At 49.0% G+C, this 43611-nt stretch carries 39 protein-coding genes (1 of these 39 only partly in view); 32 read left to right on the forward strand and 7 right to left on the reverse strand.

Features of this window, described 5'->3' with window-relative positions:
* The 5 genes from DESLBE_RS17700 to DESLBE_RS17720 all read left to right on the forward strand — a co-directional run.
* On the forward strand, positions 1-151 hold the final stretch of the coding sequence (locus DESLBE_RS17700; protein ID WP_005815503.1) for an energy-coupling factor transporter transmembrane component T. Its footprint begins 569 nt before the window's first position; 151 of the gene's 720 nt are visible here — the last part of the coding sequence; its start codon lies off the left edge, out of view; it ends in the stop codon at positions 149-151.
* Positions 152-164: 13 nt separating this feature from the next.
* Positions 165-1667 (forward strand): energy-coupling factor ABC transporter ATP-binding protein, encoded by a 1503-nt coding sequence (locus tag DESLBE_RS17705; RefSeq protein WP_144677737.1) that lies wholly within the window; start codon positions 165-167, stop codon positions 1665-1667.
* A 5-nt stretch (positions 1668-1672) separates the two neighbouring features.
* On the forward strand, positions 1673-2626 hold the full coding sequence (locus DESLBE_RS17710) for an AraC family transcriptional regulator (protein WP_015945452.1): 954 nt from the start codon (positions 1673-1675) through the stop codon (positions 2624-2626).
* Positions 2627-2728: 102 nt separating this feature from the next.
* Positions 2729-4510 (forward strand): ABC transporter ATP-binding protein, encoded by a 1782-nt coding sequence (locus DESLBE_RS17715; RefSeq protein ID WP_144677738.1) that lies wholly within the window; start codon positions 2729-2731, stop codon positions 4508-4510.
* The gene (locus DESLBE_RS17720) at positions 4503-6248 is read left to right on the forward strand and encodes an ABC transporter ATP-binding protein (RefSeq protein WP_144677739.1); all 1746 of its coding nucleotides are present in this window, start codon (positions 4503-4505) and stop codon (positions 6246-6248) included. Before DESLBE_RS17715 ends, DESLBE_RS17720 begins: the two co-directional genes overlap by 8 nt.
* Here DESLBE_RS17720 and DESLBE_RS17725 read toward each other — a convergent pair.
* The 4 genes from DESLBE_RS17725 to DESLBE_RS17740 form a co-directional block, all read right to left on the reverse strand.
* A complete protein-coding gene (locus DESLBE_RS17725; protein WP_144677740.1) occupies positions 6211-7467 on the reverse strand; it encodes an ATP-binding protein in 1257 nt (418 codons plus the stop codon). The two genes, DESLBE_RS17720 and DESLBE_RS17725, sit on opposite strands and share 38 nt — an antisense overlap.
* Before the next feature lie 174 nt (positions 7468-7641).
* A complete protein-coding gene (locus tag DESLBE_RS17730; RefSeq protein WP_018212086.1) occupies positions 7642-7815 on the reverse strand; it encodes a DUF3787 domain-containing protein in 174 nt (57 codons plus the stop codon).
* A gap of 44 nt (positions 7816-7859) precedes the next feature.
* Positions 7860-11384 carry a pyruvate:ferredoxin (flavodoxin) oxidoreductase gene (gene nifJ / locus DESLBE_RS17735; RefSeq protein ID WP_144677741.1) on the reverse strand — a complete coding sequence of 1175 codons (3525 nt, stop codon included), beginning with the start codon at positions 11382-11384 and terminating at the stop codon, positions 7860-7862.
* 273 nt (positions 11385-11657) lie between these two features.
* Positions 11658-11951, reverse strand: coding sequence for a hypothetical protein (locus DESLBE_RS17740; protein WP_144677742.1), 294 nt, complete (start codon positions 11949-11951; stop codon positions 11658-11660).
* A 199-nt stretch (positions 11952-12150) separates the two neighbouring features.
* Here DESLBE_RS17740 and spoIIID point away from each other — a divergent pair, with 199 nt between their 5' ends.
* The 5 genes from spoIIID (at position 12151) to DESLBE_RS17765 (ending at position 16718) form a co-directional block, all read left to right on the forward strand.
* Positions 12151-12399 (forward strand): sporulation transcriptional regulator SpoIIID, encoded by a 249-nt coding sequence (spoIIID, locus tag DESLBE_RS17745; protein ID WP_014795808.1) that lies wholly within the window; start codon positions 12151-12153, stop codon positions 12397-12399.
* A 270-nt stretch (positions 12400-12669) separates the two neighbouring features.
* Positions 12670-13656: a rod shape-determining protein gene (locus tag DESLBE_RS17750; RefSeq protein ID WP_005815540.1), complete on the forward strand. Its 987-nt coding sequence runs from the start codon at positions 12670-12672 to the stop codon at positions 13654-13656.
* 158 nt (positions 13657-13814) lie between these two features.
* Positions 13815-14552: a WecB/TagA/CpsF family glycosyltransferase gene (locus DESLBE_RS17755; protein WP_144677743.1), complete on the forward strand. Its 738-nt coding sequence runs from the start codon at positions 13815-13817 to the stop codon at positions 14550-14552.
* Positions 14553-14643: 91 nt separating this feature from the next.
* A complete protein-coding gene (sigI, locus tag DESLBE_RS17760) occupies positions 14644-15357 on the forward strand; it encodes an RNA polymerase sigma factor SigI (RefSeq protein WP_144677744.1) in 714 nt (237 codons plus the stop codon).
* Positions 15354-16718: an anti-sigma factor domain-containing protein gene (locus tag DESLBE_RS17765; RefSeq protein ID WP_144677745.1), complete on the forward strand. Its 1365-nt coding sequence runs from the start codon at positions 15354-15356 to the stop codon at positions 16716-16718. Before sigI ends, DESLBE_RS17765 begins: the two co-directional genes overlap by 4 nt.
* Before the next feature lie 63 nt (positions 16719-16781).
* Here the strand turns inward: DESLBE_RS17765 and DESLBE_RS17770 are convergent, their stop codons facing one another.
* Positions 16782-17906 (reverse strand): glycosyltransferase, encoded by a 1125-nt coding sequence (locus tag DESLBE_RS17770; protein ID WP_144677746.1) that lies wholly within the window; start codon positions 17904-17906, stop codon positions 16782-16784.
* Positions 17907-18046: 140 nt separating this feature from the next.
* Here DESLBE_RS17770 and fabZ point away from each other — a divergent pair, with 140 nt between their 5' ends.
* Together fabZ and DESLBE_RS17780 are read left to right on the forward strand one after the other, a co-directional pair.
* Positions 18047-18484, forward strand: coding sequence for a 3-hydroxyacyl-ACP dehydratase FabZ (fabZ, locus tag DESLBE_RS17775; protein ID WP_005815550.1), 438 nt, complete (start codon positions 18047-18049; stop codon positions 18482-18484).
* A gap of 125 nt (positions 18485-18609) precedes the next feature.
* Positions 18610-19008, forward strand: a complete 399-nt coding sequence (locus tag DESLBE_RS17780; protein ID WP_144677747.1) for a hypothetical protein — start codon at positions 18610-18612, stop codon at positions 19006-19008.
* Between the two features lie 6 nt (positions 19009-19014).
* On the opposite strand, the gene DESLBE_RS17785 is transcribed toward DESLBE_RS17780, so the two are convergent.
* Positions 19015-19389 (reverse strand): DUF2680 domain-containing protein, encoded by a 375-nt coding sequence (locus DESLBE_RS17785; protein WP_005815554.1) that lies wholly within the window; start codon positions 19387-19389, stop codon positions 19015-19017.
* A 191-nt stretch (positions 19390-19580) separates the two neighbouring features.
* Between DESLBE_RS17785 and DESLBE_RS17790 the strand changes: the two genes are divergently transcribed.
* From DESLBE_RS17790 to DESLBE_RS17870, 17 genes are all read left to right on the forward strand, one after another.
* On the forward strand, positions 19581-21452 hold the full coding sequence (locus DESLBE_RS17790; protein ID WP_144677748.1) for a helicase-related protein: 1872 nt from the start codon (positions 19581-19583) through the stop codon (positions 21450-21452).
* Positions 21453-21463: 11 nt separating this feature from the next.
* Positions 21464-22294, forward strand: coding sequence for a ComF family protein (locus DESLBE_RS17795; protein WP_144677749.1), 831 nt, complete (start codon positions 21464-21466; stop codon positions 22292-22294).
* 18 nt (positions 22295-22312) lie between these two features.
* Complete coding sequence (locus DESLBE_RS17800; RefSeq protein WP_005815560.1) at positions 22313-22606, forward strand: zinc-ribbon domain containing protein; 294 nt, start codon at positions 22313-22315, stop codon at positions 22604-22606.
* A gap of 232 nt (positions 22607-22838) precedes the next feature.
* Positions 22839-23648, forward strand: coding sequence for a basic amino acid ABC transporter substrate-binding protein (locus tag DESLBE_RS17805; RefSeq protein ID WP_144677750.1), 810 nt, complete (start codon positions 22839-22841; stop codon positions 23646-23648).
* A gap of 205 nt (positions 23649-23853) precedes the next feature.
* Entirely contained in the window at positions 23854-24528 is a 675-nt protein-coding gene (locus DESLBE_RS17810) for an amino acid ABC transporter permease (RefSeq protein ID WP_015945440.1), read from the forward strand.
* A complete protein-coding gene (locus tag DESLBE_RS17815) occupies positions 24515-25234 on the forward strand; it encodes an amino acid ABC transporter ATP-binding protein (RefSeq protein WP_005815569.1) in 720 nt (239 codons plus the stop codon). The genes DESLBE_RS17810 and DESLBE_RS17815 overlap by 14 nt, the downstream gene beginning before the upstream one ends.
* Positions 25235-25336: 102 nt before the next feature.
* Complete coding sequence (locus tag DESLBE_RS17820; protein ID WP_011462200.1) at positions 25337-25534, forward strand: cold shock domain-containing protein; 198 nt, start codon at positions 25337-25339, stop codon at positions 25532-25534.
* 201 nt (positions 25535-25735) lie between these two features.
* Entirely contained in the window at positions 25736-26263 is a 528-nt protein-coding gene (gene raiA, locus DESLBE_RS17825) for a ribosome-associated translation inhibitor RaiA (RefSeq protein ID WP_005815573.1), read from the forward strand.
* Between the two features lie 197 nt (positions 26264-26460).
* On the forward strand, positions 26461-28965 hold the full coding sequence (gene secA / locus DESLBE_RS17830; protein ID WP_144677751.1) for a preprotein translocase subunit SecA: 2505 nt from the start codon (positions 26461-26463) through the stop codon (positions 28963-28965).
* 119 nt (positions 28966-29084) lie between these two features.
* A protein-coding gene (gene prfB, locus DESLBE_RS17835) for a peptide chain release factor 2 (protein WP_144677752.1) occupies positions 29085-30192 on the forward strand; the annotation gives its coding sequence in 2 pieces (ribosomal slippage) (positions 29085-29153 and positions 29155-30192; 1107 coding nt in all).
* Positions 30193-30352: 160 nt separating this feature from the next.
* Positions 30353-31186: a transketolase gene (locus DESLBE_RS17840; RefSeq protein ID WP_173361740.1), complete on the forward strand. Its 834-nt coding sequence runs from the start codon at positions 30353-30355 to the stop codon at positions 31184-31186.
* A complete protein-coding gene (locus DESLBE_RS17845) occupies positions 31179-32114 on the forward strand; it encodes a transketolase family protein (protein WP_144677753.1) in 936 nt (311 codons plus the stop codon). The genes DESLBE_RS17840 and DESLBE_RS17845 overlap by 8 nt, the downstream gene beginning before the upstream one ends.
* A 121-nt stretch (positions 32115-32235) precedes the next feature.
* A complete protein-coding gene (locus tag DESLBE_RS17850) occupies positions 32236-32499 on the forward strand; it encodes a hypothetical protein (protein ID WP_144677754.1) in 264 nt (87 codons plus the stop codon).
* Between the two features lie 186 nt (positions 32500-32685).
* Entirely contained in the window at positions 32686-33372 is a 687-nt protein-coding gene (gene ftsE, locus DESLBE_RS17855; protein ID WP_005815584.1) for a cell division ATP-binding protein FtsE, read from the forward strand.
* A complete protein-coding gene (gene ftsX, locus DESLBE_RS17860; protein ID WP_026198720.1) occupies positions 33362-34246 on the forward strand; it encodes a permease-like cell division protein FtsX in 885 nt (294 codons plus the stop codon). Before ftsE ends, ftsX begins: the two co-directional genes overlap by 11 nt.
* A gap of 20 nt (positions 34247-34266) precedes the next feature.
* Positions 34267-35400, forward strand: a complete 1134-nt coding sequence (locus DESLBE_RS17865) for a peptidoglycan DD-metalloendopeptidase family protein (RefSeq protein WP_144677755.1) — start codon at positions 34267-34269, stop codon at positions 35398-35400.
* Between the two features lie 219 nt (positions 35401-35619).
* A complete protein-coding gene (locus DESLBE_RS17870; protein WP_005815587.1) occupies positions 35620-36807 on the forward strand; it encodes a S41 family peptidase in 1188 nt (395 codons plus the stop codon).
* Positions 36808-36875: 68 nt separating this feature from the next.
* Here DESLBE_RS17870 and DESLBE_RS17875 read toward each other — a convergent pair whose 3' ends face one another.
* A complete protein-coding gene (locus DESLBE_RS17875; protein ID WP_144677756.1) occupies positions 36876-38105 on the reverse strand; it encodes an ATP-binding protein in 1230 nt (409 codons plus the stop codon).
* Between the two features lie 291 nt (positions 38106-38396).
* Here DESLBE_RS17875 and DESLBE_RS17880 point away from each other — a divergent pair, with 291 nt between their 5' ends.
* From DESLBE_RS17880 to uvrB, 3 genes are all read left to right on the forward strand, one after another.
* Positions 38397-39479 (forward strand): hypothetical protein, encoded by a 1083-nt coding sequence (locus tag DESLBE_RS17880; protein WP_144677757.1) that lies wholly within the window; start codon positions 38397-38399, stop codon positions 39477-39479.
* A 254-nt stretch (positions 39480-39733) separates the two neighbouring features.
* Positions 39734-41188, forward strand: a complete 1455-nt coding sequence (locus tag DESLBE_RS17885; RefSeq protein ID WP_144677758.1) for a substrate-binding domain-containing protein — start codon at positions 39734-39736, stop codon at positions 41186-41188.
* 176 nt (positions 41189-41364) lie between these two features.
* Complete coding sequence (uvrB, locus tag DESLBE_RS17890; protein WP_144677759.1) at positions 41365-43413, forward strand: excinuclease ABC subunit UvrB; 2049 nt, start codon at positions 41365-41367, stop codon at positions 43411-43413.
* Positions 43414-43611: the final 198 nt, after the last annotated feature.

Here is a 43611-nt window from a genome sequence, read left to right on the forward strand (position 1 = left end):
GATCGGGGAAGAGCTTTCCGCGGCGGCTTTGACCAGAGGCTTGGGCAGACCTGTTAAGCGAACCAATATCTGCTCCATTGGCTTTGGCCTTATGGACTGGCTTATCATGGTGATTACTTGGGGAGCCCTGGCAATTTGGCTGGTAATGTAGAGGTGAGGAAGAAATGATTGAGCTTAAACAAGTATCTTTTGCTTATGGAAACGGTGAGAGAGACAGCGGGCTTGAGGATATTGAGCTGAAAGTTGAAGAGGGCGAATTTCTCCTGCTGTGCGGCGGCTCCGGCTGCGGGAAAACCACTTTAACACGTCTGCTCAACGGTTTAATTCCCAACTTTTATGGAGGGGTCCTTAAGGGACAGGTATGGGTCGGGGGCCTGGATGTTGCTAAGGCCCCTCTCTATGAGACGGCGGGGAAAGTAGGTTCGGTGTTTCAGAATCCCCGCAGCCAGTTTTTTAATATGGACACCACCGGTGAATTGGCCTTTGGTTGTGAAAATATGGGTCTGCCCCTAAAGGAGATTTGCGCCCGGGTGGAGAGGATTGCCCTTGAATTAGGATTAGAGCCTTTGCTGGATCGCAATATCTTTGCCTTATCAGGAGGAGAAAAGCAGAAAATTGCCTGTGGCGCTGTGGCGGCGCTGGGGCCTCAGGTTTATGTCTTAGATGAGCCCTCTTCCAATCTGGATGCTTTGGCTATCGAAGAATTACGAGCTCTTTTGACCAAGCTGAAGGCTCAGGGCAAAACCGTGATCATTGCTGAACATCGGTTGTACTATCTCCGTGAATTGGTGGATCGGGTAATCTATATGAAGAAAGGACGCATTCAGCAGGAATATTCAGGTCAGGAATTCCGCGCTTTGCCAAGGGGGGAACTGGATGCCATGGGGCTGCGTTCTTTATCCTTGGAGGGTTTACTGGAGGACGCCCCGCTACATTTACCAAGGACTGAGGGGGCCATTGCCTTGTCCGGCTTTTCCTTCGCCTATCCCCGGGGAGGCCGGAGCCTGGACATTAGGGAAACATTGTTCCCCCAAGGGGCGGTGGTTGCAGTTACCGGCCACAACGGAGCGGGAAAATCCACTTTGGCACGGTGTCTATGCGGTCTGGAAAAGAGGTGCCGCGGCAGGGTGGGGATGCAGGGGGAGAGTCTGGGAAGGAAGGAACGATTAAAGCGTTCTTATATGGTCATGCAGGATGTAAACCATCAATTATTTACAGAGAGCGTGCTGGATGAGGTGCTGATTTCCATGGGGCATCCGGATGTGAAGCAGGGGGAGGAAATCCTTAAAGGCCTCGATCTGTTGCAGTTCAAAGAGCGCCATCCCATGTCCCTATCCGGAGGCCAAAAACAGAGAGTTGCCATTGCTTCGGCGATAGCCTCCCGGCGGGAATTGATACTTTTTGATGAACCCACCAGTGGACTGGATCTGCTGCATATGCAGGGAGTAGCCCGGAGTCTGTCTCAATTAGCCGGGATAGGGAAAAGCGTCTTGGTTGTTACTCATGATCCGGAATTTATCCTGTCCTGCTGCACCCATATCCTGCATATGCAAGAAGGGAAAATCATTGATAACAGACCTTTGGATGCTTGTGGCAGGGGAAGGATGCTCTCCTATTTTCTTGAGGCGGTAAAGGAGCCTGGAGAAAGAAGGGAAAGGGTGGTGTGAACAGGATGACTTTAGAAGAAGCCGCTGATCTGGGGAAAAATGTGTCACCCATAGACAAGAGTGAAAGCTGTACCGTCTTCAGGCTTCAGGACAGCACCGGAGACGGTTTAATGAGGGTCTATCCGGTTTTTCCGGGAGTGAGCCTCCTCTATAATGATTTCCATCTGGAATCTTGTACGTCCTATTTTCGTCCCGGAACGGACATGTTTTGCATTGATCATTGTCGGGAAGGGCGGTTGGAGTGGGAGATGGAGGATGGCAGGTGTCAGTATATGGAGGCCGGCGATCTGCAGATGAGCACCCGTGTGGATCATGCCGGAATGTTCCGTTTTCCGCTGCGTCATTATCACGGCATCACGGTTGCCCTATGTCTTGAAGAGGCCGGGGCAGTGCTGCCGGGAATATTGGCAGGTTTTTCAGTGGATGTGAACGCCCTTCGGGACAAATTCTGCAGCAAGGGCCAGCTCTTTATTATGCGGGCAGGGGCAAGCATTGAGCATATTTTTTCCGAGCTTTATTCCGTACCGGAAACGATTCGGGACACCTTTTTTAAAATTAAGGTTCTGGAGATGCTGCTTTTCCTGAGTACCCTGGAGATTCCTGAAGGAAGCAGGGAAAGACCTTATTTTTATAAAACTCAGGTCGAAAAAGTTAAGAGTGTTATGGCCTTGATTACGGAAAACCCCCAGCACCATTACACTCTGGAGCAATTGTCCGTTGAGTTTGATTTTCCCATTACCGCTATGAAAAACTGCTTTAAAGGAGTGTATGGAACCTCGATCTATGCTTATAGCAAGTCCTACCGCATGAATGCCGCGGCTATCAAACTCCGTCAGACCAAAGAAAGCATCACAACGATTGCTCAGCAGATGGGCTATGACAATGCCAGCAAGTTCGCCGCCGCTTTTAAATCGGTCATGGGCATGACTCCGGCGGAATACCGAAAATCCATTGTCTGAATGGAGTGCCGATATCTGGAACGGAGTGGTAAGGAAGTAAAAATAAAGGTATTTTAAAGATGGTTAGCAGATGCTAATCATTTTTCTTTAGGAGGGGAGAACATGAAAAGCAAACAAAGAGGAACCCTTGCCACTATTTTTTATTTTGCCCAGGAGTGCAGGAGCAGAATGGTCCTTTCTGTTTTATGCGCCCTAATCAGTGTGGCAGCCGGTTTGGTTCCCTTTTGGGGTGTATACCAAATCATGATGCTCTTTTTTGGCGGGTCACCGGGAGCAGGGGATATTTTGTTTTGGTCTGGGATAAGTGTGGGGGGTTATGTGCTCAAGATCCTTTTTTATGGGATTTCCACCACCTTATCACACCGATCAGCCTATCAGATCTTAGAAAATATCCGTCTGGGAGCGACAGAAAGACTGATGTCCGCTCCTTTAGGGGAGGTCCTATCCCAACGGGCAGGAAAAATGAAGAACATCGTTGTGGACCGGGTAGAAACCATTGAACTGCCGCTGGCCCATATGATTCCTGAGGGCATTTCCAATTTTCTCTTTCCCTTAGCTATTTTTATTTATCTTGTTTTTATCGATTGGCGAATGGCCTTGGCTTCCCTGATCTGTGTACCTTTGGGAGCCATCGTCTACGGGATAATGATGAGAAACTTCAACAGTCAATATGCCGCCTATATGGAGGCCAGCAATCATGTCAACAGCATCATTGTGGAATACGTGGAGGGGATTCAGGTGATCAAGGCTTTTAATCAATCCACGGAATCCTATGAGAAGTTTGCCGGAGCAGTCTCCTCCTTCCGGGAATTCACCTTAGCCTGGTTTCAGAGCACCTGGAAGCTGATGAATCTGGGCAATGCGATTCTTCCTTCCACTTTGCTGGGAGTTCTGCCCGTGGGAGTGCTCCTTTATATCGAGGGGAGCCTGACTCCTGCTGAACTGACTCTCTCCATGATCCTGTCCTTAAGTATGGTGGCTCCCGTGACCTGGTTTACCGTTGCCGTCAATGAATGGAAGGCTGTTCAGTATGCCGTTAAGGATGTCAATGAGCTCCTGGAGCTCCCCAGTCTTCCGGATACAGCTTGCCCGGTCCAGCTGGCCTCTTTTGATGTAGAGCTTAAAGACGTTTCTTTTGCCTATAAAGAGAGCAAAGGGGATGTGCTCCGGGGCATCAATCTCCAAATTCCTGAGGGCAGCTATACGGCCTTGGTCGGTCCCTCCGGCGGGGGGAAATCAACCATTGCCCGGCTGATTGCCCGGTTCTGGGATGTGGGTAAGGGCTCTATCACCATCGGCGGCACGGACATCCGGAAAATTCCCCTTGCCCAGCTTTCCCAGCTGGTCAGTTTCGTCACTCAGGATAACTTTCTCTTCAATTGCTCTTTGCTGGAGAATATCCGCCTTGGCCAACCTACGGCCAGGGACGAGGAAGTCTATGCAGCCGCCCGAGCTGCCCAGTGTGAAGAGTTCATCTCCCGCCTGGAAAAAGGCTGGGCCACTCCCGCCGGTGAAGCCGGCGGCAAGCTTTCCGGGGGCGAACGCCAGAGAATTGCCATCGCCCGGGCCATCCTAAAGAACGCTCCTATCGTCATTCTCGATGAAGCCACAGCCTTCACCGATCCGGAAAATGAGGATAAGCTGCAGCGTTCCCTTGCTGTGCTGACCAAGGGGAAAACATTGCTGGTGATAGCCCACCGGCTATCGACCATAAAAAACGCCGACCAAATTTTTGTTCTGCAAGAGGGAAGAGTTGTTGCCGGGGGGACCCAGCAGGAACTTCTGGAAAAATGCGCCCTTTACCAAGATATGTGGCGGGCTCATACCGGGGCAAAAACTTGGGCGGCCAACAGCGGCAGGAAGGGGGAAATAGCCCATGCTTAAAACCATGCGCCGGCTGGTTGCCTGGACCGGAACCCGGAAAAATCGTCTGTACTGGGGATTTTTTTGGTCTTTTATCTCCACACTATTCACGGCTATGTCTGTTATGGCGGCTGCTTATGTCCTTAACCTGATGCTTGAGGATCAGGCCGGCCGGTTTGAACTGACTTCCATCTGGGCTCTTTACCTGCTGATTTTTATGGTGTTCATGATTTTGGGACGATTTTTCTTCTCCTATCTAAGGGCTGTTTTTCAGGAAAGTGTAGCTTATGAAGTGACCGCGGAGGAACGGATGAGCATCGGCAACCTGCTCAAGAGGGTTTCTTTAGGTTTCTTTGATCGCAATACCACCGGGGAGTTGGTGGGGGCAGTGACCACCGACCTATCCTTTGTGGAGATGTTCGCCATGAAAATGATCGACTCTGTGATCGGGGGATATGTCAGTGCCCTGGCCATGATCCTCTGCGTAGCCTTTTACAGCTGGGAGGTTGCAGTGATTTCAGTCCTGGGCACCCTATTATCGGCCTTGGCCCTGGGTCTGATGGGATTTTTCAGCCGCCGGAATGCGCCTGTTCATCAAAAGGCGCAAAATGAGATCATTGCGGCTACCCTGGAATATATACGGGGTATTCCCGTGGTTAAGGCCTACGGGAAGGAGGGAGTCTCGGTGGAAAGCATACACCGGGCCTATGGGAAGCACCGGCAGATCAATGTCAAGATTGAACAGGAGTATGTTCCCTGCAACTGCCTCCATCTTTTGGCTCTCAAATCGGCATCGGTGGTCATCGTGGCGATGTCCGCTTTTCAGGCGGTCCAAGGAAGTCTGCCCATCCCTGTCTTTCTGATGTTGGCGGTGTTTTCCTTTATGATTTTTAACCATGTGGAACAGATCAACAATGCCACCCACGTTCTGCAGGTGATTGGCCCAACCCTGGATAAACTGGAAAAGATCAAGGAAGCAGAGTTTATTGATGAGAAGGGCGAGGACAAGGTATTGGACAACTACACCATAGAGATGGCGGATGTGGTCTTTGCCTATGAGCAACGCAGGATTCTGGACGGAGTCTCTCTGACTGTTCCTCAAAATACGACGACGGCTATCGTAGGGCCTTCAGGCAGCGGCAAGACCACCATCTGCAATTTGATTGCCCGCTTCTACGATGTGGATTCCGGGAGTATTCGTATTGGAGGTACGGATGTGCGGGAGCTGACCTGTGATAGTCTCCTGAGCAATATCAGCATGGTTTTCCAGAATGTTTATCTGTTCCAGGACACCATAGTCAATAATATAAGATTCGGGAAGCCGGATGCCACCATGGCAGAGGTGACTGAAGCGGCCAGGCAGGCCCGTTGCCATGACTTCATATCAGCTTTGCCGGAGGGCTATAACACCATGGTGGGAGAAGGAGGCTCCTCCCTTTCCGGGGGGGAAAAACAGCGGATTTCCATAGCCCGGGCTATCCTAAAGAATGCCCCCATTGTCATTCTGGATGAGGCTACCGCCAGTGTGGATCCGGAAAATGAGCATTTTATTCAGGGGGCTCTCAGTGCCCTGACTCAGGGCAAAACCATCATCGTCATCGCTCACCGTATGCCCACCATTGAACATGCCGATCAAATTCTTGTTCTGGATGAGGGGCGCATCATTCAAAAGGGCACCTATAAGGAGCTGGTGGCCCAGGAGGGGTTGTTCCGGCGCTTTATCACCATTCGCCGGCAGGCTGAAAGTTGGAGTATCTAGTTTCACTGCCCATTAACCAATCCAGAACGTTCACATGCCGGATGCCGTCGTAATCCCGGTTGACGATAATATCATCCAGTGTCAGCAGCACCTTAGGGTAGTTGTCCCTGATCTTCTGAAGGGGTGCCAGTTCACGCTCCAGTGTCCTTTCATCCATCACCGACGCCGCTACTTGGTAGTAGGTGACGCTTGCCCCATACTGTGCTACGAAATCCACCTCGCCGCCGGGCATTTGGCCCATATAAATCTGGCAGCCCCGGCGCAGCAATTCCAGGTACACCACATTTTCCAGCAAATGCTCTAGGTCCGGACGGCGTTTGTTGCTCAGAAGCAGCTGGCGCATCCCCAGGTCGGCCATATAATATTTTTCCAAGCTGGCAAGATATTGCCTGCCCTTGATGTCGTACCGCTTGACCTGATAAATCAGCAGGCTGTCCATCAGCCCTTGCAGGTATTTTTCCACAGTACGGGAATCCACCTTGCGCCCGGAGGAGGTTAGGGTGTTGGCGACTTTGGTGCTGGACAAAAGGCTGCCGATATTGTCAAAGACAAATTTGATCACGTCCTCCAGCGTCATCACATCGGCAATTCGCTGCCTGGTGACCACGTCCTTTAAGAGAACTGAGCTGTAAATACCCCGCAGGTACTCCAGAATATCCTTTTCACTGCCCGTGAGCTGGAGGGCGTAGGGGAAAGAACTGTCCCGCAGGTAGCAATCAAACAGCTCCCGCCGGGGCAGCCGGTTACCCTGCACCGCCATGCCTTCACTATACTCGGCGAAGGAGAGGGGCAGCATCTGGAGTTTTACATAGCGCCCGGTCAGCAGCGTAGCCAGTTCTCCAGACATAAACCACGCGTTGGAACCGGTGATGTAAATGTCCACATTTTTTTGGATGAAAAGACTGTCCACTACTCTTTCAAACTGTTCCACATGCTGAATTTCATCCAGAAAGATGTAGTTCATACGATCAGGGAGCAGCAAAGGTCTGAGATGGCTATAGAGTTCACGATAATCGGTCAGGTGCTCGAAATTCAGCTCTTCGAAATTGATAAAAATGAGCTGGGATGATTCGATGCCATTTGCCAACAACCAATCCCGGTAAATTTCAAACAGAGTGGATTTGCCGCAGCGGCGGATGCCGGAGACCACCTTGATGATCTGCCGATCTTTATTGCGGATGAGAAAATCCAGATAAGTCTGTCGGTTGATACGGTACATGGGAGGCACCTCCTTGACGCTATTATATACATTATAATGCAGTAATAGACAAGGATGAATAAGTTTTTGCATTGGAATGAAAAAGAAAAGGGTTTTTGGAATACACTTCCAAGAACCCTTTTCTTTTAAACGTTTAATCAGGAAGTAAATGTTTTTAGGGTCTCCCCTTACCTGCTATGATAAGGAGTTGGTATCCACCCAGTCTTTAGCCTCGGCTACGGAATCCTCTGTGGGAATGGCTACCTTGGATTCGGCTTTCAATTCCTTGATATCGGCCCGCCAGGCGGCCGTATCATGCCGTTCAACGGGGTTAGCCATGAACTTTTCTTTGGATTTATTTTCGTTCATAAGTGAAGCCTCCTTAAATTCCATCCTGGATTTTGCCTCCGGGTTTAGTAGGGCATTTCCGCCATGCGCTTAAGGGTCCGGTATTTATCCTGGGCATGCTCCTCCGCCGCTTTGAACATTTCGCCGGCAATTTCGGGGAAGACGTTTTTGAGTGATGAATAGCGGATTTCTCCTTGGATAAAGTCCTGGAAGGAGCCTTTGGGCTCTTTGGAATCCAGGATAAAGGGATTTTTGCCCTGTTCCTTAAGACGAGGGTCATGACGCCACAGGTGCCAATAACCGGCGTCCACGGCCTTCTTCATCTGCGCCATACTGGTACCCATCCCTGTCTTGATGCCGTGGTTGATACAGGAAGCGTAGGCGATGATGATAGAAGGGCCTTTATAGCTTTCGGCTTCGGCAATGGCTTTCAAGGTGTGGTTCATATTGGCCCCCATGGCAATTTGCGCGACATAGATATAGCCATAGGTGGTGGAGATCAGGCCCAGGTCTTTTTTGCGGACTCTTTTACCGCCGGCGGCAAATTTGGCGATGGCTGCCGTTGGCGTGGCCTTGGAGGATTGGCCTCCGGTATTGGAGTAGACCTCTGTATCAAAGACAAAGATGTTAATGTCGTCCCCGCTGGCCAGGACATGGTCCACCCCATTGTAGCCGATGTCATAGGCAAAGCCGTCGCCGCCGAAGATCCAGACGGAGGGTTTAATCAGATAGTCTTTTTTAGCCATGATTTCCTGAAGGAGGGGATTGCGGTCAATATTCTCTTTTTGGAGAGCTTCCAGCAGCCGTGCGCTGGCCTTTTTGGACCCTTCACCTTCAGCGAAGTTATCCAGCCAGTCCTGGCAAGCTTCCTTCATTTCGCCGCTGATGTCGCTTTCAATTAACTGACGCATTACTTGAGCGAGTTTTTCCCGGATTTGCTTGGAGCCAAGATACATACCATAACCGAATTGAGCATTGTCTTCGAAGAGGGGATTCATCCAGGCCGGCCCTTTGCCCTCAGCATTGACGGTATAGGGCACGGAAGGAGCACTGCCTCCCCAGATGGAGGAACACCCGGTGGCATTGGCAATAATCATACGATCGCCATAGAGTTGGGTAATGAGGCGGGCATAAGGTGTCTCACCGCAGCCGGGACATGCACCGTTGAATTCCAGCAGGGGCCTTGCCAGCTGGCTGCCGAAGAGGGTCTTGACATCCAGCAGATCCCGCTTTTCCGTAACGGTCATGGCGAATTCCCAATTTTCGGCTTCCATTTCGATTTCATGATCGGCAGGCTCCATCACTAAAGCCTTGCCCGGTGCGGGACAGATATCGGCGCAGTTGCCGCAGCCGGTACAATCCAGGGGAGATACTTGAATCCGGTAATGGTAGCCTTCCAGCTTTTTGTTGATGGGTTTCTTGGTTTTAAAGGTATCCGGGGCTTGGGCTGATTCCTGATCGTCCAACAGGAAGGAACGTATGGTGGCATGGGGGCAGACATAGGCGCATTGATTGCATTGGATGCATTTATCGATCTGCCATTCAGGCACATAAACCGCGATTCCCCGTTTTTCGTATTTGGTGGTGCCTAAGGGGAAAGTGCCGTCTTCCCTGCCCACAAAAGCGCTGGTGGGCAGGTTGTCCCCTTCATGGCGGGCCATGGGGCGCTGAATATCTTTGACGAAAGCAGGCTCCTCTTTGATGGGCATGTTTTCATCAGGAACATCGGCCCAGGCTGGGGGAACGTTGACCTTGATCAGGGATTCAATCCCTTTGTCCACTGCCTTTTCGTTCATTTCTACAATCTTGGCGCCTTTTTTGCCGTAGACTTTATGGATAGAATCTTTTAAGTAACGAATGGCGTCTTCGATAGGAATAACGTTAGCCAGCTTAAAGAAAGCGGACTGCATAACCATGTTAATACGTCCGCCCAGACCGATCTCGCCGGCGATGGATATGGCGTCAATGAGGTAGAACTTAATATCATGTTTAGCGAGATAGCGTTTCAGATAGGCGGGCAGGTGATCTTCCACTTCCTCGGGGGTCCAGGAGCAGTTCAGGACAAAGGTGCCGCCTTTCTTCAGGCCTTTGACAATGTCATAGTTATAAATAAAGGATTTGTTATGACAAGCAATATAGTCGGCATCAAAAACCAGGTAAGAGGATTTTATGGGCTGCTTGCCAAAGCGTAAGTGGGAAATGGTGGTGCCGCCTGATTTTTTACTGTCATATTCGAAATAACCCTGGACATTAAGCTCCGTATTATCCCCGATGATCTTAATGGCGCTCTTGTTGGCCCCTACCGTTCCATCTGAGCCCAGCCCCCAGAACTTGCAGCGGATGGTTCCTTCCGGAGAAGCGTCGATGATCTCTTCTTCAGGCAAGGAGGTGTGGCTGACATCATCGATAATCCCGATGGTGAAGCGGTCTTTGGGTTGGGCTTGGTTGAGGTTTTTAAAGACGGCCAGGATCTGCGAGGGAGTGGTATCCTTGGAGCCTAAGCCATAGCGGCCGCCGACGATCACCGGGCGGGTTGCTTGATGGTTAAACATTTGGATGATGTCCAGATAGAGGGGCTCACCGGTGGAGCCAGGTTCTTTGGTGCGATCGAGGACGGCGATTTTTTTCACGGACTTAGGCAGGACATCGAAGAAATACCTGGAGCAGAAGGGGCGATAAAGGTGGACTTTGATCAAGCCCAAGCGCTCCCCTCTTTGCGCCAGGAAGTCGATGGTTTCTTCGATGGTGGTGCACACTGAACCCATGGCCACGATAATGTTCTCAGCATTGGGATCGCCATAGTATTGGAATGGATGGTATTCCCGTCCGCTGATTTTCTTGAATTCTTTGAAATAGTCTTCAATAATATCAGGGACTGCTTCATAGAAGGGATTGGAGACTTCCCGGCCTTGGAAATAAATATCCGGGTTTTGAGCCGTGCCTCTTAAAACCGGGTGGTTAGGGTTGAGGGCATTATCCCGGAATTGCTGAATCTTTTCGTAATCCACTAATTTAGCAATGTCTTCATAGGGAGTGACTTCGATTTTCTGCACTTCATGGGATGTTCTGAAGCCGTCAAAAAAGTGAAGATGAGGAATCCGTGATTTGATGGCGGCCAGATGAGCTATGTAGGCCATATCCATGGCTTCCTGAACATCGTTGGAACAAAGCATGGCAAAGCCTGTTTGGCGGCAGGCATTAATATCGGAGTGGTCACCAAAGATAGAGAGAGCATGAGTGGCCAGGCCCCGGGCGCTGACATGGAAGACGGCGGGCACCAGGTTTCCGGCCATCTTATACATTTCCGGGATCATCAGGAGCAGGCCCTGAGAAGCGGTATAGGTTGTGGTCAGGGCTCCGGCTTGCAGGGAACCATGCACTGCGGCTGCGGCCCCCGCCTCGGATTCCATCTCGACCACTTTGACAGGCTGATCAAAGATATTTCTGTGATTGTGGGCAGACCATTCGTCCACTGCTTCAGCCATGGGCGAGGAAGGTGTAATGGGGAAGATGGTCGCCACCTCAGTCAAAGCATAGGACGCTTCGGCTGCGGCTTGATTGGCATCCATCGTTTTCATTTTCTTTGCCACGAAACTACCTCCTTTAAAACAATGAGCATTTGGATTTAGGCTTAGTATTCGTTATTGGGAAACTCTCATACATTTTTTTGCGCTTTTGCTTGAATTTCAACCTATGCCGGGACCTGGCGAAAAAAGAAAACCGTTTCGAGCCTGACGGCATAGAAACGGTTTTAGTCTACAAGCTGGATTAAGCTGAATCCGGGGTCATAGATCCCCGCCTATAAGAAGATGGGAGTCATAGTGGTGTTTAAGAATAAATAGCTGAACAAAAGGATTTAATTTTTACCGCGTGAACAGACGATTAGAAGCGCCGAAGGCCCCTGCATTCCCAAGACCACCGAAACCAGCACCACCGAAGCCGGCATTCCCAAAACCAAAGTTACCGGTATTAGCGAAACCCCGATCAACAGTAACGTTGCGTGTTATCTGTTGAACATAGGGTTGAGGAACATCAACGATATTCTGACGATTAACCGTCACGACGGGTTGAATAACGGGGATCATTCTAGGGGTAAAAGTATCCCTTACGCAGTATTGTGGCGGGCAACAGATTGGTTTACCAACGCAGCCATACATTGCGAAACACCTCCTTTTTATATTACAGTGTATGATGCAAAAACCAAATTGGCAATGATTTACAATTTTTTCTGCAAAAAAATCTTATTTTTGAGTTATACAGCATTTACCAGTCGAAGACATCCTTCTGAGGATGTCTTTTTTGATTTTAAGTGCATATAAATGTATAAAATTTCGGTGCAAAAAAGGAGGGCTCAGGGTGCAGGAATATATCCGTAAACGGGTACTCGATATTGGCAATTATATAATGGAATCGAGCGCCACAGTAAGACAGACAGCAGATATCTTCGGAGTGAGTAAATCCACTGTTCATAAGGATGTCACGGAGAGGCTACCCCTGATCAATGAAAAGCTGGCTATGGAGGTTAAGCAAATACTGGAAAGCAATAAGGCAGAACGTCATATCCGGGGTGGTGAAGCCACTCGGAAAAAATATCAGGAGAGCTGAAAGCAGGTTTAGCAGGTTTATTTAGATAAATGTTCGGGAACTATAAGAAAGCAAGTTTTTCTGGATCATAAGGGGAAATATTAAAGGAATTAGTATAGTTTCATCGAATAAAAGAATGTGGTATATTATGTATAATCTCCCGCAGGGGAGATTGTACTTTTCGTTTAGGGATATATCGGAAAGATGGTTAAAACCAGGAACAGAAAATCAAGGCAGTCAGTGATGAGTGAAGATGGACAAGCAGAAGAGTAAGAAAGGGGTACCACTTAAATGTTCGGTATAGACTTAGGAATTGACTTAGGAACGGCCAGTGTTTTGGTCTTCGCCAAAGGAAAAGGAATTGTTCTTCATGAGCCCTCGGTTCTGGCCATCGATAAGAATACCAATAAAAAAATAGCCGTTGGGGAAGAAGCCAGAATGATGCTGGGGAGAACACCGGGGAATATTGTGGCTGTTCGCCCGATGCGGGATGGTGTCATCGCCGATTATCAAACCACAGAAATCATGCTTAAATACTTTTTGGAAAAGGCGGGGGCCCGGCGTTGGCCTTTGTTTAAGACCCGGGTGGTGGTCTGTATCCCTTCAGGAGTTACCGATGTTGAAGAGCGGGCAGTAAAGCAAGCCGCTTACCAAGCCGGAGCCAAACAGGTCAAAGTCATTGAAGAGCCCTATGCGGCAGCCTTGGGAGCGGGATTGGACATCTCCGGGCCTACGGGCAATATGATCGTGGATATCGGTGGGGGAACGTCGGATGTGGCCGTTCTTTCCCTGGAAGGGATTGTCACCAAGCGCAGTTTACGGGTCGGCGGCGATAAATTTGATGAAGCCATCATCCGCCATATCCGGCGTGAATATAACCTGATGATTGGGGAGCGGACAGCGGAAGAAGTAAAGATTGCTGTCGGTGCGGCTATTCCTGAGGGACGGCCTGATCATGCTGAAATCGATGTGCGGGGCAGGGATTTGGTCACAGGTCTTCCCAAAACCATTAATGTCAACTCCAAAGAGTGTTATCTTGCTCTGGAAGAAAATGTGGAAGCCATCGTGGGGGCGGTGAAGGAAGTACTGGAGCGGACTCCCCCTGAGCTTTCCGCCGATATCTTAAGCAAAGGAATCGTCATGACCGGAGGCGGAGCCCTGGTCTACGGGTTTGACACCCGGATTTCCAGGGAGACCGGTCTGCCGGTAACTCTGGCTGAAGATCCTATCTCATGTGTTGCTTTAGGGACAGGCAAGGTTCTGGATCAAAGCTTTTAGGTCACTGACATCAGGCAGTTTTTCAACAATACATAGAATTCTGGTGAAGACAAGCTTTACAGCCGAGGAAAGGGGCACTATCCGGTGAACAGATCGGAGAAGCTATTTCTCGGCTTTTTCTTTAGGAATGTGAATGTTTTAGTTTGGAGAGGTTTACCATGAGAGCAGATATACTTGGCGTAAAAGTGGACCGGGAGTCGATGGCGGAAACCGTCCTTAAAATCCGAAAAGCAGTAGAGGAACAGAGGCCCATTCAAGTGGTTACGGCTAATCCGGAGCTGATCTATGCTACGGGAAGGGACGTCCGCCTTAAGCAGCTGATTAATTCAGCTGAGGTTGTGACCCCGGATGGGGTAGGTGTGGTCTGGGCGGCCAAGCGCCTGGGCCATCCGGTAGCTGAGCGGGTAACAGGGATTGACTTAGTTGAAGCCCTTTTCCCCATAGCAGCTGAACAAGCCTGGGGGGTCTTTTTTCTGGGCAGCCAGCCCGGTGTTGCTGAAAAGGCAGCTGAGAAAGTTGCCGAAAAGCACCCCGGTTTCCGGTGGCAAGCAGCTCACGGCTATTTCAGCCGCGAAGAAGAGCCGGCCTTGCTGGAGCAAATCCGCGAATTTAAGCCGGATCTTCTTCTGATCGGTTTGGGAGCACCCCGTCAGGAGTTTTGGATGTTTTCCCATCTTGATTTAAACACGGTCAGCATTGGTGTGGGGGGCAGCTTTGATGCTCTGGCTGGAATCAACAAAAGAGCTCCCCAGTGGATTCGCCATATCCGCCTGGAGTGGCTCTATCGTTTGCTTAAGCAGCCCTCCCGTTTGAAACGTCAACTGGTTCTTCCTCGCTTCGCCTGGAAGGTCATATGCTCCGGTAAGGAGCAAAAGAGAACCCGGAAAGTAAGGTAGTATTCCTTGCCAGCGGCAGCTTAACACTTTATTTTTCCGCACCGACTAAAGACGGCTCCCCTAGGCGTACTAATGAACAGGAGGTTGAAAAATGCCTGAATGGGAATTCAAATGGTCCTGGGAGAAGATAACACTCGACCCACAGGCCAGAGAGGACTTTTTACAGGAGTCTCAGCCTTTTATTCGTCATGTTTCCATTCAGACGTGTCATCGCACTTTAGAATGGGGTAGAGATGAAGAATTATCCGAGGCTTTAATCGCCTTTAATGAAGCTATTGAACATTATGAAGAAGAACGAGGCGTGCCTTTTTTAGCCTATGCCCGGCTCCTGATCAAACGCCGGCTTATTGATTATTACCGCAAGCAGCGTTTGCGGGAAGCCTTGCCTATGGATCAGGATGAGGTAGGGCAGGCTGTTGATATTCATGTAGGGCTCCAGGAATTTCGTGAACGTCAGCAAAATCAGGAAAGAGCGGCTGAGATTCAGGAATTTTCCTTAGCCCTGAAAAAATATGGCCTATCTTTTCAAGTCCTGGCTGAAGTGTGCCCCAAACACCGGGATAGCCGGGAAACTCTGCTCGGGGTGGCCCGAACCCTGGCACTGTCTCCGGAGTTATGGCAGCAAGTGGAGAAGACAGGCAAGCTCCCCATGCAAGCCCTGACCTTAAAGACCAAAGTTCACCCCAAAGTACTGGAACGGGGGCGGAAATATATTCTGGCGGTAGCCTTATTGATTGCTAATCAACATGATTATATTTACTTAAGGGAATATGTACTCCCGGAGGAAAGGAGGGCTGAAGGATGAGCCAAATTAAGGCTGTTGTCTTAGAGAAACATAAGAATTCCATTACCGTACTAACAGGGGATGGAGCTTTTCAAACCTTAAAGTACAAAGGGGATGCGGAGGTCGGGGAGGAAATCCAATTGCCGGTCCAAAGCAGCGCAACCTTTTGGCGAATAGGGGCAAGTGTCGCTGCGGTAGTTCTGCTGGCATTGATGGGGATTTTCGGATGGAATGCCTGGCAGCCAAGGACCGCAGTGGCCATGATTTCTCTGGATATTAACCCCAGCCTTCAGCTTACCGTGGATCAAAAGGGAGAAGTTCTGGAGCTGGAATCCCTGAACTCCGAGGCTGAACAGCTGGTCACCGGACTAGCCCTGAAAGGAAAGTCATGGGGAGAGGCTTTGAATAAAATTATTCAAAAATCGGTGGCCTTAAATTATTTGAACGAAGAAGAAAACTGGGTTGTGGTAGGATATTCAGCCGCGGCACCGGACCAAAAGGAGCCCTCCGCCAAATCCAGTACGATTAATACTGAAGCAATAACCCAACAAGTTCAACAGGCTGTGCATGAGCAAGGGCTTAAGCCTACCGTAGCGGTCTATGAATTGACCTCTGAGCAAAAAAAGCAAGCTCAAGAGACGGGGCTCACCTTGGGAGAGTATGCTTTAGCAGATACTGCTCAGAAGGCAGGTATTAAGGTAGAGCCTAAGGATTTAAAAGCGAAGGAAGAGCGAGCCCGCTTATTGGAAACTCCGGAAATTCAGGAGCAGATGCGTAAAGATAAGCTCATTATTGAAGCCATGAGTAATAAAACCAATCAGGGTGAGGGCAAGGATAAAAAGGAAGGCTACGGTAAAAGTAAGTGGTATAACCTGGATAGAGAGAAAAATAATCAAAAAAGTACCAAAGAACAGCCCAGAAACAGCATAGGCAATCCAAAGCCTTCCCAGGACAGCAATAAGAGCAGCAATAACGATGACAATAAGAACAACAATAAGAACAAGAATAAAGATAGGAGTAAAGATAAGGACAAAGATAGAGATTACGGTTCCGGCACGAAAGGGAAGGGAACCGACAAAGGGGATGACCTGGAAAAAGGCCAAGACAACAGGTCTGATAGGACTGACAACCAAGGGAACAGTGACCGCAATAATGATCAAAATACCGACAAAGAAAAGCGCGGGGAGAAAAAAGGGGTTCCCGACTCTGATCAGAAGCAAAGCCCAAAGCAGGATGAACCAGCAGAAAAGGCCGGTAAGAGGGATAATCAGGATACTAAACAAAACAGCAATCGCAAAACTGAAGGGGATTCTCGAAATAGCTCCCAGAGTAACTGGAATTTTGGGAACTTCCTGAGAATGAACTATAGTCAACGTACTTAAATATGAAGCTCTCCTGAGGCAGAAGGTTCCATCGGAACTTCTCCCCGGGAGAGCTTTGTGCTGTCAGCATCTTTTTAATACTTCTTGATAAAAGTTCTCAGTTTGTCTGAGCATTTCCTGAACTCTGAAGTCCTGCCAACGCTGAGCGCCGGAGTCCAGGCAAGATTGAGCGAGCTCAGGGTTCTGGAGAAGGGTGCGGCAGGCCCCGGCAAGTTCCGCCGGTTGTCCCGGGGGAATCAAAAGGCCATCCAGAGAGGGGCGAATCAGTTCCGGTATCCCTCCCACAGCAGTGGCGACAAGAGGCAGATGAGCTTGCATGGCCTCAAGCAGAACGAGGCCCATGCCTTCGCTTAGGGAAGGGAGAATAAAAATATCCATAGCGGGCAGGGTTTGATAGGCATCGGGGAGATATCCTGTAAAAGTGTGGGGCAGCTCCCAAGCCTCAGCCTGTTCCTCAAGCTCCCTGTGCAGAGGTCCGTCGCCGATGATCAGAATATGGAGATGAGGGAACTGGGGGCGTAAGATGTGAGCAGCTTCTAAAAGCGTGTGAAGCCCTTTGGTGGGATGCAGCCGGGCGACGCTGCCGAGAACCAGGGCATCCTTGGGTATACCCCATGTCCGGCGGAAGCTTTCCCGCAATTCCCCCCGCCGCTCACTGGTGGCCAGCTGAGGCAGAGGCGGGATGCCATTATAGATGGTGCGGATTCTTTGCCCGCCGCGACGGGCCACTTCTTCAGCCAAAGCTTCGGAAACGGTGATAATCCCGGAGGTCAAGGGCAGGGTCAGCCGGTCTAAAGCCAGGGCCAAGCAGGCCGCGGCAGGTGAAAGATAATCCCGCTTTAGGGAACTGTGAACCGTGCTGACCACAGGTAGTTTCAAGCAACCTCCGGCCAGTCTCCCCAAAAGATTGGCCCGGGAGCCGTGGGTATGGATGAGAGAGAACTTTTCCCGACGTATATCGGCCATAAGCTTTGGCAAAGGGGATAAATCCAGAGCGTGCTTCATGGGAAAACGCAAGGTAGGAATGCCTTTCTCTTCAGTGGAGCGGGCGAAAGGCCCATCGATTAAAGAGCCTGAGGTTAAGGAAAAGGCAGCTTTATCGATCCCTTGCAGCAAGGTCAGGACATGCTGTTCGGCGCCGCCGATTTCGCCGCCGCCGATTAATTGCAAAATTTTATAGGTTGGCACGGGGATTCTTCCCTTCTTCCCGAAACTCGGTTATACTAAAGTATAAGCAAATTGTGACTAGGTATCAAAATAGTGGTTTTGAGCAAAAACGAAGCGTATAAAAATGTTGATAAAAAAGTTATAAATCAGGAGGTTTTTTTATGTTAGAAAGTCAGGAGATTCAAAAGATAATACCCCACCGCTATCCCTTTTTGCTGGTGGATAGGATTCTGGAGTTGGAAGATGGCAAACGGGGGGTGGGCTTGAAGAATGTTTCCGGCAACGAGCCTTTCTTCCAGGGGCATTTTCCCGGCTATCCGGTAATGCCCGGTGTGCTGATTATGGAAGCTCTGGCCCAGGTAGGGGCTGTGATTCTTTTGAAAATGCCGGAATACGCAGGACATATTGCGCTTTTTGCCGGGCTGGAAGACGTTCGGTTCCGCCGGCAAGTGATCCCCGGCGACCAGCTACGGCTGGAAGTTGAGTTATTAAAACTCAAGCGGGGGCTTGGTGTGGCACAAGGAAAAGCCTATGTAGGAGAAAATTTAGCTGCCGAGGGCACCTTAAAATTTGCTGTCGGTCCTAAATTAGAGGATTAAGGAACGCCGCTGAGTTTAGTATAGCATAAACATTACATTACCTATAGCGAGTGAGGGGGCCATCATTTCCGAAAAGACAAATTGCCCTATCCTAAACTCTTGCATAGTTTAGGGTAGGGGGGAGTATGATGGGTGTACAGCTTACCGGATTAGGGGTAATTGTGGCTTTGTTATGGATTATCGCGGATTATTGGGAGTGGACGGTTCCGGAAGGACTCGGCCATAAAATCACCGCTTGGAAGAGAAAGTCTTATTGCTCCCAAATCACCGTTAAATTTACTAATCAAGAATCTATCTACCGGCAGGAGCAATTTGCTTTTTCTTTAAAACGCTTTCTGGGGGAGATGGAGCGGAAAATGGGCTTGCCCGTCCATTGTGAGATTGAGCTGTGGGGAGAGCAGGATGAGTATACTGAGGAAGAGCTCCTCTACCTTAAATGCTTGAATCAATCCTTCTCCGGATTTACATGGTCCATTCAAGAAAGAATCCCCCAACCGCAGTTGGGGGATCAGGGTTCCAGTTAAGAAGGGTCATTTGGTAAGGCGCATGCTCGATGAAGATTTTGCGTCGGGTGTTTCTTTTGAATCGCCCTTGGGTTTGTTGTCGCGATCTTTATGATGCTTTTTCCCAAAATCGACCTTGCCGTTGGCCAGGTCCTCTTCTACTTTCTTTTGCCGTTCTTTAATCGCATCTTTGATCTTTTCAGCCTTTTCCTTTTCCAGGATTCCGGCTTCCACTTTCTTATCGATCATTTGCACCTTGAGCTCGACCATTTGTTGATGAAGAGCTTTGATTTCCGCCAGTTTGGCAGGATCCGGTGCCGTTGTGGTTGCCCCAAAAGCTGTTCCGGCGCCAAAGGTAAGGAAGGCGAGGGTCAATAAACTTACCGCGAACTTCTTCAACAATTTACACTCCTCCTTAATAATAGACGACTTTTTAACTGGAACGTTTTATAGAATACCCAGAAAAAGAAAGAAACATAGTGGTAATCCTTGGATGAATGTTTAAAATAAGCAGGGAATAGACAGTTCGGAGCGAATACTATACACATCGATCAATAAAACCCTTCTTATGGGATGCAAAGAGAGGGTTTTTTATGTTTTACTTTTTTGTTGCCGATTCAGGGGAGATGACACTTTCCCCTTTAATAGATGATAAGCACTTGGCTGAGGAGGCTGAGGTCTTGCGGCCCGGGCTTCCTTTAAGCTTTGCCCAATCCCTGCTGGGAGAGATTGACGAGCAAAGGCAGGGCTCAGGAAGAGGCGGAGTATGGCCCTTATGGGGAGGCTATTCAAGAGAAAGGGGAGAGGACAAGAAGCGGGATGGAGCCTGGGTTAAAAGGGCAATGCTCAGAACCTTGAAAGGCTATCCGGGACTAAGGGATCAAAATTGGCGGTGGGAGAAGGGAAACTCTCCGGAGGCCTCTTGGCAGAATGGACTGAAGGATAATCTGGGGAGTATAACAGATAAGGAAAGGATTGGGGATTTCCTGGCCAGAACTGAGGGAAGATTATTAGCCAAGGCTGACCTGCAGCGGCTGGGGCAGGAATGTCGCTTATCTTATCCGGAGATTTTGAACCTCTGCCATGAGCAGGTCGGGAAAGGGGATGCCCAATGGATTCCGGCCGTGACAAGAGTAGGAAAAGGCTGGAGATGTGAGCGCTGCGGGGAGACTAAGGTCGAAGAGTGGATAAGCATCTATGGGCCGGCTGCCACTTGCCCGGCTTGTACCGCTTTAGGAGCAGTAAGTTCACTCCATGAGCTTTACCGAAGCGGGGGTCCCTCTCAAACTATGTTTTCCTCCTCTACAGAGTCAGATCATCTGAGCTATTCCTCTTTTTCCGACTGTGGGAACATGGCTTGGGAATTTTCACCCCGTTGGGAGCTTAGTCCTGCCCAAAAGCTTGCTGCCCAACAGGTCTTAGAGTTTGTAAAAGAAGGTGCCGGCGAAAGGGGCGTCATTCAGGGTAGAAACGTTGAGAAGGAAGTGTTGCTCTGGGCAGCTTGTGGAGCAGGGAAAACCGAGGTCTGTTTTCCGGCCGCAGCATGGGCCCTTGAACAAGGGAAAAAGGTATTATTCGCGGCACCTCGTCAAGATGTGGTTCTGGATGTAGCCCCTCGTCTTCAGCGGGATTTTCCCGGCTTAAAGCTGAGTGTTCTCACCGGAACAAGCCAGGAGCGTTTTACGCCGGCTCCCTTTGTTCTGGCAACCACACACCAAATTCTGCGTTTTTACCAGGCTTTTGATTTAATCTTCCTTGACGAAATGGACGCCTTTCCCTATTATGGCAGTACAGCCTTGGCTTGGGGAATGGATCGGGCGTTGAGAACGGGAGGGAAAAGGGCCTATCTGACGGCTACTCCCTCCCGGGAAAGTTTGGAGAAGGTTAAAGCAGGGAGGATGGAACTGATCCGCCTGACCGCACGCCACCATGGCAAGGCAGTTCCGTTACCGCAGTGGCGCAAGATTGGGGGAAGTATGGCACCTGAGCATGGATGCTCTGGAGAGCAGGGAGAAAAGGTTCTTCAGTGGCTGAAGGAATTAGCCCTATGGGGTCCGGTGCTCCTCTTTGTGCCCAAGATATCCTGGGTCAACCCTTGGGTCGAAATCCTGAAGAAGGAGTTCCCCCAATGGTCAATCTCAGGAAGCTACAGTGCCGATCCCAATCGTACTGAAAAAATTGCGGCACTGCGGGAGGGAAGGTTCCGTATTTTTGTCTGCACTTCGATTCTGGAACGGGGAGTCACCCTGCCTAATGCTCAAATCATGGTTCTGGAGGCGGACCATGGGGTCTTTGACGAGAGAGCCTTGGTCCAAATGGCCGGACGGGTGGGGAGGACCCAGGAGAATCCCACCGGCAATGCCTTTTTCCTATCCCGCCAAAAGTCAGCTGCCATTGCAAAAGCGATTTATTGGATTAAGGAGCAAAATGAGCTGGCCTTCGCTCAGGGTTTAATTGACAATTAAGGAGGTTCCTTATGTCCGGCTCTATTTTTTCTCTATGGCAAGATATAAAAGACCTTGCCCGATCCCTGCTCTATGATAAGGAGTCAGCCTGTCTTCTCTGTGCAACCCATGTGTCAGGAGGCCAGGTTTTTTGTGATGATTGTAAGCAAACTTATTTCCGGCCGGATTTGAACCGGTGTAGCCATTGCGGCAAGCTTCTTGAATCTCAGCATACAGAATGTGAGGACTGCGTTGCGGGCAGAGGGCCCAAAGGTATGGAGCAGGCTGTGGCCTGGGGACATTATACGGGGGCTTGGCGGGAGTTCATTCAGAATGTAAAATTTAAATCCCAGCCTTATTTGCTGAAACGGCTCGGCCCGCCTCTGGGGGATTTTGCTCTTCGCCATCTGCCGCCTCCCCATTGGATTGTGCCTGTTCCTCTGCATGATGAACGATTAGGGGAAAGAGGCTTCAATCAGGCGGCAGCGATGGCCTCCCTGCTGCATTGGGAACTGGGGATTCCTTTGTGGGAGGGTTTGCACCGGGTTCAGCCCACTGCCCCGCAAGTGGGGTTAAGCCGGAAGGAGAGGCTGCATAATCTGGAGTCGGTTTTCCAAATAGTCTCTTCATCACGAGGGCTTAAGCAAATCCAAGGAGCCAGGGTTTGGCTTATCGATGATGTGACCACTACCGGTGCGACCTTGGAGCATTGTGCCAAGGTGTTGAAACGGGGTGGAGCGGCTCAGGTGTATGGGCTTGTTTTAGCCGCAGGTTTGGAGAAAGGACAGAAAAAGGACTATTCAGCCTCAGAATTCGGTGTTATAATAGGGTCGGATAGGCGTGAGTCTGTTACTATTTTTTAAGGTAAGGGGATTTTCTTCATGGCGTTTCAAGACAAAGAACTAGTATGCAAAGATTGCGGAACCACTTTCATTTTCACTGTAGGTGAACAAGAATTCTATGCAGAAAAAGGCTTCGAAAACGAGCCACAGCGTTGCAGAGACTGCCGTAATGCACGTAAAGCCAGCCGCAACAGCGGTGAAAGCCGTCAACGGGAAATGCACACAGTAGTTTGTGCAGAGTGCGGCGTTGAAACTCAAGTTCCATTTCAACCTACATCTGATCGTCCCGTTTACTGCCGCGATTGCTACCAAAACCACCGCGTAGGTCGCTAATCAGATAAACGAGAATATATGTGAGAGCATTGGAGTCTATCCAATGCTTTTTTTACAGCTTTTTTTATAAACAATTCTAATTATTATAAGAAAAAGATGTTGAATAAAGTTGCATCGTTATGTATAATAATCAATATCCATAAGACAAGTAAGAAGCTTTGCTAAAAAAGTAGCATGTTTTGCCCGTTGGATAAGTAAAGTAAAAAAGAAAACTAAAAGGAGAGGGATAAAAATGAAAAAGAGTTTACGCAATGGGATCATTGCTGTGGTCATGATGGGCTTGCTGGCCCTTACAGGCTGCGGCGGTAATCAAAGTCAGCCCCCTGCAAACGATGGGGCGAATAATGGAGCGAATGGGGGAGAAGAAAAAGTACTGAAGATCGGCTCCGCTATCGAGTATGCACCCTTTGAATTTATGGACAAACAGCAAACTCCTACAGGCTTTGATATCGATTTAATGAACGAAATCGCCAAAGACTTGGGATATACCGCGAAGTTTGAGTCGTCCTCCTTTGATGGGTTGGTCGCAGCAATTGGCCTGGGAAAATATGATGCCGTCATCTCGGCGATGACGATCACCGACGACCGTGCCAAGTCGGTTCTTTTCAGCGACCCTTATTTTGAATCCGCTCAAATAATCGCTGTTAAAAAAGGTTCAGCAATTAAATCAGAACAAGACTTAAAAGGTAAAAAAGTTGGTGTTCAACAAGGAACCACAGGTCAGTTTGCAGTTGAAGATCTGGGGATCGATCCCAGAAAATTCGATACCATCGGAGATGCCATCAACGATATGATGATTGGCGGCTCTGAGGCAGTGGTTGCCGATACCCCTACCCTTTACTATTTCATTACCCAGAACCCCAATATGGATATTGAGATCATCCCCAGCGCTTTCGAAAAAGAGTATTTTGGCATCGCCTTTAAGCTTGATAATAAAGAGTTGGCCGATCAAGTGAATGCCACGTTAAAGAAGTTTATGGACAATGGAAAATACAATGAGATCTATAAAAAATGGTTTAATGAGGATGCTCCTAAGTTCTAAGCCCGGCTCAGAATGATGATGACTCAAAACGCCTAGCAATGCTGGGCGTTTTGTTTCAGTATAATGTTTGTTTTGAGCGGAGGACAGGGGGATTTCTGGAGAAAAATGTCTGGACTATAATTCTTGAATAAACTTGCGATGAAATGTATAATTACGAAGGATTTAAAGAAGGATTCATGACATGTAATTAAAGGAGGATGTGGGTGTGGAACTCCATTGGGAATTAATGCTTGAGAGCGTCAATCCCTTGCTGAAAGGAACATTGATCACTCTGGAGCTTACGGCCGGGGCTGTGGCTATGGGGATTGTGATCGGCTTGTTTATGGCATTAATGCGTTTATCCAACAGCCGGATTTTACGGGGCTTCGCTATAGCCTATATTGATTTTTTCAGAGGGACGCCGCTTTTGGTTCAAATTCTCATGGTGTACTTCGCTGTTCCTCAGCTCTTGAATTTCCAGATTCCTGATAATTATCAGTTTATTGCTGGTATCTCGGCTATGGGTCTTAACTCGGGAGCCTATATTGCGGAGATTTTCCGGGCCGGGATTCAGTCCATTGATAAAGGGCAGGGAGAAGCGGCCCGGTCTTTGGGAATGACCCAGGGCCAAGCCATGAGACATGTTATTCTTCCTCAGGCCTTTAAACGGGTTATCCCCCCTCTGGGTAATGAGTTCATTGCTCTGCTCAAGGACTCTTCCCTGGTATCTTTTATTGCCCTTCAGGATCTTATGTATTCCGGGAAACTTATTGTAAGCCGTACCTATCAGCCCTTTGTTATTTATTTAGAAGTTGCTTTGTTCTATCTGGCCATGACTCTGATCCTTTCTCGGTTCGTGAATTATACAGAGAGGAGGTTCGGTAAAAGTGATAACCGTTAAAAATCTGCACAAGCATTTTGGCAAGCTGGAGGTCCTGCGCGGCATCGACTGCCATATTAAAGAAAAAGAGGTCGTGGTGGTTATTGGCCCCAGCGGTTCGGGGAAGAGCACGTTTCTGCGTTGTCTCAACAAGCTGGAGGAGCTCACATCCGGAGAAATCGTTGTGGATGGCATTCCTTTGAATTCGGAAACCAATGTGAACGCTATACGGCGGGAAGTGGGCATGGTTTTTCAACGGTTTAACCTGTTTCCCCATAAGACGGCTTTAGAAAACATTACCTTAGCTCCGGAAATTGTGCGCAAGACCAGCAAGCAGGAAACAGAATGGATGGCCATGGAGCTCTTGAAAAAAGTAGGCTTGGCAGATAAGGCCCATGAGTATCCCGAGCGGCTCTCGGGAGGGCAGCAGCAGCGGGTCGCTATTGCCAGGGCTCTCGCCATGCGCCCTAAAGTCATGCTCTTTGACGAACCTACCTCAGCCCTTGATCCCGAGATGGTCGGGGAGGTTCTGGCCGTCATGAAAGATCTGGCCAGGGAAGGCATGACCATGGTTGTGGTCACTCATGAAATGGGCTTTGCCCGGGAAGTAGGGGACCGGGTGATCTTTATGGATGAAGGAAGAATCATGGAGGAAGGGTCCCCGGCAGAACTCTTTGGCAACCCTCAGAATCCGCGCACTCAATCCTTCCTGAGCAAGATCCTTTAGATTTTTAATGTTTAAATCAGGGTCCTCCTGGGCATCCTTCCTAAGAGACTAGCTTTTTGGCAGATGGCCGGAGCTGTTAAGGAATCAAGGAGGTTTTTTTCTGTGTTGGGTAAAGTAAAGTGGTTTAGCAAACAAAAAGGGTATGGATTTATCGAAGGGGATCATGGACAGGATATTTTCGTTCATTTCTCTTCCATCATGGGTGACGGCTTCCGTACTTTAGAAGAAGGTCAAGGTGTGGAATTCGATATTGTCCAAGGTCCGCGGGGAGACCAGGCTTCTAATGTGCAAGCGAGATAAGTGATAGGGAGCGGAAGAGCTGCCGTATGGAGTTTTGACAAAGTTACTATCACATGAATAAAAAGAAGAATTGTTGGCATAATTTACAACGATTCTTCTTTTTTGCATATGGAAATTTAGTTAAAAGAGAAGAAAATTGTGGAAGGATTTTTTGCGTGAAGAGGGAATAATATATTAAGCAGATATTAAGGGGGTTTTACTATGAACATCAGCGTTCGCGGCAAACAAATGGAAGTCACCGATGCCCTGAAAGAGTACGTTTTAAAAAGGGTAGGCAAACTGGAGAAATACTCTGATGAGTTTATGGATGTTAAAGTAACCCTGCTGGTAGAGGAAGGCCGTCATCGCGTTGAGGTCACTGCACCCCTCCAGGGTATGATTCTTCGCGGCGAGGAAGAAAGCGGAGATATGTACGCTTCCATCGACCTGGTCGTCGAAAAGCTGGAGCGCCAAATTGATAAATACCGCACCCGGATCAACAAACGCATGCGCACTAAAGTCCTTAAAGATCATGAAATTGAGCATCCCGCCCTCTATGAAGATGATTCTGAAGAGGTTGTCCGTCACAAAAAATTCGGTACCAAACCCATGTCCGTGGAAGAAGCCATTATGCAGATGAACCTGGTAGGACATAACTTCTACGCCTTCACCAACATGGATACCAATGTCATCAATGTGGTTTATCGCCGGAGATCAGGCGACTATGGTCTCTTGGAGCCCGAAGATTGAGATAAAATTGAATAGGATGATTAAAACGAATGGTCTACGAGGGTAGACCATTCTTGTGTGCATATGGTTGTTTCAGGACGTTCCTACAGAAATTAACAAGGGATTTGCTCTGGAGCGGGATGCTCTTGGCTTGCACCCTTTTGGTTAGAGTGATAAAATGAGTTGATACCCTTGGACAGATGGAAAGGTGGTCAATAATGGGTTTCTTAAATAAACTTTTTGATGACAATGCTCGTGAGGTTAAAAAGTATCAGAAAAAGATTGCTGCGATTAATGACTTGGAGCCGGAAATCAAGGCGTTGTCTGATGAACAGCTCCGTGCCAAGACCGATGAATTTAAACAACGGCTGGAGAATGGAGAGAGTCTGGACAGCCTTTTGCCTGAGGCGTTTGCAGTGGTTCGTGAGGCTTCCTGGCGTGTCAATGGACAACGGCACTATGATGTGCAGCTGATCGGGGGGATGGTCCTGCATGATGGCCGGATCGCCGAGATGCGTACTGGGGAAGGAAAAACATTGGTGGCAACCCTTCCATCCTATCTGAATGCTTTGACAGGCCGCGGTGTTCATATCGTTACCGTCAACGACTATCTTGCCCGGCGTGACAGCGAAATGATGGGCCGCATTCACCAGTTCCTGGGATTATCGGTGGGTCTGATCGTTCATGGCTTAAACTATGCTCAGCGGCGGGAAAGCTATGCTGCAGATATAACCTATGGTACCAATAATGAATTTGGCTTTGATTATTTGCGTGATAATATGGTGACCCGTCCTGATGGGTTGGTTCAGCGGGAACTTCATTATGCTATCGTCGACGAAGTGGACTCCATTTTAATCGACGAAGCCCGTACCCCGTTGATTATTTCCGGGGAGGCGGACAAGCCGACCGAGCTCTATAACCGGATTGCCATGATTATTCCCCGCTTAAAGCCGGAAGAAGATTATAATGTCAATGAAAAAGACCGGGTGGTCACCTTGACTGAACAAGGGGTCAGCCGGGTTGAAACCATGCTCTCCGTAGAGAATCTCTTTGACGATCTGCACACAGAGCTGGCTCATCATGTGAACCAGGGCTTAAAAGCCCATGCCCTCTTTAAACTGGATCGGGATTATGTGGTTAAGGACGGGCAGGTTATCATCGTTGACGAATTTACCGGCCGTCTTATGTTTGGGCGCCGTTATTCGGAAGGATTGCACCAGGCGATTGAAGCTAAGGAAAAAGTGAAAATTGAAAAGGAATCTCAAACCTTAGCGACCATTACCTTCCAGAATTATTTCCGGATGTTTGAAAAACTTGCCGGTATGACCGGTACGGCGATGACGGAAGAACCGGAATTCAAAAAGATTTACAAATTAGATGTGGTGGAAATTCCCACCAATATGCCGATGATTCGTGAGGATCTGCCTGATGTGGTCTATCGGACTGAAGAAGGCAAGTTCAAGGCTGTGGTTGAGGAGATCATCGAACGCCACAAAAAAGGACAGCCGGTTCTGGTGGGAACCGTATCGGTGGAGAAGTCCGAGCGCTTAAGCAGTATGTTGGAGCGCCGCGGCATACCTCATCAAGTCCTGAATGCCAAGTTCCATGAGAAAGAAGCCGAGATCATTGCCGGAGCAGGCTTGAAGGGCATGGTTACCATCGCCACCAACATGGCGGGCCGTGGTACGGACATTATCCTGGGCGAAGAAGTAGCCCCACTGGGTGGTCTGCATATTATAGGTACAGAGCGCCACGAATCCCGCCGGATTGATAATCAGCTGCGCGGCCGTGCCGGACGTCAGGGAGACCCTGGTTCTTCCCAATTCTTCCTCTCTCTGGAAGATGATTTGATGCGCCTTTTTGGTGCGGATAATATCACCGGGATGATGGATAAATTAGGGATGGACGATTCCGTTCCCATTACCTCCAAGATGATCAGCCGCTCTGTAGAAACGGCTCAGCGCCGGGTGGAAAACAGAAACTTCGAAATCCGCAAGCATGTTCTTGATTATGATGATGTCATGAATCTGCAGCGGGAAGTCATCTATGCTCAACGCCGTCAGGTGCTGATGGGTGGCAACATTCAGGAGAGCATCGTCGATATGCTGGAAAAAGTGGTTCGGGAAACGGTGGATATGTTCGGCGCCCAGAGCCCCTATCCTGAAGAATGGGATCTTAACAGCTTCCTGGAATATGTGGAAAATGTCTTCCTGCCCAATCATGATATTACAGCCGAGCAAGTAGGAAGCATGGAAAAAGAAGAGATCGTGGAAATGCTTCTGGAGAGAGCACAAGCCCATTATAAAACCCGTGAAACAGCTTTTGGCGAAGAGATCATGCGGGAAATCGAGCGGGCTGTGATGCTGCAGGTCGTGGACAAGAAGTGGATGGATCATTTGGATGCCATGGATATGCTCCGGGAAGGCATTGGCCTGAGAGCTTATGGGCAAAAGAACCCTTTGGTGGAATATCGCCGTGAGGCTTATGATATGTTCCAGGGCATGATCAGCTCAATTCAGGAAGACACCATCCGCTATATTATGAGAGTGACACCTCAGGTGACGGAGCAAAAACCGGAAGAACCTCAGCATGTCCGCACCAACCGGGATGAGGAACAGCCGGCCCGTCCGGTTCATAATGAGGGGCCCCAAATCGGCCGCAACGATCCCTGTCCCTGCGGCAGCGGCAAGAAATACAAGAAATGCTGCGGAGCAGACAGTTAGTACAAGGTTTGAATGTTTTTGAATGTTACCGAGTACTAGAATAGTTACACGTAAGGCATAATGAGGCCCCCGGCTCAATATGCCTTACTTTTCGAAAACCATAAGGTGGTGAAAGTTAAGTGATATTTGAATGGAAAAAAGAGCTGGAAAGTTTAGAAGTGCGCTTAGCAGATTTGAGGGTTTCACTTTGACGTCCCTCAGCGTGAGGATAAAATCAGTATTTTAGAGATTGAACTGCAAAGGCCGGACTTTTGGGATAATCCAGAAGGGGCGCAAAAAGTGATGCAGGAGCTTTCTTATCAACAGGAGAAAGTCAAAACCTATTACACCTTGCAGCAGCAGCTGGATGATCTGCTCACCCTCTATCAAATGGCGGTGGAAGAAAAGGATGAATCCCTGGAGCCTGAACTTGAGGAAGGAATCCTGGCTCTGCAGCAACGGCTGGATGGTTTGGAGCTGGAGATTCTGCTCAGCGGTCCCTATGATCGGAATAATGCCATAGTTACCCTGCATGCGGGAGCCGGCGGCACAGAAGCCCAGGACTGGGTATCCATGCTGTATCGGATGTATATCCGCTATGGAGAACGCCACGGTTATAAAGTGGAAACCATGGATTTCCTGCCCGGCGATGAAGCAGGGATTAAGAGTGCGACCCTATCCTTTGCGGGAGAAAATGCCTATGGCTATTTGAAAGCGGAGAAAGGAGTTCACCGTTTAGTGCGGATATCTCCCTTTGACGCTTCGGGACGCCGTCATACCTCCTTTGCCTCTGTGGATGTTATACCTGAGGTGATGGAGGATAATGCTGAAATTCAGATTCCGCCCGAAGAGCTCAAGGTGGATACCTACCGGGCCAGCGGTGCGGGGGGACAGCATGTCAATAAGACCAGTTCTGCGGTCCGGATCACTCACTTACCTACGGGGATTGTGGTTCAGTCCCAAAGTGAGCGTTCTCAGATTCAGAACAGGGCCTACTGCTTGCGCATCCTGCAAGCCAAGCTCCTGGAGCTGAAGCGCAAACAGCAGGAAGATGAAATTTCGGAGATTCGCGGGGAACAACAGGAGATCGCGTGGGGAAGCCAGATTCGCTCCTATGTGTTCCATCCTTATAATATGGTTAAGGATCACCGGACCAATGAGGAAACAGCGAATACCGGAGCTGTCATGGACGGAGAGATTGACCAGTTTATCGCTGCTTATCTGCAAAAGACCAAAGCTGTTCAGTAAAGTAAAAGCAGAATAAGAGCAGAAGCAGTAAGCAGGATAAAAGGATCAGCGTGAAGCAAGAAGTGTCGTGCAGCAAGAAGTGTAAAGAGAGGCTTGGCTCATGGCCAAGCCTTAAATCTTCAAAATGAGACGTTTTGTCAACCACATAAATGGAGGGATTATGGTGAGGGTACTTGAACTGAAACGGATGGCCAATCAAATACGTCAGGATATTATTACCATGCTTGTGCCGGCTAAATCAGGTCATCCTGGGGGCAGCTTATCGGCAGCGGATATATTGGCCGCCCTGTATTTTCATGAAATGAAAGTTAATCCGGAGGATCCCCATTGGGCGGATCGGGATCGCTTTGTCTTGGCGAAGGGGCATGCCGCACCGGTCCTTTATGCAGCCCTTGCTGAAAAGGGCTACTTCCCCAAAGAGGAAATCCTGGGACTGCGGCAAACCGGCCGCATCCTGCAGGGGCATCCGGATATGAGGAAAGTCCCCGGTGTGGATATGTCCACAGGCTCTTTGGGCCAAGGCCTTTCCGCAGCCAATGGGATGGCCCTTGCCGGAAAAGCGGACAAGAAGGATTTTCGGGTCTATGTGGTTTTAGGAGACGGTGAAATGGCGGAGGGTCAAGTGTGGGAGGCGGCTATGGCTGCAGCACACTACAAGCTGGATAATGTCACCGCCGTTCTCGACTACAATGGTCTGCAAATTGACGGAACCACAGATAATGTGATGGCTTCTGATCCCTTGGACGACAAATGGCGGGCCTTTGGCTGGCATGTCATCGAGGTGGATGGACATAATATGGAAGAGCTGCTGGCAGCTTTTGCCGAAGCTAAAACTATTAAAGGAAAACCGACGATACTCATTGCCCGGACGGTCAAGGGTAAAGGAGTGTCTTTTATGGAAAACCAGGTAGGCTGGCATGGGAATGCCCCCAGCGCTGAACAAGCAGAGCAAGCCTTAAAGGAATTGAGAGAGGAGGCGGCACGCCTTGGCTAAACAAGCAACACGGGATGCCTATGGTAAAACTTTAGTGGCCTTAGGGGCAGAAAATAAGGATATCGTTGTCCTGGATGCGGATCTGTCTAAATCCACGAAGACCGCGGATTTTGCCAAACATTACCCGGAACGGTTTTTTAATATGGGAATTGCGGAGGCCAACCTTATGGGCACAGCGGCGGGTTTGGCAGCGGCAGGCAAGATCCCCTTTGCCAGCACTTTTGCTATTTTTGCCACAGGACGGGCTTTTGAGCAGATTCGCAATTCCATCGCTTATCCCAAACTAAATGTTAAGATTGCCGCCACTCATGCCGGTGTTACCGTTGGTGAGGACGGAGGATCTCATCAGGCGGTGGAGGATGTGGCTATTATGAGGGCTGTACCCAATATGACCGTATTGGTTCCTGCCGATGGGGTGGAAACTCAGCAAGCCATCCGGGCTGCCGCAGCATATGAAGGCCCTGTTTATATTCGGATGGGCCGGCTTGATGTTCCTTTGCTTTTTGACGATCAGTATCAGTTCGAGATCGGTAAAGCCAATGTTCTTCGGGAGGGCTCGGACTGTGTTGTTTTTGCTAACGGGGTCATGGTGGCGGCCGCTTTGGAAGCTGCCCAGGACCTTGAACAGGAAAATATCCGGGTTGCGGTGGTTAATGTAGCCTCTGTAAAGCCTCTGGATGTGCAGACTATCGTCGCTTGCGCCCAAAAGACCGGTGCGGCGGTGACTGCCGAGGAGCATAACATTATTGGCGGCCTGGGAAGCGCAGTAGCCGAAGCCTTAAGTGAACATGCGCCTACGCCCTTGGTCCGGGTCGGGATTAAGGATACCTTTGGCGAATCAGGCCGCCCCTTGGAGTTGCTGGAGAAATACGGCTTAACCAAAAAAGAAGTGGTGGCGGCAGTAAAGGCGGCTATAGCCAGGAAATAGAGACTCCCAAGAACAGGAGCAAAGATAGTGAGGCAAAGATAGTGAGTTTTGGACGGCTGCCGGGAGTGGGCAGCCGTTCCGTTTATAGTATTCTTCTATAGTTGCTAAGGAGGGATAAGCTTTGAGCAATCCGTGCGGTACGACTAGGGCCAATATTCTTCGGCAATCTGAAATAAATGGGATTCCCCTTTATTTTGGTACAGGAGTCAATCCTGTGAATTCTCCGGCACAGTTTTTTGTGGCATGGGGCGATACTGTAAAAAAGGGCCTGATTCACACCTTTAATCGGGAGGAACGCCATGAAGGCTGCCTCTGGTTCATTGATGAGGATGAAGCGGAGAGGAGATTTTCAGCACAGGAGGAAGCTCTGCAAGAAATCTTATAGCATAAAGTATGAGCCCGATGTTTGGAGTCGGGTTTTTCTTTTTTTACTTCCAACTTCTTTTTTACCATAAGTTTTTAGCCCTACTTCCGTCATTAATAACAGGAGATCCATACCTCGTGTCGAATTAACTTATAGGTTTGGATAAAATGGAAGCTAACGGAGAACTCAAGGAGGCCTGGGAAAAAAATGATCCAAATAACGAATGTATCGAAGATCTATCCGAACGGTGCCAAGGCCCTTGTCGATATTAGTCTAAAAATAGACAAAGGGGAGTTCGTTTTTCTGGTAGGACCCAGTGGCGCGGGGAAATCCACCCTGATCCGCTTGCTCTACCGTGAGGAATTGCCTACCCGCGGTCAAGTGACCATGAATGGTAAAAGTATGATTCGGATGCGGGAACGGGAAGTTCCCCATTTGCGCAGAAATATTGGCGTTATTTTTCAGGATTTTCGCCTTTTACCGAATAAAACTGCCTTTGAAAATGTGGCTTTTGCCTTGGAGGTCATCGGTGTCGGCAACCGGGAGGTCAAGAGTCGGACCAAAAAGGCTCTGGAGCTGGTGGGTTTAGCCAATAAGGAGAAAGCCTTCCCTCATGAGTTATCCGGAGGGGAGCAGCAGAGGGTTTCGGTAGCCAGGGCCATTGTCAATAATCCCTCTCTTTTAGTCGCGGATGAACCTACGGGTAATCTGGACTCAGAGACTGCCTGGGAGATTATGGAGCTTCTTTATAATATTAATCGTCGCGGGACGACGATTGTGATGGCCACCCATGCCCGGGATATCGTCGATCAAATGCAGAAGCGTGTCATAACGATTGAAGATGGCAAAGTTGCACGTGATCAGAAGCAGGGGGCTTACGGATATGGCACTTAACTCTGTAGAATACATATTTCGTGAAGTATTTAATTCTATTCGCAGAAATGTATGGCTAAGTATTGCTTCAGTGCTGACCGTGATGATCTCTATGGTCATTTTGGGGGCTTCGGTGTTTTTCTTGCTCAATGCCTCTAACCTGGCTTCGAACTTTGAATCCGAACTGGAGATTGCTGTATTTGCCCAGGATGATTTGGATTCCGCGGAAGTCAAGGCTTTGGGGGAGAGGCTCACAGACTTGGCGGGAGTGGATACCATTGAGTTTGTTCCCAAAGACCAGGCTTTGAAAAATTTTACCGGCTCCCTGAATTCCACCACCATTGCAGCGGATTTAGGAGATACGAACCCTTTTCCGGATAAATACACCGTCCATGTGGTGGACCCCCAGCAAGTAGAAAATGTGGCCGCCCAGATTACTAAGCTTACCGGTGTGGATAATGTGGTTTATGGTAAAAACCTGGTAGAGCCTTTGCTGAAGTTTACCAAGTGGCTCCGCTGGGCAGGAACAGCGGTGGTAGGGTTGTTTGCCATCGCCTCCCTGATTTTGATTTCTTTAAATATTAAGATGAATGTTTTTTCGCGCCGCAAGGAAATTGAGATTATGAAGCTTGTCGGGGCGAGCAATGCCTTTATCCGCTGGCCCTTTATTTTGGAGGGGATGTTCCTGGGATTGGTTGGCGGTCTGCTGGCTATCCTGCTGGTGGGATTTGGCTATGATTGGCTGGCAGATTACATTCAAACCACCCTGGCCTTTATGCCCGTAGTTAATGAAACGGAGCTCATCGGTAAGGTTCTGGGTTCTATCGTCCTGTTAGGGATGGGAATAGGTGCAGCAGGAAGCGTGATCTCCTTAAGGCGCTTCTTAAAAGTTTAACAATGAAGGAGGGAAAAAACATGACCAAGAGAAGGGGGCTCATAGCCCTTTTGCTCACATCAGTATTGCTGGCAGGTTCTGTCATTCCACTTCAAGCTGGGGAATTAGAGGATGCCATAAAAGAACAAAGGGATCTGCAAAAGAAAGGGGAACAGGCCCGCAATCAGTTAAACAATCTGACGTATTCTGCCGATAAACTGCAAAATCAGATTAAGAATTTAGCGACTCAGATTACGGTAGCTTCGAATAGCTTGAATGAAAAACAGATCGCTTATAATCAGGCGGTGGAAGCTGTGAATCAATCCGAGCAGGAGCTCAAGCAGCGGGAGGAAGACCTGGCCAAGCGCCAGGAGGTTCTGCGGAATCGGGTCAAAGAAATCTATCAGATCGGTCAAGTCAGTTATCTGGAAATCCTTTTTGAAGCGGAAAATCTCAGTGATTTTATCACCCGCCTGGAGTACTTTAACCGTCTGGTTGATAATGATCAAAAGATCCTTGCCGATATCAGCCTGGAAAAGGCCAGAATCGAAGAAGAAACGAAAGTGCTGCAAGCCCACCGGGATGAAGCTGCCAAGCTGAAGGCTGAAGCGGAGCAGGCCAAAAAGGAACTGGATGCCAAGAAGAAGGAGCATCAGACAGCACTTGATTCCAACAAAAAAGCTCAGAATGATATCTTTGAGCAAATTGCGCAAATGGAAGCCGACTCTAACGCCATTGCTGAAAAAATCCGCAAATTAACCAGCAACTCCGGCGTGGTCCATGGAACCATCAGCACTTATCCCTTACCGGGATATTATGAAATCAGCAGTGCTTATGGTTGGCGGATTCATCCCATAACGAAGCAGAAAAGCCTGCATACCGGGGTGGATTTACCGGCACCCACCGGAACCAAGGTTTTGGCGGCGGGGAATGGGGAAGTCATTATGGCCGGTTGGTATGGGGCCTATGGAAATGCCGTGATCGTGGATCATGGGGGCGGATACACCACCCTTTACGGCCACAATTCCAAACTGGCCGCTAAAGTTGGAGATATGGTGCAGGCCGGTGATCTGATATCCTATGTGGGCTCCACAGGCTGGAGCACAGGACCCCATCTTCACTTTGAAGTGCGCATCAATGGGGAAACTACGGATCCCATGCAATTTTTTAAGTAAGTATGTCCTGAAGTGGATAGGCATATAATAAAGAAAACCCGATTTCGCCGTACTTTATATTTTCACTCTCACGAAAGGCGAAGTCGCTGGTTGCACTTATGCTTGGAAAGTATATAACGCAAGTTTATACTTTCTGACAGTGCAATAAAAAATAAGGAAAGCCCGCCACTTATCTTCTAGCAAAGATCAAGAGATGAGTCACGGTAATGAGAAGGGGATATGGATTTGCAGGAGAGTCGTTGGAAAGAGTATTTAAAAAATCTGGGATGGGTTCTTGCCATAGGGAGTTTGATTTTTACGGTGGTTGTCGGGGGGTTCATTGTAACCAACCTGGATCATTTAGGCCGCTTGGCAAGAGTAGTCAAGCTTGTTGAAAGTGATTATTTGGAGGAAGTGTCTGTAGACACCCTGATCGAAGGTGCCACCAAAGGAATTGTGGATTCCTTGGGCGATCCTTATTCAAGTTATATGAATGCTCAAGAGAATGAAGAGCTTATGCAACAAATCGAAGGGAAATTCGGCGGCGTGGGGATTATTTTAAGTCTGAAAGATCCTCAGAAACTTGTGGTCCTAAGACCCATTAAAAACACTCCGGCCGCTAAAGCCGGACTACAGCCTGGAGATGTGATTATTAAGATCGATGATGTGGACGCCACCACCATCGATCAGGAAAAAGCCGTCTCCCTGATGCGCGGGAACCCGGGGACTAACGTGACTCTGGTGGTCTATCGGGAAAGCATTAAGCAGAATGTGACCGTTCCTTTAACCCGGGAAAATATCGCAGTACCCACGGTGGAGGGACTGGCTCTGCCAGGGAATTCGGATATAGCTTATATCGGAATTTCCCAGTTCTCCTCCCATACAGCTCTTGAACTCAATGAAGTGCTGCGCAATATGGATATCAGCAAATACAAAGGGATGATCTTGGATTTACGCTATAATCATGGCGGGGAATTAGAATCTGCTGTAGGAGTAGCCAGTTATTTTGTTCAGCCCGGCCCCATTGTCTATATTGTGGATAAAGGAGGCAATGCTGTAACCAAGGCTTCGGAAGGCAATTATTTAGGCATTCCCTTTGTGGTTTTGGTCAATGAAGAAAGCGCCTCCGCAGCTGAAATCGTTTCCGGGGCGATCAAAGATCGGGGAACGGGCACCCTTGTGGGTACCAAGACCTTCGGTAAAGGGATTGTGCAGACGATTTATCAACTGGATAGGGGGACCAGTGTGAAGCTGACCACCGCCAAGTATTTGACCCCTAATAAGATCGATATTCATAAAAAGGGCATCGAGCCTGATGTGGAAGTGAAGCTGAAGGATGGAGAGGAAGCAACGCTTTCTCCTACTACGAAAGCCTTTGATACCCAGCTCACGGAAGCTCTTAAGGTGCTTCGCCAACAGATGAAATAACAGCACGCCCAAAGCCCTGAAGAAAAACCCCTGAACATTGTTTTAGCTGCAATGTTCAGGGGTTTTCATCATATTCCCCAAATCGGTATGATCAAATTCTCGCTGTCAAATGCGGAGAGTCTGTCGGTCGTGCAAAGAACCGCTCCTGTCCCCCGTTCCAGGGTGGCCTTGTCAATGACATTAAATACGCGGGTGAGCTGCTTTTGGGGTGTCGCGGTTTTCTTGATTTCCATGGGGTAAAGCTTGCCGCTGTCCTCCAGTAGAATATCAATCTCTTTGGTGTCCTTGTCCCGATAATAGTAGATAAAGGCCTCCCTGCCATAGTTCTGATAACTCTTGATAATTTCCGAAACCACAAAGTTTTCGAGAATAGCGCCGCTCATGGCGCCGTTCATCAGTGTGGCGCTGTCACTCCATTTGGTCAGGTAGGCCACCAAACTGCAGTCATAAAAATAGAGCTTAGGCTTGGTTACCATGCGCTTGAGCATGTTGTTGGCGTAGGGATGCAAGTAAAAGATAATTCCCAGCCGTTCCAAAATCTCTAGCCAGCCTTTGGCAGTTAACTGGTCAATCCCGGCAGCATCCGCGATGGTCTTATAATTCAGCATCTGCCCGCACAAGGCCGCGGCGGCTGTGATAAAGTCCATAAAGCGCAGGGAGTTGATAGTGCCGGAAATCTCCTTGACATCCCGGTCAAGGTAAGTGCTGATGTAGCTGGAGTATAAGGCCCGGTGGTCAGTATACTGACCACTGAGGAGAGCAGGCATACCTCCTCGAAAGATGCGCTCATAGAGGGCGGGAGTGTCCAGAGGGTTGCGTTCTCTAACCCGCCGGGTAAGCTGTTCCAAATCCAATATAAAGGGCGTGGTGTCTGCGCCGCAGCTCTCCGCTTGGGACATGGGCGACATATGAAGCAGGCCGACACGACCGGCCAGTGATTCCTGTACTCCATCCATCAGTTTGAACACTTGTGATCCCGTCAGCCAGAAATCTCCCGGACGATGATGCCGATCAATATGGATTTTGATATAGGAAAACAGTTCTGGGGCGTACTGCACCTCGTCAATAAACACTGGCGGTTTGTGGATTTGGAGAAACATCTTCGGGTCGTTTTTTGCCATCTGACGCTCGGTCAGATCGTCCAGAGTAACATAGTCTCGTCCGATTTTCTCCTCTGCGGCCAGCTTTTGCAGCATAGTGGTCTTTCCCGTCTGCCTTGGGCCGGTAAGCAGCAAAGCCGGGAATTCTTTGGCTAGGCGGAGAAAAGTATTCTCCATGGCTCTTTTAATATAGTTCACCTTATCACCCCTCGGCTAAAGTTAACCTGCTATAATTATGGCCGGATGAGCAGTGAAGATCAAGTGAGAATCGTCTATAATTAGTTTTATGTATATTTTGGCCGAATGTCTTCTTTTTAAACTAACCCTGCTTGCATTAATCGCGGCTAGACATCGCTTCTACCCAAGATGATGTCAGTCAGATTCGAATCCGGATTCGAATCTGACAAGCCTTTTTGAGCGGTGTATCCAACCAAGCGCCAGAAACAATTTGCCGGTCTTTTCAGCAAATCCTGTGACCGCTGACCCTCCTTGTGCATACACTACACCGCAAGCAAATTTCAAGGGGGAAAGGACATGGGGAATAAACCCAGTGGACGGCATTACTTTGCAGAGGGGATTACCAATCGCGGCTATATATCACTTCTACCCAATATGATGTCAGAATGGGAACGTACTTATGTCCTGATGGGAGGACCGGGCACAGGTAAATCCACCACGATTAAGATGATTGGACTGGATCTCCTTGATCGGGGGTATGAGGTTGATTTTCTCCGTTCTGCACGGGATCCGGACTCCATGGCGGGGGTGCTGATTCGCCGTTTCAACTGGGCGATCCTTGATCACTATGAGATTGCTCCTTTGCATTGGCGCGCACCGGGGGTGATTGAGCATTTTGTTGATTTTTCCAAATACTGCAATCAGGGAAAGCTTGAGCAACAAAGGCTGAGAGTTCTTGAATTTGAAGAAAAGATTAAACGCGGCCAACAAAGAATAGGTGAAATCCTGGCTGAGGAATTTGGAGGAAGAATTCGCGAGCGGTTTTATGCCAAGGCGGATGAGGGCAGGCCCTGGCTGCCCAAGCTTTATGCCTCAGATTTATTTAAAGAAGCAAAAGGTCCTTGGAGCAAGGCTCAGGACGCTTTGAAAAAGATCCAGAAGAGCGCTGTTCAGTCCTTTTTTCTTCATGGAATCAATCCGGAGGGCTGGCTGAATCTGGCTCCCTACTTCTTGACGGACTATGACCAGATTCGTTTCGATGGGGAAGAGGCTCATGAAGCCATGGAATGGGTGTTGCAGGAAGCGGAACAGCTGGGGCAGGTTATTGATATTGTCTTACATCCGCTTTACCCTGATGAAATTTTAGGCATTGTCTTTCCGGAAAGAAATCTGGCCATTTGGCAAGGGGATCCGGAGCATCTGGAGGATCAAGGATTAGGGTGTCCCTTTAGCAATGATCTCAAAAAAGCTCTGCTGGACACCCAGAGGCTGAGAGATAAACTTAAAGCTATTTATACAAAAACGGTCGACTTTGATCAAGTCGATAGCATGAAGACAGATTTATTGAACACTATTTTAAGAGATATGGACAAAAAAGTTCATACCATTGATTGACAGCAGTTGCCTTTCATATTTCATACAATCAAGGGAAGACTAGATATACTCATGATAAGCACCAAAAACGGTGCTTTTTTGGCACTATCAGAAAGCATAAGCTTGCGCTATATACTTTCTAAAGCATAAGTGCAACCAGCGACTTCGCCTCATTTGCGAGTATGTGTTTAAGGATCGGCGAAGTCGGGTTTTCTTTATAGTGTGAAACACAAGGTGTTTATAAAGTGGATCGACCCTGGAAAGGAGCGTGTTCCATGAAAAAAGTGCTTTCCATGATCATCGTGTTACTTCTAAGTATGGCCTTAACCGGCTGCAACATGCAATCTCTTTTGGGCGGCTTAATGGGGAGCAAGGAGAAAACCTCGAGTAAATCCTCTCAGCAAGAAGAAAAAAAAATAATAGCGGTAGCTTTGAACCAGGAGGATCCCAATAAAGATATGTTTCTGCTCGGCATCCAGGAGTTGGCTGAAAAAGAAGAATTGGAAGTTAAGGTTTTGACGTCAAAAGAACAAGGGGATGCCAACGCCCTTAAGGATGCCAAGGTTCTCATTGTTCAAGCTGGGGAGCAGTCCTTTTTAAAGGAAGCGGAAAAGGGAGATATACCTATTCTGGCGTTAAACGGGCTGCCGCCCGGAGTGAAAGCCAAAGGGGTCATCCTGCCTGATCCGGATCAAACAGGCAAGCTAATGGCCCAGCAAATCCAGGGAAAGGTTACTGAAGGGCAGGTCGTCTACCTGCAGGGGGAAGCAGAAGATGCCGTCGCTCAAATGAATATGGCGGCCTTTAAGCAAGAGCTGGGTAAAAACCCCAAGATAACGGTACATAGCATTACCAATCCTCCCCAATCGGAAACCATAGCTGTGCAAAGCCTTATGGAACATTTGCAGAAGAACCCCGGCCAAGTGAAGGCCATCTGCGCTAAGAATGAGAAGCTCCTTGCCCTGGCTTATGAACTGCTCAGATCCATGCAGCTTACCGATAAAGTTCAGCTTATGGGAGGACAGGCTAATTCCAAATCCTTGCAAAGGATTGCTTCAGGCAGTCAGATCGCAGATATTGATACATCACCCTATGTTCAAGGTGTTAATGCCTTTCAATGGGCGCAAAAGTTAATGGATAAGCAATCCGTAGATATAACACAATCCATTACCGGCGATCAAGGTGAAGTGGCGGCGAAGATCATTCCGGTTAAAACGGTGACGACAGAAAATCTCGCCCTTATTCAGAAAAGCTATGCTAAAGCAGCCGAAGCTCAAAAAGAGCTGGAAAAGAAAAAATCGGAGTCTCAGACGAAGGGCTCGGAAAGTCAAGGGAAGCAAAAAAGTACAGAAAAAAGCAGTAATGAAGATAGTGGAAAAGAACAGAGCGGCGAAGGGAAAGATGCAGAGTCCAAAGAACAGGGCCAGGAAGGCTCTTCTTCAGCCCAGGGGCAGAGCGGCGGGCAGGGAGTTATGCCCGAAGGGGTAAGCAAAGTGACTGAAAAAGTTCATACAGAAATTCTCCGCGAATATCTGGATGAAAAGGGCAATGTTTTGGGAACAGAGAAAAATGCCAATGATCAAGTCCGTACCATTCCTCCGGAAATGCTCCTGAAAGAACAGCAACAACAACAGCAGCAACAGCAACAACAAGGAGAACAAGGACAGCAGGGGGATAGACAGGATAAGCAAGGAGGGAATAGCTCAGAACAAGCGAAACAGGGGGAATAGAGAAAGATACTTCTTAAAATTACCAGTAAAAAACAGCGAAAAGCCGAAAATATGTTCGGCTTTTTTGTTTTGTTTCTAAGCAAGAAGTGGTATAATCTTGCTTAGAATGATTTGAAGACTGGAACAAGCAGAATATAAACCAGGATTTTAGAAGAGAAAGGAGATTGGAGCACCCCATGGAGTTCCGTTTACGCGCTCCCTACAAACCCTCCGGGGATCAGCCTCAGGCCATTGATGCTCTGGTCGAAAGTATCCATTCCGGCAGACGTCATCAAACCCTGCTGGGGGTGACAGGTTCAGGAAAAACCTTTACCATGGCCAACATCATCGAAAAAGTTCAACGGCCCACTCTGATTCTCGCCCATAATAAGACCTTAGCGGCTCAGCTTTACACTGAGTTCAAGGAATTCTTCCCGGAAAATGCAGTGGAATATTTCGTCAGTTATTATGATTATTATCAGCCGGAAGCTTATGTTCCTTCCAGCGATACCTATATAGAAAAGGATTCTTCGATCAATGATGAGATCGATAAAATGCGCCACTCCGCTACGGCGGCCTTATTCGAACGGCGTGATGTGATTGTGGTGGCCAGTGTGTCCTGCATCTATGGCTTGGGTTCCCCTGAGGAATACCGGGATTTGATGGTTTCCCTGCGGCAGGGGCAGGAAATTGACCGCAATGACATTCTCAAAAAGCTCATCTCCATTCAGTACGATCGCAATGATCTGGCTTTTGAACGGGGAACTTTCCGTGTCCGGGGAGATGTGGTGGAAGTCCATCCCGCCGGCTCCAGTGAGCATGCTGTTCGGATCGAAATGTTCGGGGATGAAATCGAACATATTTACGAGATCAATGTCCTTACCGGTGAAATTTTGGGAGAACGCCGGCATGTCTCCATTTTCCCGAATTCTCACTATGTCACGGCACGGGATAAAGTATTGGTAGCTGCTGAGAATATTGAAAAGGAATTGGAAGAGCAGCTCAGACGGTTTAAGGATGAAGACAAACTTTTGGAAGCTCAGCGTTTAGAGCAGAGAACCCGCTATGATCTGGAGATGCTGAGGGAAATGGGATTTTGCAATGGCGTTGAAAACTATTCCCGCCATTTAACCTTCCGGGAGGCCGGAGAAACTCCTTATACCCTTTTGCACTTTTTCCCGGAAGATTACCTGATGATGATTGACGAATCCCATGTCACGCTGCCTCAGGTCCGGGGTATGTATGAAGGGGACCGTTCCCGTAAAACCACTCTGGTAGACTACGGATTCCGGCTGCCCTCCGCTTTGGATAACCGCCCCTTGAAGTTTGCTGAATTTGAAACGCTGGTCCCTCAGCGGGTTTATATCAGCGCCACACCCGGTCCCTATGAGCTGGAACATTGCCCCCAGATTGTGGAGCAAATTATTCGCCCTACCGGGCTTTTGGATCCGGAGATTTCGGTTCGGCCCACCAAGGGCCAGATCGATGATCTGATCGGGGAAATCAACCAAAGGATTGCCCGGGATGAGCGGGTGCTCGTCACTACCCTAACCAAAAAGATGGCAGAGGATTTAACGGATTACCTGAAAAATCTCAATATGGCCGTTAAATACCTCCACTCCGATATTACAACCCTGGAGCGGGTGGAGATCCTGCGGGAATTGCGTTTGGGAGATATCGATGTCATAGTGGGCATCAATCTGCTCCGGGAAGGCTTGGACCTTCCCGAGGTTTCCCTGGTGGCTATTCTCGATGCGGACAAAGAGGGTTTTCTCCGTGCCGAGCGCTCTCTGATTCAGACCATTGGCCGCGCCGCCCGGAATGCCCAGGGAAAAGTCATCATGTATGCGGACCAAATGACCCGCTCCATGGAAGTGGCCATCAGTGAAACCAACCGCCGCCGGGCCATCCAGGAAGCCTATAATGAAAAGCATGGGATTACCCCCCAGACCATTCGCAAGAAAATCTACGAAATCCCGGAAGCCACTAAGGTCGCAGAGAAAAAAGCAGCCTATGGAGCGAAGATGCCGGCGGAGGAATTGGCTGAGCTGCTCAAAAGTCTGGAACAGGAGATGCGCTTAGCCGCTAAAGATATGGACTTCGAGCGGGCAGCGGAGATACGGGATGCGATGATCGAGCTTAAAGGGGAAGAGAATAAGTATAAGCGGCCCACCCAGGGCCGTGCCCGCAAGCGAGAGGCGGCGGCTCCGGCAGGGCGTAAGAGTGGGCCCAGGAAGAGGGGCTAGTTCTTTTCCTTTCCCTAAGATAAATGGGGGAAGTCTCTCCAGGATTTTGATTTGCCGCGTTCACTCAATAAGCTGCGCGGAGCAATCTAATCGCTCAAGTCCTCCGCTCCGTCGGGTGTACCTGCGCCGTTAAGCAGTCTCTGTGGCGTGGCGGCTTGGGCGAAACCCTCGTCCGGGTTTCGTGGCTAAATCGGCTCC

The sequence above is a fragment of the Desulfitobacterium sp. LBE genome (genome assembly GCF_007830365.1).
Classification (GTDB): Bacteria; Bacillota; Desulfitobacteriia; order Desulfitobacteriales; family Desulfitobacteriaceae; genus Desulfitobacterium; species Desulfitobacterium hafniense.

Bases quoted from the DNA above. Each gene is read 5' to 3' on its own strand.
- DESLBE_RS17705 (WP_144677737.1), top strand. From the start codon at position 165: ATGATTGAGCTTAAACAAGTATCTTTTGCTTATGGAAACGGTGAGAGA.
- DESLBE_RS17710 (WP_015945452.1), top strand. From the start codon at position 1,673: ATGACTTTAGAAGAAGCCGCTGATCTGGGGAAAAATGTGTCACCCATA.
- DESLBE_RS17715 (WP_144677738.1), top strand. From the start codon at position 2,729: ATGAAAAGCAAACAAAGAGGAACCCTTGCCACTATTTTTTATTTTGCC.
- DESLBE_RS17720 (WP_144677739.1), top strand. From the start codon at position 4,503: ATGCTTAAAACCATGCGCCGGCTGGTTGCCTGGACCGGAACCCGGAAA.
- DESLBE_RS17725 (WP_144677740.1), bottom strand. From the start codon at position 7,467: ATGTACCGTATCAACCGACAGACTTATCTGGATTTTCTCATCCGCAAT.
- DESLBE_RS17730 (WP_018212086.1), bottom strand. From the start codon at position 7,815: ATGAACGAAAATAAATCCAAAGAAAAGTTCATGGCTAACCCCGTTGAA.
- DESLBE_RS17740 (WP_144677742.1), bottom strand. From the start codon at position 11,951: ATGTATGGCTGCGTTGGTAAACCAATCTGTTGCCCGCCACAATACTGC.
- DESLBE_RS17750 (WP_005815540.1), top strand. From the start codon at position 12,670: ATGTTCGGTATAGACTTAGGAATTGACTTAGGAACGGCCAGTGTTTTG.
- DESLBE_RS17755 (WP_144677743.1), top strand. From the start codon at position 13,815: ATGAGAGCAGATATACTTGGCGTAAAAGTGGACCGGGAGTCGATGGCG.
- sigI (WP_144677744.1), top strand. From the start codon at position 14,644: ATGCCTGAATGGGAATTCAAATGGTCCTGGGAGAAGATAACACTCGAC.
- DESLBE_RS17765 (WP_144677745.1), top strand. From the start codon at position 15,354: ATGAGCCAAATTAAGGCTGTTGTCTTAGAGAAACATAAGAATTCCATT.
- fabZ (WP_005815550.1), top strand. From the start codon at position 18,047: ATGTTAGAAAGTCAGGAGATTCAAAAGATAATACCCCACCGCTATCCC.
- DESLBE_RS17780 (WP_144677747.1), top strand. From the start codon at position 18,610: ATGATGGGTGTACAGCTTACCGGATTAGGGGTAATTGTGGCTTTGTTA.
- DESLBE_RS17790 (WP_144677748.1), top strand. From the start codon at position 19,581: ATGTTTTACTTTTTTGTTGCCGATTCAGGGGAGATGACACTTTCCCCT.
- DESLBE_RS17795 (WP_144677749.1), top strand. From the start codon at position 21,464: ATGTCCGGCTCTATTTTTTCTCTATGGCAAGATATAAAAGACCTTGCC.
- DESLBE_RS17800 (WP_005815560.1), top strand. From the start codon at position 22,313: ATGGCGTTTCAAGACAAAGAACTAGTATGCAAAGATTGCGGAACCACT.
- DESLBE_RS17805 (WP_144677750.1), top strand. From the start codon at position 22,839: ATGAAAAAGAGTTTACGCAATGGGATCATTGCTGTGGTCATGATGGGC.
- raiA (WP_005815573.1), top strand. From the start codon at position 25,736: ATGAACATCAGCGTTCGCGGCAAACAAATGGAAGTCACCGATGCCCTG.
- secA (WP_144677751.1), top strand. From the start codon at position 26,461: ATGGGTTTCTTAAATAAACTTTTTGATGACAATGCTCGTGAGGTTAAA.
- DESLBE_RS17840 (WP_173361740.1), top strand. From the start codon at position 30,353: ATGGTGAGGGTACTTGAACTGAAACGGATGGCCAATCAAATACGTCAG.
- ftsE (WP_005815584.1), top strand. From the start codon at position 32,686: ATGATCCAAATAACGAATGTATCGAAGATCTATCCGAACGGTGCCAAG.
- ftsX (WP_026198720.1), top strand. From the start codon at position 33,362: ATGGCACTTAACTCTGTAGAATACATATTTCGTGAAGTATTTAATTCT.
- DESLBE_RS17865 (WP_144677755.1), top strand. From the start codon at position 34,267: ATGACCAAGAGAAGGGGGCTCATAGCCCTTTTGCTCACATCAGTATTG.
- DESLBE_RS17870 (WP_005815587.1), top strand. From the start codon at position 35,620: ATGGATTTGCAGGAGAGTCGTTGGAAAGAGTATTTAAAAAATCTGGGA.
- DESLBE_RS17885 (WP_144677758.1), top strand. From the start codon at position 39,734: ATGAAAAAAGTGCTTTCCATGATCATCGTGTTACTTCTAAGTATGGCC.
- uvrB (WP_144677759.1), top strand. From the start codon at position 41,365: ATGGAGTTCCGTTTACGCGCTCCCTACAAACCCTCCGGGGATCAGCCT.